The 57,671-nt window shown below is 42.8% G+C and carries 45 protein-coding genes and 1 tRNA gene (1 of these 46 running past the window's edge); 30 read left to right on the top strand and 16 right to left on the bottom strand.

Features of this window, described 5'->3' with window-relative positions; translation table 11 throughout:
- From PAENI_RS06320 to PAENI_RS06380, 13 genes are all read left to right on the top strand, one after another.
- On the top strand, nt 1-192 hold a 192-nt coding region (locus PAENI_RS06320), incomplete at its 5' end, for an S-layer homology domain-containing protein (RefSeq protein WP_149644690.1).
- Nucleotides 193-377: 185 nt separating this feature from the next.
- The gene (locus PAENI_RS06325; protein ID WP_149644691.1) at nt 378-1,718 is read left to right on the top strand and encodes an ABC transporter substrate-binding protein; all 1,341 of its coding nucleotides are present in this window, start codon (nt 378-380) and stop codon (nt 1,716-1,718) included.
- A gap of 96 nt (nt 1,719-1,814) precedes the next feature.
- Complete coding sequence (locus PAENI_RS06330) at nt 1,815-2,705, top strand: carbohydrate ABC transporter permease (protein WP_149644692.1); 891 nt, start codon at nt 1,815-1,817, stop codon at nt 2,703-2,705.
- Entirely contained in the window at nt 2,702-3,541 is an 840-nt protein-coding gene (locus PAENI_RS06335) for a carbohydrate ABC transporter permease (protein ID WP_149644693.1), read from the top strand. Before PAENI_RS06330 ends, PAENI_RS06335 begins: the two co-directional genes overlap by 4 nt.
- A gap of 31 nt (nt 3,542-3,572) precedes the next feature.
- Entirely contained in the window at nt 3,573-5,762 is a 2,190-nt protein-coding gene (gene gnpA / locus PAENI_RS06340) for a 1,3-beta-galactosyl-N-acetylhexosamine phosphorylase (protein ID WP_149644727.1), read from the top strand.
- 408 nt (nt 5,763-6,170) lie between these two features.
- Nucleotides 6,171-6,308, top strand: coding sequence for a hypothetical protein (locus PAENI_RS32180; RefSeq protein WP_223178912.1), 138 nt, complete (start codon nt 6,171-6,173; stop codon nt 6,306-6,308).
- Nucleotides 6,309-6,907: 599 nt separating this feature from the next.
- Nucleotides 6,908-6,980 (top strand) — tRNA-Lys (locus PAENI_RS06350).
- A 309-nt stretch (nt 6,981-7,289) separates the two neighbouring features.
- Nucleotides 7,290-9,071 carry a sensor histidine kinase gene (locus PAENI_RS06355; protein WP_149644694.1) on the top strand — a complete coding sequence of 594 codons (1,782 nt, stop codon included), beginning with the start codon at nt 7,290-7,292 and terminating at the stop codon, nt 9,069-9,071.
- A 36-nt stretch (nt 9,072-9,107) separates the two neighbouring features.
- A complete protein-coding gene (locus tag PAENI_RS06360; RefSeq protein ID WP_149644695.1) occupies nt 9,108-10,652 on the top strand; it encodes a response regulator transcription factor in 1,545 nt (514 codons plus the stop codon).
- A 105-nt stretch (nt 10,653-10,757) separates the two neighbouring features.
- On the top strand, nt 10,758-12,089 hold the full coding sequence (locus PAENI_RS06365) for an extracellular solute-binding protein (RefSeq protein WP_149644696.1): 1,332 nt from the start codon (nt 10,758-10,760) through the stop codon (nt 12,087-12,089).
- A gap of 32 nt (nt 12,090-12,121) precedes the next feature.
- Complete coding sequence (locus PAENI_RS06370) at nt 12,122-12,994, top strand: carbohydrate ABC transporter permease (RefSeq protein WP_149644697.1); 873 nt, start codon at nt 12,122-12,124, stop codon at nt 12,992-12,994.
- A 56-nt stretch (nt 12,995-13,050) separates the two neighbouring features.
- Complete coding sequence (locus PAENI_RS06375) at nt 13,051-13,911, top strand: carbohydrate ABC transporter permease (protein WP_262495534.1); 861 nt, start codon at nt 13,051-13,053, stop codon at nt 13,909-13,911.
- Between the two features lie 62 nt (nt 13,912-13,973).
- Complete coding sequence (locus tag PAENI_RS06380; RefSeq protein WP_149644698.1) at nt 13,974-15,884, top strand: beta-N-acetylhexosaminidase; 1,911 nt, start codon at nt 13,974-13,976, stop codon at nt 15,882-15,884.
- A gap of 258 nt (nt 15,885-16,142) precedes the next feature.
- Here the strand turns inward: PAENI_RS06380 and PAENI_RS06385 are convergent, their stop codons facing one another.
- From PAENI_RS06385 to PAENI_RS06395, 3 genes are all read right to left on the bottom strand, one after another.
- Nucleotides 16,143-17,345, bottom strand: coding sequence for an MFS transporter (locus tag PAENI_RS06385; protein ID WP_149644699.1), 1,203 nt, complete (start codon nt 17,343-17,345; stop codon nt 16,143-16,145).
- A gap of 24 nt (nt 17,346-17,369) precedes the next feature.
- Nucleotides 17,370-17,960: a TetR/AcrR family transcriptional regulator gene (locus PAENI_RS06390; RefSeq protein WP_262495526.1), complete on the bottom strand. Its 591-nt coding sequence runs from the start codon at nt 17,958-17,960 to the stop codon at nt 17,370-17,372.
- 84 nt (nt 17,961-18,044) lie between these two features.
- The gene (locus PAENI_RS06395; protein ID WP_149644700.1) at nt 18,045-18,494 is read right to left on the bottom strand and encodes a MarR family winged helix-turn-helix transcriptional regulator; all 450 of its coding nucleotides are present in this window, start codon (nt 18,492-18,494) and stop codon (nt 18,045-18,047) included.
- A gap of 153 nt (nt 18,495-18,647) precedes the next feature.
- Between PAENI_RS06395 and PAENI_RS06400 the strand changes: the two genes are divergently transcribed.
- Nucleotides 18,648-19,517: an SDR family NAD(P)-dependent oxidoreductase gene (locus tag PAENI_RS06400; RefSeq protein ID WP_149644701.1), complete on the top strand. Its 870-nt coding sequence runs from the start codon at nt 18,648-18,650 to the stop codon at nt 19,515-19,517.
- A gap of 486 nt (nt 19,518-20,003) precedes the next feature.
- On the opposite strand, the gene PAENI_RS33015 is transcribed toward PAENI_RS06400, so the two are convergent.
- From PAENI_RS33015 to PAENI_RS06410, 3 genes are all read right to left on the bottom strand, one after another.
- The gene (locus PAENI_RS33015; RefSeq protein WP_410477459.1) at nt 20,004-20,330 is read right to left on the bottom strand and encodes an IS3 family transposase; all 327 of its coding nucleotides are present in this window, start codon (nt 20,328-20,330) and stop codon (nt 20,004-20,006) included.
- Nucleotides 20,225-20,446 carry a hypothetical protein gene (locus tag PAENI_RS32520; RefSeq protein WP_262495527.1) on the bottom strand — a complete coding sequence of 74 codons (222 nt, stop codon included), beginning with the start codon at nt 20,444-20,446 and terminating at the stop codon, nt 20,225-20,227. The genes PAENI_RS33015 and PAENI_RS32520 overlap by 106 nt, the downstream gene beginning before the upstream one ends.
- 268 nt (nt 20,447-20,714) lie before the next feature.
- Nucleotides 20,715-21,080: a VOC family protein gene (locus PAENI_RS06410; protein WP_149644703.1), complete on the bottom strand. Its 366-nt coding sequence runs from the start codon at nt 21,078-21,080 to the stop codon at nt 20,715-20,717.
- A 204-nt stretch (nt 21,081-21,284) separates the two neighbouring features.
- On the opposite strand from PAENI_RS06410, the gene PAENI_RS06415 reads away from it, so the two are divergent.
- The 5 genes from PAENI_RS06415 to PAENI_RS06430 all read left to right on the top strand — a co-directional run bounded on the left by PAENI_RS06415 (nt 21,285) and on the right by PAENI_RS06430 (nt 26,583).
- Nucleotides 21,285-23,372 carry an alpha/beta hydrolase fold domain-containing protein gene (locus PAENI_RS06415; protein WP_149644704.1) on the top strand — a complete coding sequence of 696 codons (2,088 nt, stop codon included), beginning with the start codon at nt 21,285-21,287 and terminating at the stop codon, nt 23,370-23,372.
- 127 nt (nt 23,373-23,499) lie between these two features.
- On the top strand, nt 23,500-24,147 hold the full coding sequence (locus tag PAENI_RS06420) for a hypothetical protein (RefSeq protein ID WP_042186601.1): 648 nt from the start codon (nt 23,500-23,502) through the stop codon (nt 24,145-24,147).
- Between the two features lie 123 nt (nt 24,148-24,270).
- The gene (locus PAENI_RS32525) at nt 24,271-24,393 is read left to right on the top strand and encodes a hypothetical protein (protein ID WP_262495528.1); all 123 of its coding nucleotides are present in this window, start codon (nt 24,271-24,273) and stop codon (nt 24,391-24,393) included.
- 18 nt (nt 24,394-24,411) lie between these two features.
- On the top strand, nt 24,412-25,080 hold the full coding sequence (locus PAENI_RS06425; protein ID WP_149644705.1) for an acyltransferase domain-containing protein: 669 nt from the start codon (nt 24,412-24,414) through the stop codon (nt 25,078-25,080).
- Between the two features lie 261 nt (nt 25,081-25,341).
- On the top strand, nt 25,342-26,583 hold the full coding sequence (locus PAENI_RS06430; RefSeq protein WP_410477458.1) for an RICIN domain-containing protein: 1,242 nt from the start codon (nt 25,342-25,344) through the stop codon (nt 26,581-26,583).
- A 131-nt stretch (nt 26,584-26,714) separates the two neighbouring features.
- Here the strand turns inward: PAENI_RS06430 and PAENI_RS06435 are convergent, their stop codons facing one another.
- Both PAENI_RS06435 and coaA read right to left on the bottom strand, forming a co-directional pair.
- Nucleotides 26,715-27,719 carry a glycosyltransferase family 8 protein gene (locus tag PAENI_RS06435; RefSeq protein WP_149644706.1) on the bottom strand — a complete coding sequence of 335 codons (1,005 nt, stop codon included), beginning with the start codon at nt 27,717-27,719 and terminating at the stop codon, nt 26,715-26,717.
- 162 nt (nt 27,720-27,881) lie between these two features.
- A complete protein-coding gene (coaA, locus tag PAENI_RS06440; protein ID WP_149644707.1) occupies nt 27,882-28,817 on the bottom strand; it encodes a type I pantothenate kinase in 936 nt (311 codons plus the stop codon).
- Between the two features lie 152 nt (nt 28,818-28,969).
- On the opposite strand from coaA, the gene PAENI_RS06445 reads away from it, so the two are divergent.
- Nucleotides 28,970-30,073: an alpha/beta hydrolase family protein gene (locus PAENI_RS06445; protein ID WP_223178914.1), complete on the top strand. Its 1,104-nt coding sequence runs from the start codon at nt 28,970-28,972 to the stop codon at nt 30,071-30,073.
- 92 nt (nt 30,074-30,165) lie between these two features.
- Here PAENI_RS06445 and PAENI_RS06450 read toward each other — a convergent pair whose 3' ends face one another.
- Nucleotides 30,166-30,546 (bottom strand): VOC family protein, encoded by a 381-nt coding sequence (locus tag PAENI_RS06450; RefSeq protein ID WP_223178915.1) that lies wholly within the window; start codon nt 30,544-30,546, stop codon nt 30,166-30,168.
- A gap of 221 nt (nt 30,547-30,767) precedes the next feature.
- Between PAENI_RS06450 and PAENI_RS06455 the strand changes: the two genes are divergently transcribed.
- Together PAENI_RS06455 and PAENI_RS06460 are read left to right on the top strand one after the other, a co-directional pair.
- Nucleotides 30,768-31,805 carry an NADH:flavin oxidoreductase/NADH oxidase gene (locus PAENI_RS06455; protein ID WP_076120013.1) on the top strand — a complete coding sequence of 346 codons (1,038 nt, stop codon included), beginning with the start codon at nt 30,768-30,770 and terminating at the stop codon, nt 31,803-31,805.
- Between the two features lie 163 nt (nt 31,806-31,968).
- On the top strand, nt 31,969-32,406 hold the full coding sequence (locus PAENI_RS06460; protein WP_149644710.1) for a MarR family winged helix-turn-helix transcriptional regulator: 438 nt from the start codon (nt 31,969-31,971) through the stop codon (nt 32,404-32,406).
- A gap of 89 nt (nt 32,407-32,495) precedes the next feature.
- On the opposite strand, the gene PAENI_RS06465 is transcribed toward PAENI_RS06460, so the two are convergent.
- Complete coding sequence (locus PAENI_RS06465) at nt 32,496-33,080, bottom strand: GNAT family N-acetyltransferase (protein ID WP_149644711.1); 585 nt, start codon at nt 33,078-33,080, stop codon at nt 32,496-32,498.
- A 257-nt stretch (nt 33,081-33,337) separates the two neighbouring features.
- On the opposite strand from PAENI_RS06465, the gene PAENI_RS06470 reads away from it, so the two are divergent.
- The 5 genes from PAENI_RS06470 to PAENI_RS06490 all read left to right on the top strand — a co-directional run bounded on the left by PAENI_RS06470 (nt 33,338) and on the right by PAENI_RS06490 (nt 47,041).
- Entirely contained in the window at nt 33,338-37,096 is a 3,759-nt protein-coding gene (locus PAENI_RS06470; RefSeq protein WP_149644712.1) for an alpha-L-arabinofuranosidase C-terminal domain-containing protein, read from the top strand.
- A gap of 259 nt (nt 37,097-37,355) precedes the next feature.
- Entirely contained in the window at nt 37,356-37,877 is a 522-nt protein-coding gene (locus PAENI_RS06475) for a serine O-acetyltransferase (RefSeq protein WP_149644713.1), read from the top strand.
- A 110-nt stretch (nt 37,878-37,987) separates the two neighbouring features.
- Nucleotides 37,988-39,820, top strand: a complete 1,833-nt coding sequence (locus PAENI_RS06480) for a UbiD family decarboxylase (protein ID WP_149644714.1) — start codon at nt 37,988-37,990, stop codon at nt 39,818-39,820.
- A gap of 419 nt (nt 39,821-40,239) precedes the next feature.
- A complete protein-coding gene (locus tag PAENI_RS32920) occupies nt 40,240-46,428 on the top strand; it encodes a rhamnogalacturonan lyase family protein (RefSeq protein ID WP_316502759.1) in 6,189 nt (2,062 codons plus the stop codon).
- A gap of 148 nt (nt 46,429-46,576) precedes the next feature.
- Nucleotides 46,577-47,041 carry a DUF2269 family protein gene (locus tag PAENI_RS06490; protein ID WP_042186633.1) on the top strand — a complete coding sequence of 155 codons (465 nt, stop codon included), beginning with the start codon at nt 46,577-46,579 and terminating at the stop codon, nt 47,039-47,041.
- Here PAENI_RS06490 and PAENI_RS06495 read toward each other — a convergent pair.
- From PAENI_RS06495 to PAENI_RS06515, 6 genes are all read right to left on the bottom strand, one after another.
- The gene (locus tag PAENI_RS06495) at nt 47,013-48,173 is read right to left on the bottom strand and encodes a glycosyltransferase family 4 protein (protein WP_149644715.1); all 1,161 of its coding nucleotides are present in this window, start codon (nt 48,171-48,173) and stop codon (nt 47,013-47,015) included. The genes PAENI_RS06490 and PAENI_RS06495 overlap by 29 nt on opposite strands.
- Before the next feature lie 144 nt (nt 48,174-48,317).
- Entirely contained in the window at nt 48,318-49,160 is an 843-nt protein-coding gene (locus tag PAENI_RS06500) for a sugar phosphate isomerase/epimerase family protein (protein WP_149644716.1), read from the bottom strand.
- A gap of 17 nt (nt 49,161-49,177) precedes the next feature.
- Entirely contained in the window at nt 49,178-50,278 is a 1,101-nt protein-coding gene (locus PAENI_RS06505; protein WP_149644717.1) for a mandelate racemase/muconate lactonizing enzyme family protein, read from the bottom strand.
- Nucleotides 50,265-50,981, bottom strand: a complete 717-nt coding sequence (locus tag PAENI_RS06510; protein WP_262495529.1) for a rhamnogalacturonan acetylesterase — start codon at nt 50,979-50,981, stop codon at nt 50,265-50,267. The genes PAENI_RS06505 and PAENI_RS06510 overlap by 14 nt, the downstream gene beginning before the upstream one ends.
- Before the next feature lie 92 nt (nt 50,982-51,073).
- Entirely contained in the window at nt 51,074-51,277 is a 204-nt protein-coding gene (locus tag PAENI_RS32545) for a hypothetical protein (protein WP_262495530.1), read from the bottom strand.
- Nucleotides 51,278-51,410: 133 nt separating this feature from the next.
- On the bottom strand, nt 51,411-53,756 hold the full coding sequence (locus PAENI_RS06515) for a helix-turn-helix domain-containing protein (RefSeq protein WP_149644718.1): 2,346 nt from the start codon (nt 53,754-53,756) through the stop codon (nt 51,411-51,413).
- Between the two features lie 179 nt (nt 53,757-53,935).
- Here PAENI_RS06515 and PAENI_RS06520 point away from each other — a divergent pair, with 179 nt between their 5' ends.
- The 3 genes from PAENI_RS06520 to PAENI_RS06530 all read left to right on the top strand — a co-directional run.
- Nucleotides 53,936-55,453 (top strand): extracellular solute-binding protein, encoded by a 1,518-nt coding sequence (locus PAENI_RS06520; protein ID WP_262495531.1) that lies wholly within the window; start codon nt 53,936-53,938, stop codon nt 55,451-55,453.
- Nucleotides 55,454-55,636: 183 nt separating this feature from the next.
- Nucleotides 55,637-57,199 carry an extracellular solute-binding protein gene (locus PAENI_RS06525; protein WP_149644719.1) on the top strand — a complete coding sequence of 521 codons (1,563 nt, stop codon included), beginning with the start codon at nt 55,637-55,639 and terminating at the stop codon, nt 57,197-57,199.
- Nucleotides 57,200-57,303: 104 nt separating this feature from the next.
- Nucleotides 57,304-57,671 carry the 5' end (the start) of an ABC transporter permease gene (locus PAENI_RS06530; protein ID WP_149644720.1) on the top strand. The gene runs 592 nt beyond the window's last position, so the window shows 368 of its 960 coding nt (coding positions 1-368); it begins with the start codon at nt 57,304-57,306; its stop codon lies beyond the right edge, outside the window.

Here is a 57,671-nt window from a genome sequence, read left to right on the forward strand (position 1 = left end):
GTGAATCCAAAGGCAACACTGACGTTTGATGATGCTGACCAGATTCCAGTATGGGCAAGACCTTATGTGGCAACAGCAGCGGAAGCAGGCTTAATTAAGGGGAATGGGGATGGCAAATTTAATCCAAATGCCTCTTCCACTAGAGCTGAAGCAGTCACTTTGATTCTAGCAATGCTTAATTCAAAAAAATAGAAGTAACTTCGAAGAAGATCATCTGCTCTAGTGCAGGGGATCTTCTTCCTTCTTCAAGAGATCGATAGCCAAAACTATATCATGATTTCTAATGTTTTATCATTCAGGTCTCTTATCGGAAGGGCTATGATGTAAGCAGCAGATGAGTAATAGCCTGCATCAAATAAGTATTGGGGGAATGTAAAATGTATAATGCTCGACCACGTATTACACGCTTACTAAGTATGATCATGATTTCTGCCTTAACGATTCCATTGTTTACAGGTTGTGCTAAAGGGGAAACGGTTGCTGATAAGGGACAATCTACTACTCAGCCGGATACTCAGCAGGAGCAGAAAGAAGAAAAGAAGGATCCTGTTACATTAAAATTCCCAATATGGTCAACGATTACGGAGGATTTATTTGCAAAGCTTGACCTTGTAAACGAATACAAAAAGGAACATCCCAATGTCACCATTGAATTGGAGCTGTTAAAGGATACGGAGTATGAAAATACGATGAAGATCCGGAATTCAGCAAACGAATTGCCAGATATTTTGCCACTAAAATCAGCATGGCTGATTAATTTCAAGGATAATATTTTGCCTCTTGATGACTTAGAAGCAGCCAAGAACAATTTATTCGCAGCTGATTTCAAGGTGGGTGATCATATTTATGGTGTACCCGAAAGCCAATTCAATGAATATGTCTGGTATCGGAAGGGTATTTTCAAGGAATATGGACTTGAGATTCCAAAGACCTGGGGAGAGTTTGTAACTGCTGCTAAAACGATTAAAGACGGTGGCAAATATATTCCGATTGCCATGGGTGGTAAAGACGCATGGCCGGATTATCCTTTCAACGAATTTATGCCTTCTCTTGAAGCAGGAGATGGGGATTACTGGTCAACTATGGCGACGATAGATGAACCTTTTTCGAAAGGCCAAGCTTTCTATGATTCTTATGTGAAAATTCAGGAGCTGTACGATGCTCAAGTAATGGGCCCTGATCCACTTGGTGTTGGCTTTGATCAATCCAAGCTGATGTTTGGTTCCAATCAAGCGGCGATGATTGCTCTTGGTCAATGGTTCGGCAGTGATTTGAAATCGATGACGGATGTGGATATCAATGATGTAGGTGCCTTCTTGTTGCCGGTTCGAAATTCAGTAGATGAGCCATTCAATACGATTTCCATGGTAGATACGTTCTTTACAATTCCGAAATCTTCGAAGTATCCAGATGAAGCGAAAGAATTCATTAACTGGTTCTTCAGTGATGCATGGTATTCTAAATATTTGACCGAGGCTCAACTTCAATCGACAGTGAAGGATGTAAAGATTGATCTAGGTACAATGTTCGATGGTGCTTTTGACGTATCAAATCTGAATTATGTGCTTAATAAAGGCGGCAATGAGGATTATAAGAAAATTGAATCGGCGATTAAGTTCGATGTGAAGAAAATGGGGCAGGACATGATGTCAGGCAAGGATTTCGATAAGATGATGCAGGAAATGAATAAGAGTTGGAAAAATGCTCGTTCCAAATAAAAATAAATCTCAATTCGAAAGTTGAGTAATGAGGAAGGTGGCTACCATTTAGATGAGGCCACTTTCCTTATATAGAAAGGGAATGGAGGGATAGAAATGAAAACGATTTCTATGCAGAAAAACATACTGTTATTCAGTTTTTTATTGATTCCTATATTGCTGCTATTGATGTTTGTGCTTTACCCGCTTATAGAGCTTGTCAGAATAAGTTTTACCGATTGGAATGGAGTGAATACCCAGCAAGTTTATATAGGTTTCGACAATTACATTAAGATGTTTACGGATTCATCAGATGTATGGCTATCACTTCGCAATAACGGCATCTATTTCATTTTTCATTTAATTATGATTCCGCTTGAACTAGCGATTGCGGTTTTATTGGATAGTAAGATTCGTGCCAGCAAGTTTTTTAAGTCCATCATATTCATGCCTTACATTATCAATGGGGTTGCTATTTCGTATATATTCGCCTTCTTTTATAGTCCCATTAATGGTGGTTTAAATGGCATTCTTGAAGTGCTTGGGCTAGAGTCGCTCATACAGAATTGGTTGACGAATGAGTCTATAGTTAACCTTAGCTTAGTGTTTGTATCGATTTGGCGATTCTCAGGCTTCCATGTCATCTTATTCCTAGCCGGCTTACAATCCATTCCTGAGGATCAATTCGAGGCAGCAAAAATGGATGGTGCCAACAACATTCAGAATTTCTGGTATATTATCATTCCAGGTGTGAAAAAGGTACTAGAGGTTATTTTGTTCTTAAACATCGTTGGGGCACTACAAGTGTTCGATATTCCGTATATTATGACACAGGGCGGTCCGGGTCATGCGAGTAGTACATTCACATTATATACCCTGGAGACGGCCTTTAAATTTAACAGCTTCGGTATGGCTTCTGCGATGGGCATTACGATGTTAATTCTCATTATAATCCTGAATGGTGTACAGAGCAGGCTGTTCAACCTTAAGGGGGTTGGTGAGGAATGACGACGACTCGTTTAGCAATCCCTATCAAAAAGCTTGCCTTGTATTTTATTCTAATTATGATTTGTATGATTATCTTCATCCCCTTGCTTATAACGTTATTCGCTTCATTTAAAACTTCGGTGGAAATTGGCTCTGAATTTGCTCTAAAGTTGCCTGCAAGCTTTGATTTCGATAACTACAAAGTTGTACTGGAAAAGGGAAAGTTTCTACAGGGATTTGGTAACTCATTATTTCTTATTGCAGTCGGTGTCATCATTAATTCTCTATTGGGAACAATGACTGCCTATGCCATCAATAGATTTGAATTTCGCTTGAAGAAGATCATACTCGGTCTCTTTGTAGCAGGTATGATCATGCCCGGTATGATTACTGAAATTTCACGGTTTACCATTATTAAAAATCTTGGACTTTATAATACAATTTGGGCTCCGATAGTGATTTATGCAGCAACGAATCTGGTACAGCTCTATATTTATACGCAGTTTATAAATGGTATTCCCAAAGAATTGGACGAGAGTGCGATGCTTGATGGATGCTCATACTTTAGAGTCTTCAATAAAATGATCTTCCCACTTCTACTGCCGGCAACTGCAACATTAGCAATTATTAAAGCGGTTGATGTGATGAATGATATGTATGTTCCATATCTGTATATGCCGTCAAGCGCACTAAGAACGTTGACTACAACGTTGATGTATTTTAGTAGTTCAAAGTTTGGAAGTTGGGATTATTTAAGCGCTGCGATTATATTGGTTATGTTACCGACACTTGTGATTTATCTTGTGTTTTCAAAGTACATTTTCAAAGGTATCGTTGCAGGCGCAGTGAAATCATAAGGAGGGATGATAGTTGAGCAGCAAAGGACGAATGACAGTACCCATAGAAGCAGGCATGGATTACGATTTATTGAAAGACATTCTTGAGCGATGGGGAGCTGATGCAGTACGGAATAGTGATGGAACGGACCTGCCTGACCAGTTGCAGGAGATGAAGATGAAAGTCTATTCCACGTATTTCCCGACAAGAAATGATCAGTTGTGGGCACACGAGCATCCCGATCAACGTCAGCAAATGTACATTATGACGCCCCATATTACGGCTGTCGAGGAGTCGCTGCAAATTGAGCTAATGAAGGGCTATTATCGGGAACAGCTTGAAGTAGATTATGATCATGATTCCAAGCGATGGTGGGAAGTCATCAACCGAACGACAGGAGAAATTGTGGATCCTGAAAGCTGGAGTGTCGATCCACTAACAGGAATTATTACCCTCCATCAGGTGAACAGATTCCATAGCTATACCGTTACATTTCTAGTCTGGCAAATTTGGGATCAGACCCAGATGTACAATCATATAACGAATCAGTGGGGAGATAAGCCTCATGAGATTCCGTATGATGCTCGTCATTCGCTAACATGGGCACATATCACAGAGTATATGAAAAACTGGCTCGACGCAAACAAGCATGTTGACGTAGTACGTTTTACCACCTTCTTCTATCACTTCACCATAATCTTTAATGAGTTAGCAAAGGAGAAGTATGTTGATTGGTTTGGCTATTCGACGACAGTTAGTCCGCTAGCGTTAGAGCAATTTGAGGCAGAGTATGGTTACGGGATGCGTCCAGAGTTTCTTGTTGATCAGGGGTATCATAATACGCCTTTCCGCAATCCGAGCAAACAGTATCGGGATTGGATGCAATTTCAACATAAATTTGTCTGTAAACAGATTCGGGAATTAGTTGACATCACCCATCAAGCAGGACGTGAAGCGATAATGTTTCTGGGTGACAATTGGATCGGTACTGAACCCTATGGCGATCTGTTTCCGTCTACTGGGCTAGACGCTGTGGTAGGCTCTGTTGGTAATGGTGCCACGTTGCGAATGATATCCGATATACCTGGTATGAAATATACAGAGGGCCGTTTTCTTCCGTACTTTTTCCCAGATGTATTCTATGAGGGGGGCAATCCAACGGCTGAAGCAATTGATAATTGGGTAAAGGCGAGAAGAGCAATTCTACGAAAACCAGTCGACCGAATCGGTTATGGCGGTTATTTGAGCTTGGCTGCTTCATTTCCTGACTTTATAACATGTGTAGAACAGATAGGTGAGGAATTTCGGACCCTGTATGATCGAATGAACGGTACGAAGGCATATACGCCTAAGTTTAAAGTAGCAGTGCTCAATTCTTGGGGCAAGCTTCGCTCTTGGCAGACTACGATGGTCGCCCATGCTCTTTGGTACAAAAAAATTTATAGCTATCTAGGCATGCTTGAGTCGTTAAGTGGATTAGCAGTTGATGTTGAGTTTATTAGCTTTGATGATGTGCTAGAGTCGGGTATACCGGAAGATATAGGAGTCATTTTGAACGCCGGGGATGCAGGAACCGCATGGAGCGGCGACGATTATTGGGCTAATGAAGCAATCATTGCTTGCTTGAAACAATTTGTCTATAACGGTGGCGGCTTTATTGGAATTGGCGAACCAAGTGCGTTTATGTATCAGGGGCGTTTTTTTCAGATGAGCGATGTGCTGGGTGTGGATAAAGAAATAGGCTACACCTTAAGCTACACTAAGTATGATCAAGAAAATACGAGCGATCACTTCATTATGGGGGGACAAGTTAAACCGATTGATTGTGGAGAGAAAGTTGAATTTATTCGCAGTGTAAGTGAGCAAACGCAAATCATTCAAATGCAAAGAGGCGACATTGCCGTAGCGGCGAATAGTTTTGGGAAAGGACGCAGCGTTTATATTGCAGGATTACCTTACTCACCGGCAAATAGCCGCTTACTGCTTCGATCGATCTATTGGGCCGCAAGTGCAGAGAATGAGATGTTGTCGTGGTATTGTGATAATGTAGAAACGGAATGCGCCGTTTATTTGGAAACTGGCTGGGGAGTCGTCATTAACAACTCACTGGATCCGCAACGAACGAAGTTGTATAAAAATGCTGAGAGCTATATTGAGGTTGAGCTTAAACCGGGCGGTCATGAATGGTTTAGGGTGGATAGTTTAACTAATAGCTCGATAAATAAGTTTGGTTGTTATTAACATAGAACAGAGGTAATCTCAATCCGGCTAAATATAAACAACAACGCTTGGGCTCATCATGCCCAAGCGTTGTTGTTTGCTGAGTGAAGAGAGGAAGCTGACATCTTATTGTGCTTTTACGAATTCAGCATCCTTTTGCAGTCAGATCACCTTCCACTTAGTGTAGAGACAGTCCTATGGATATTCAGTATGGTGACAGCACAATTTTGACTTAATTTATTTGACGAATGGCTTCGATTTTATTTTTAATCAGGCAACCGTGGATCGAGTGCTGGAGGATCTAATAACCTAGGGTATCAAATTGTCAGGTGGAGACCGGCTGGGGAAAACGATTATATTTGCGCAGACTAAAAAACACCTCACAGTACCTCGTAGATCGATTTGATAAACTGTATCCTCAGTATAAAGGTGATTTTTCCAAGCGAATTGTATCGGGGGACAAGGCTTCGTAATGATCTCTTTGGAGAATTCAAGGATACCCCGTTTGGCGTGCAGGTGCGCAAAATTTCCAAGCTGGAGTATGAAGCACCAACGGCTGCATTTTAGGAATTTATCAATGACCATTCGCTGAGTCTGGGGCAAATTTTTTTGTCAAAAAGGTTATTGATTACATAGTCCAGAACGGTTATATCGACAATGGGTCTGAACTGATTAAGCCGCTTTTGATAAGCCGCAGAGTTCATCAAGCTGTTTGACGGGACGAAGCAACGAAGACTTGTAGAGATGGTTACACAGATTAAAGATTAAAGAGAATGCGGTTAAGATTATTGGGTAGAGTTAGGGTTGGAATTTATATTTTCACCTCAGCTTGTAGATATGCTCACCAGTAGTTTGAAAAACAAGTGCCAGACCACGATCATCCGTGGTCTGGCTTTCATTTGATGGAGCTCATCGTATAAAATTGTTCACACTGTCTACTCCACACATGTAGAGTGAGGAAACATATTATAATTTTTGGGGACGAACTGGAGACGAAAATCGTCACCAAGCGTCATAAATGAACAGAATAGATCACACGCAGTGGGGAAAGATCCTTACTTAATAAGGATTCTTCCTACATCTGTCTACTGTAACTTAAACCATCTCTATCGCTGGCAGCGATGAGGTCAGGGGTTCGATCCCCCTTGGCTCCACCAAACTCATATGGACTCTTAGCTCAGTTGGTAGAGCAGCAGACTCTTAATCTATTTGTCCAGGGTTCGAGCCCCTGAGAGTCCATCCTAAAGAAACGGCAGAAATGCCGTTTTTTTTGTTGTTTGTGAAGTGGTTTTGCTAGAAAATAGACCATACTCCTTTGCGAGAAGGCGGTCTATTTTTTTTGCGCTGAGGTAAGATTCAGTGCTCTCTCTCGGACGGAGATTATGATAATCTGCACCTCAAGGCCAGGCAATGCTTCATCAAGTCAACAATAGACTCTAGTCGGTACGAGCGACTTAGGTTATTATGAAAGCGCAAACAAGTTTTCTGGAAGTCATGAAAGCTACAATTTAGCTACAGAGCACAAAGGTAATCTGAACGGAGGATACGATGGAAAACTGGTTAGGTAAATCGTTAAAGCAGAAGCTGAGCTTGTTGATTATTATTTCGGTATTGGTACCGGTGTTGTCTCTGGGACTGTTCTCCTATTATATTGCTGAAAGCTTAACGGAAGAGAAAGCGAAAAGTTCAGGCATGAACACGCTTCGGCAAATTGGTGCCTATTTGGAAAATATGGTGAGCGATGTCGAGAATCTATCACTATTCCTCATCGGCCACCCTGATGTCCAAAGCTATTTGAAAACACCGGAACACGATTTGCTAAAGCAAACCTCGATCGTTAATTTACTTACAACATTATCGATTTCCAAACCATATATCGCCAATGTCATGATCGAATCGAATGAAGATAATAAGCCGTCGGTTTCCTTCAGATCCGTCCTCGAATCAGAATGGACCGATATTCAGAACGAATATCCCAGTTATTATGAGGAATATCCTAAATGGTGGTCACCGGTGCATCACTTCGTTACATCGGACGGCAAAGAGGATGTCATAACGATGTCGCGGCCGATTCGCAGCACATCAAAATATTACGATATCGGCATGCTTAAAATTAGCTTGACACAATCGGTTATCTCTAGCCATTTAAAGCAAGCTGGACTAGAGGGTGAAGGCGTCGCCCTGCTGTTGGACGGACAAAATCGGATATTGGCTGGGCCAGAAGGGTATTCGACTAACAAGAACTTGAACGATTATTTTCCCGGAATAGTTGATTTCAAGAGTAAGTCGGGTTCGTTCGATTACGGAGAAGCGGAGGAGCGGAGTACCGTACTGTACTATCAGATGCCGAATGTTAACTGGAGGCTCGTAGGCATCATTCCGGCAAAAGCTTACAGAGCGCAGAACCAGTATTTTTTAACGTTAACTGCAATTGCAGTCAGCATTTCCATGCTTTTTGTCATCGCTTTTGTACTTGTACTTATTCAAAAGGTGACGAAACCGTTGTCTGCATTAACGAAGTTTCTTAGGAATTCCAGCCCAGACGAACCGCTGCCGACGCTGCCCGTCACATCGATCGATGAGGTTGGACAACTGATTATTAGCTATAATCGGATGAGCTCGCGAATTATTAATCTAACCGATGAGGTGAAGCACAACGAAGCGTTGAAGAAGGAAGCGGATATGTCGGCGCTTCAAGCGCAGATCAATCCGCATTTTCTATACAATACGTTATCGTCAGTCCACTGGATGGCACTAATGAAGGGAGACGAAAAAATTGCAGATATGGTCGGCTCATTGAGTGATTTTCTTCGTTTCAGCTTAAATAAAGGACAGGAATATTGTGCAATCAGCCAAGAAATTTTGCATGTAGATCATTATGTGAAGATCCAGTCCATTCGATATCCAGATAAATTTGATTACGAGGCGAATATTCCGGCGGAACTGCTCGATATGAGAATGCTGAAGCTGCTGCTCCAGCCGCTAATTGAAAATGCGATGATTCATGGCATTTTGAAAAGAGAGGGTAAAGGAAGCATTATCGTTAAAGCGGCGTCAGCGGGAGAGCGTATAACCTTTATTGTTCAAGATGACGGTGTAGGCATGAGCAGGGAAAGATTGGAGCTGTTGAGGGAGAAGGTAAGCGCAAACTTGGGCATTGATCCGCTGAAGAATAATGACTCGGCAGGCAGCAGCTACGGATTGCGCAACGTTCATAATCGGCTGCAGCTTCATTATGGGCATGAAGCCGGTTTACGGATCGAAAGCGTAGAAGGAAGCGGCACTAAAGTTAGTTTTACGATTATACCGCTCCAATCAGAAATCAAATAGGCTGCAACCTTTGTGGGAAGGAAGGAGAATGTGCACATGAAGCTGTTAATTGTAGATGACGAAGTCATTATTAGGACCGGCCTTAGCACGGTTATTAAATGGGAAGAGAATGGCATTGAGCTGCTCGCGCCGGCTGCTTCTGCAGAGGAAGCGCTGATGCGCATTCCGATAGAGTGTCCTGACATCATTCTAACCGATATTCGGATGACGGGAATGACGGGATTGGAATTGTCTCGCGAGGTTAAGCGGAATTTTCCTTACATTGAAATTGTTATATTGTCTGGATTCGATGATTTTGCATATGCACAGCAAGCGATGCGGGAAGGAATAAGTGATTATTTGCTTAAAAATAGCCGTCCTGGCGATATCATGACTGCGGTTATGCGCGTGAAGCAGCGTATCGTCAGCAGACGGGAGGCCGTGCTTCAAGAAGCCATCCATCAAACGGCGTTCCGTTGGAAGCAACTGGATCGGTTTCTTCGCGGGGACAATCTCCTGACGGAGCGTGAAAGTGAGGAACTGTTGATCTATTATCCTGAGCTGAGGCTAGGATCGGATATGGAGAAGCTAGAGCTATGGCTAGTGACATCAGCGTCTCCACTGACAATGAAGGAGGAGACGGAAAGTGAAATGAATGAGGCGACTGCGATGATTAGGGATTCACTTGGCTGTGTCATTCTGGATTGGGAAAATGGATGGCTGCTTATTTTCCGCAGGGGGCAGCCGGGCGCGAAGCGATTGGTTAAGGCGTCGATGGAGCGGGCGGAGCGCGTTTATTGCCAGCCTTTTTTTGCCGCATGCGGTGTATGGGCCAGCAACGTGGTAGAACTGAGGGAGTCACTTCGCACCGCCGAACAAACCGCCTCGTACCGCTGGTTGGCAGAGGAAGCAAGAATGCTGGCCTATGAGGATATTAAAGATCGGAAAGGAATGCAGACCGTTTGTACGGAAGAAGTGGAGAGTAAGCTAACCGCCGTTCTGAGAAGCGGGAGCCGAGAGGTCGTAAAACAGTGGATTAAAGGTGAACTGGCGAGCATTAGACAGGATGCGGAAGCGACGCCTTGTTCCGTTCAAGCGTATTTACATTCCTTGATTGTTGGGGGGTACCGCTGGCTAGAGCGTGCAGCAGCGTCCGTTGGTCAATCGATGCCGAAGCTTCCACAGCTTGAACAGTTGGACATAAAGCTGCTTACTGCGAACCCAGAAGAAACTTTGCAGCAGATGCTGCTTGCGATCCATGCGCAGTATGAACGATTAAACGGCAGCAGGAATGAAGCCATTGACCGAACTGTAGCCTATATACGCGAGCATCTTGCAGACAGCTTGTCTTTGGCGCAAGTAGCGGCAAGCGTACATATGAATCCGAACTATTTTAGCAAGCTGTTTAAACAGGAAACAGGTAAAAACTATATTGAGTATGTAACGGAAGCGAGAATGGAATGGGCTAGCCGTTTGTTGAAGGAAACGCCGGCGAAGGTGAGCGAGATCGCTAAGCGGGTAGGCTACGAGGATATGAAGCATTTTAACCAGCTATTTAAGCGTTACAGTGGCGAAACTCCTTCGCAATACCGTTCAAGATGAATCGACGAAGGTGAAAATACCCCCCGTATGGGCTTAATTTTCCCCCCTACGACTTCTCGTCTGTCTTATCTATACTAGGGTTATTACTAAAGGGGGAATATTTGAATGAAGAAGAGACTTGCGTTTGTAACGACAATTATCTTGATGATTGCCCTTTTGGCAACCGCTTGCAACAATAGCGGAAAAAAGGAGCAGAGCAATGAAGACAACAAAAGCTCTGGAGAAAAAACGAAAATATCAATATGGCATAACTTCGCGGGTGACGACCTGCGTGCCAAAGCGGTTAGAGACCTGATTGACAAGTATAAAGAGGAGCATCCAGACGTTGAGGTAGACGCGCAAGCGATCCCGGTTGACGGTTATCGTCAACGCCTAAGCACGGTGGCTGCGGCAAATGAAATGCCAGATGTATTTTTCGTATATGCGGGCAGCCAATCCCAAGAGTTCTATGATGCCGGTAAGCTTCAACCGATTACAGAGTTGATGGATAAATACCCAGAATGGAAGAACAGTTTCTTGGCAGGGGCATTCGACCGCTATGAGTTTGAAAAAGGACAAATTTTCACCGCGCCGCTCGGTATGTCCGCAACTTCGTTCATGTATTATAACAAAGATCTTTTCGAGAAGCATAGTGTAAAAGTGCCGACTACTTGGGAAGAGATGATGACTGCAATTAAAACATTCAACGACAACGGCATTACTCCGATTGCCCTTGGCAATAAAGCGCCGTGGGTTGCACAATCGACGATTATCGGTTCGTTGGCTGACCGTGTGACGGGCACGGAATGGTTCTTGAAAGCTGCAGCTCAAGATGGAGCGTCTTTTACAGATCCTGTGTTCATTGATGCTTTGGGCAAGTACAAAGAGCTCGTTGACAATAAAGCGTTTCAAGATGGCGCAAATAGCATCGACAACACGCAAGCAGAGCAATACTTCATTCAAGGCAAGGCAGCTATGATGATTAACGGCGCTTGGTCGCTTACGAATCTTGCAGCATCCGCAACTCCTGAGCAGTTGGCACCTATCGAAGTCACAACAATGCCTGGCATAGAAGGTGGAGCAGGCAAACCGAATACGATTTCCGGTGGCGCAGGCGCTGGCTTTGCGCTTAACAAAAATACAAAAGGCGCACAGAAGCAGGCAGCGCTTGATCTGATCTACGCAGTAAGCGGACCGGATGGCCAAAAGGCGATCGCAGAAAGCAACTCAATGGTTATGTACAAAGTAGAACTGGATAAGTCGAAAGTAAGCCCGCTTTACTTCAAAGCTTATGAATTGGCTGTGAATTCTGAAATTACGCCAGTATATGACGCCTATTTATCTGCTGAAGCAGGCGAGGTGATCAACAACGGTCTTCAAGAGCTTATGATGGGCGGTAAGCCGGAGGATGTAGCTAAAAAACTGCAGGATGCGCAAGCGCGTTCGACTAAAAAGTAATCAGACAAAAGTACGTAAAGGAGGCTGTCGCCATGCCTGCATCATTGCGCAGCAGAAGCTTCGTCATCATGGCGCTGCTTCCTGCACTACTCATCTTTATCATCTTTGCGATCGTCCCGATTTTTTGGTCAGCTTACTACGGTTTCTTTGAGTGGAAGGGACTCGGTGCTGCTAAGCTTATCGGGTTGGATAATTATCGAATGATACTAGAGGATCCAGTATTCTGGAGAGCACTGAAAAACAACCTGATCCTTGTTGTCTCAGCAGTAATAGGTCAAGTATCGGTCGCATTGCTGCTTTCATTGTTCTTGCTCAAGAACACGATGTTCAATCGGTTGATGCGCTCCGCCGTATTTCTCCCGATGGTGCTGTCTACAGTCGTCGTCGGTCTCATCTGGGGCTATATTTATCACCCGCAAATCGGTTTGCTGAATCAATTATTGGAGACGCTGGGACTGGAATCTTGGCGCCGACCTTGGCTAGACGATCCTAAAATCAATATGTTTGCCGTATCGATCCCGATTAACTGGGCGAATATCGGCCCGTATCTTATCATTTTCATCGCTGCACTCCAAAATATCTCTTCAGAAATTGAAGATGCTGCGAAGATCGACGGGGCGGTAGCCTGGAGAAAGCTATTTTTCGTGACGCTCCCGATGATTTGGGGAACAGTTGTTGTAACCATCGTACTGTGCATATCTGGAAGTTTGAAGGCATTCGACCATGTTATCGTCATGACGCGCGGCGGTCCTGCACAATCGACAGAATTGCTCGCCACATATATGTACAATAACACCTTTACGGTATACCGTTACGGCTACGGCTCTGCGGTATCCACAATGATTATTCTGATTAGCGCCGTGCTCATTGGCCTAAATCATATCATCACGAAGAGACGCGGCTAATGGGCGGTCGGCTAATGTTAGCCCGGCCGATGAAGGAGTGAATCGCTATGCAAGCAATGATAGACGCTCGGTCGGAGAAGATGAGAGGCTCGCTGTGGCGTAAGCCGATTTCCGGAATTGCGAAAATCATCCTGTTATTTTATGCCATAATTACATTGTATCCGCTATACTGGTTAGGAATAAGTGCATTCAAGTCGAATCAGGAATTTTTCAATCGTCCCTATTCCTGGCCGCAGCATTGGCAGTTCGACAATATAACCCGGGCATGGGATCTCGGAAATATGGGCCGGGCGGTGCTCAACTCTACAATTGTTACCCTCTCAGCACTGCTGCTGACCATTGTGCTCGGCATGCTTGCAGCTTATGTGCTTGCCCGGTTCCCATTCAAGTTGAGTGGCGTTGTAAAAGGATTGTTCTTGCTAGGCATGCTCATTCCAATTCATAGCACACTCGTTCCATTATTTATTTTCATGAACAAGCTCGGGATGCTGAATACGTACTGGTCACTCATCCTACCGTATACGGCATTTGAATTACCAATTGCGATCTTCCTTGGAATGTCCTACATCGTATCCATTCCGAGAGAAGTAGAGGAAGCGGCGATGATCGACGGCAACGGCTGGTGGGGAATCTTCGGACGCATCATTTTCCCGTTGTCCCTGCCGATCGTCGCTACGATTACAATTCTTGCATTTTTGAGGTTTTGGAATGACTTTTCCTTCGCGCTCGTCTTTATTAATTCTCAAGCGCTGAAGACGCTGCCCCTCAGCTTGTCGCTCTTCTCCGACGGATTCGGAACGGACTACAGCTTAACGATGGGTGCGATGTTTATTGCTGCAATACCAACCATCCTTATCTTTTTGATCTTCCAAGAGCATATTATGAAAGGCATGGTTGCAGGCTCGGTCAAAGGTTGACACCCTTGATCGAGTTTTTGATGTGATTTTATATATATTTCATTCTTGTGGAGGGATTGATAGTGAAGTTACATTTTATAGGAGAATTGAGCGAGCTTCAATCAGGGCTTCAGTTGCTGCTTGCCGAACTTAAGTCAGAATGGTCGGAGGATGGAATTCCCGTTTTAATAGAACCGTCTTCAGGAGAACTGGAAGTTGGTTATGATGGTAAAAGCGCTTATATTCGTTATAGTGCTAAACATCAGTTCTTCCGCGGCTTGGGACTGTTGATTCAGAAGATTAGTGGCGGAGAGCAATTTCAAATTACAGAGCAACAACAATTCGATGCGATCGGTCCGATGTTTGATTTATCGCGCAATGGAGTGCTGACCGTTGAAAGCTTCAAGTTTATGCTGCGCAAAATGGCGCTGATGGGCTTGAATAGCGTCATGCTCTATTTGGAAGACACTTACGAGATAGAAGGCGAGCCTTATTTCGGCTATATGCGCGGCCGTTACTCGGCGGCGGAGTTGAAGGAAATCGACGATTACGCCGATCAATTCGGCATTGAAGCGTTCCCGAGCATTCAGACACTGGCTCATTTGGAGGAGTTTTTGAAATGGGAGCCAGTAAAGGAATATAAAGATACAAAAGGCGCGTTGCTAGTTGGAGCGGAGAAGACCGATCGTCTGGTCGAAAATATGATTGTCAGCATTAGCGCGCCGTTCCGCAGCCGGAAAATCCACATCGGCATGGATGAAGCGGAAGAGCTTGGACGCGGTAAATTTTTGGATCGCAATGGACATATGAACCGTTTTGATATCATGACAGGCCATCTGGAGCGGGTGCTCGCAGTAACTCGACGGTTAGGGTTGAAACCGATGATGTGGAGCGATATGTTCCTGAAGCTGGCTTCAGCTAACGGTGAAGATTATTATGGCCATGAGACGCAAATATCAGAGGATATGTCGAGACGCATTCCTAAGGACATAGATATGGTTTACTGGGACTATAACCACGTCGAGGAGAAGGACTACGAAACATTGATCGCCAAACACCGGCCGCTCGGCAATAATCTTATTTTTGCGGGTGCTGTGTGGGTATTCAATACGTTCGGCGTCAATTACGGGCTATCCTTGCCGGCGACCGATGCAGCGCTGACGGTATGCAAGAAGGAAGGTATCCGGGAAGTTTATGCGACGATGTGGGGTGACGACGGAATGGAGAGCAATCCGTACATCGCTTTGCTCGGCTTGCAGTATTATGCGGAGCATGCTTATTCTTCGTCGACGCCGACTGACAAGGCGCTGGCCGAGCGCGTTCGGTTCTGCACCGGCATCGAGGCGGACGCTTACATGGGGCTGAAGTATTTGGACGAGACACCGGGAGCTGCACCAAATAATCAGAAGCAGAGCAATCCGTCTAAGTTTCTGTTGTATCAGGATGTACTGCTGGGGCTGTTCGACAAACAGATTGATGGGCTAGATATGGCGGCTCATTATGCATGGGCGGAAGGTGAAATTGCTAGCCGCAGAAAAGCTGAGGCAGAGCTAGATTACTTGTTCGAGGTGCCGCAAAAGCTGTGTGCGGTGTTGAAGCAGAAGAGCGAAATCGGTCTTGAGCTGAAGCGGGCTTATGACAGTGGAGACAAGGCAGTGCTTAGGCGGATTGCAGAGGATATTTTGCCCGAAATCTCGCTGGGTGTGCAAAATCTTCGCGCCGCACACCGGAAGCAATGGCTATCGATGTTCAAACCGTTCGGCTGGGAGGTGCTCGATATTCGTTACGGCGGCGTTGTAAGCCGGCTGGATACAGCGAGCATGAGGCTGTTAGAATATGCGGACGGAAAGCTCGAACGGATTGAGGAGCTGGAGCAGGAACGATTGCTGTATAGCACGACGAACCGCTTCACCGACAAAGGTGCAGGCTGGTGCAGCTATTATTACCGCATGGCGTCGCCAAACGTCTTTTTCCATGTGATCAATCCATTCTAGGTTGAAGAATTATTCTCAAGCAAATTGAAATCAATGGTACTGGTCATGAAGTGATGGTTAGGGGCTCCGTTTTTTGTATATTTAATGTACAAGCAGGGGGGAACGAGGATAAAATACGTGGTGAAGACAGTAAAAGATTAGACATAAAGAAAGCTGTCGAGTCATTCTCGACAGCCTGAGCAGCTCGAGTCCCCATAGAGGTCGAGCTGTTTTTATTTTGTAAATCTTACTATTCGCTATGCGCATTTGTTCCTTACCTTAGTTTACCAAGCCATTAGCGGATTGTTTTTCTTTCCATACCATCGTAATTACAAGACCAATAAACATAATGACAGCCGCAAAGAGATACGGATAGTTGATGTTTACATCAAATAATACTCCGCCTAATGCAGGACCGATGATATTACCAAGGCTAGTATAGGTTGAGTTCATGCCAGCGACAAAGCCTTGCTCTTTTTCAGCCGTTTTTGATAAATAGGTCGTTAGTGCTGGACGGAGTAGGTCAAACGCGAGAAAGATGAAGCAGGTTACTAGCAGAACAGTTAAATAGTTATTGATCATGGTGGAGGCTACAGCTAAGGCTACGCCAGCAATTAAGCAGAGTTGAATGAGCTTTTTTTCACCGAGCTTATCTACCATTTTACCGAATAAAAAGACCTGCACAACCACCCCGAAGATTGAGCTTATTGTAATGATGGTTGCAATATCCCGTGGAGTGAAGCCAAATTTATGATCAGAAAACAGGCTAAACACAGTTTCATATGCCGATAAGCCAAAGGCGAGGACAAACACTATAATAAACGCAATAATATATGCTGGATGAAACGAGCGTTTAAGATCAGTGATAAAGTTGGTGTCTTTTTTAAGTTTACTGATTTCCAAAAGCTGCTCTTTGGATAGTGGCTCTTTCAGAATAAATATCGACGAAATACAAGTGATTAAGGCGAAGCCAGCAGCAAAATAGAATGGAGCACGTATACCTAGTTCAGTAATAAATCCTCCGATTCCTGGGCCAATAATAAAACCGATACTAATGGCGGCAGAAACATAACCCATTGCCTTAGGTCTTTCCTCTACTGAGGTGATGTCCGCAACATAGGCAGTGACGGCAGGCATAATGAATGCACCAGCAATCCCTCCAAGAATTCTGGCAATATAAAGAACGGATACATGTGTGCCTAAACCAAAGATTAATTCCGATACACTGAAGAGCACTAAGCCGATAACGATCATTTTTTTTCTGCCGTAAGTGTCAATCCATCGCCCAGCCAGAGGAGACATGAGTAATTGCGCGAACGCAAATGCTGCTACAAGATACCCCATCGTTTTACCTGACAAATGCATAATGTTCATAAAGGATGGCATAACAGGGACGATCAGCCCAACGCCTAGAAAAACAATGAATATGTTACTTAGTAGAATGAGTAAGACTGTTTTTTGTTCTTTCAATGGTTTCTTCATGAAGTAATACCTCTCTTTGTAAAATCACAGCTGTGAAATACCTCTCCAAAATACGGTCCATGAGGCATTTAGTTTTTCATTTAAACGGATTTCATTATTGCCATACACAAGCTCTAGCATGATCGAATCAACTACACCTAAAAAGGCAAGCGTTGGAATGGAGGCTGCATCTTCCATGATGACTTTGGCATCGATCCAAGCTTGGAATTTACTTTCAAGTACGGGTTGAATCTTTTTCTCTGTGTCGATTACTTCTTCATCAATCGCTTTAGCAAGATGGGGCGGTGGAAAAAAAGAGATACGCAGCCAGAACTTTAACTGCTCGTTCTTTTGAAACATATCAATGACCAATTGCAGATATCCTAATAAATCTGTTTTAGGATTTTGAGTCCCTACCTTACTCAAATATTGTAGTTTGGATGAGATTTCTGTCTCTTTGGCATCTTGTAGAACTTGCAGAAAAAGATCATCCTTCCCTTTGAAATGGGCATAAAGAGATTGTTTTTTCATCCCGACTTGCTCAGCAATTTGAGACAAAGAAGCCCCCTCATATCCATGAGTTGTGAAACATTTCAAAGCAATGTCTTTAATTTCTTTACTTTTCAAAAAAATCACCTCGATATTAACGAACGTTCGTCAGTTATACTAACAAAATAAATTGTTTTATGCAAATGAATATTGTTTTCGTATATAGCAATGCTAAAATCCGTTAAATTCCTTAAGCATTTTGATAAAGGTTTCAAGCTGCTGGTTATCCCATTGAGCAATACGTTCGTAAAATACGAACTCCTTATCCTGCAGCGCAGCAAAGGTTTGTTGTCGTCCAAGCTCTGTGAGCGCAAGAAGTACAGCTCGACGATCATGTGGAGAGTCTTCCCTTTTAACATACCCTAAATTTTCAAGCTGTTTGAGAAGACGACTAACCGAACTACGATCCATAGCTGTTGCTTCCGCCAAAGCAGAGGCGCTAGTCGGACCATAGGAATACAGCCAACGAACGATATGGAAAGCAGCAGGTTGTATAGAAGAATCGAAAGCGGCGGCAGTTCTGACATTCAGTGCATGTGAGGCGCTAATAAGCGCATTAATTTGTTCGCCGAGCTTTAGCTCGAGTTGTCCTCTTAACGTATCTTTGCGTTCGACATTCATTGGTTTAACCACCTAACGTAGATTATTATTCAAATATTTTATATTTTTAATTAGTTGACATTTATCAATCACTTGAATATAGTTGACATATATCAATTATATATTTTCAACAACATCCTGTCAAAATGAACTTACAGCTGTTTGAGAATGAAGATGACGACAAAACCGATTATTGTAATTACTGGAGCTACAAGTGGTTTGGGACAACTCGTTGCCATTGAAATGGCAAAGCGTGGTGCTCATCTTGTTCTGACTGCTAGGAGTGAAAGTCGCGCTGAAGCTACTCAGAAAATGATTAAAGAGAGCGTACCTGCTGCCGAAATAAATTTTTTCTACGGGGACTTATCCTTAATGAAGGATGTCAGTCGTTTGGGGCAAGAAATATGTAGCGCATATCCGAAGATAGACGTGTTAATAAATAACGCAGGACTTCATGCTTTTGAACAGCGGATCACTGCTGAGGGATTATCAGAAATGATGGCCGTGAACTATTTTGCCCCATGGATATTGACTCATACTTTACAGCATTCTTTGAAGGCAGCGGGAAGTGCGAGAATAATAAATGTGGCTTCTGAAGCTTCACGCAATCATGGAGAACTTAAGCTTCCTGAGGATTTGATAAATACATCTGATTTTTCGGCTAGAGGTTCGTCAGAGATATATGGAAAAACTAAGCTGCTTAATATCATGTTTACCGCTGAACTTGCTCGCCAATTCAAAGGAACCGGAGTTATTGTTCACGCATTAAATCCTGGTTTTAATGTAACGGGTTTGGGGCGTGAGTTATGGTTTGCACCTATACTTGAACGGGTATTGAAATTTCTTCATATTGGGAATCCACGTAAGGGAGCTGATATCATTATTCGTTTAATGATCGATCCAAAATATCAGGAGACCACAGGGGGATATTTTAATGTTGGAACAGGCAATCCAATAGTGCCCGTACATCCAGGTGGAGATAAGGAAATGGAAAATAAATTATGGAATGATACGCGATTAGTAATACATCAGATAACTCAATGACAAAAAGAGCTGATCCTAAAGTAGAACTTTCTACAATAGTGTCGGCTCTTTTTCATTTTGAATCAGCTCGTAAGCGATGTCGAAAGATGAAAATAAACTCGGATTTATTTGTGAAGTAAATTTGAATGTGTAATATTCTGAGTACTTTTGTCGCCATGCAGGAAGTAGCACAAATTTAAGGGAATATGTTGTTCAATATTCATGGTGAGGTAGAAGTGAGCGTTTATAAGTTATCTTTTAAAGGGGAGGGAACTTATGAAAAAAAATTGGCGGATGTCTAGGACTGACCCCCGTGTGGAGACAGGGATCAAAAAACCTTACAAGTTAAGCTGCCAGTCGCCGGAAATTAACCGGTGACTGGTTATTTAGTTTCGCTGATTGCAGTCGTTGTAAATGTGAGATCTTCGAGGTAAAATGTTTCAGACTTTAGTGTGGGATGAAACGATTCTATGGGGGCATTATCAGCGGGCGTTCCTTTACGCAAGTCTAGAATGCTGGAGAAGTACAACATCTTACCGGCAAATGCAAATAGGTAATGTCCGTGACGAGTTTTTGCAGAGGAGCTTCTGCATGAAATTGTCGCTTGAGCAGATTTTCTGAGGAGTGAACAGGTTGCCCATTGACCTTTCGTTTTTTCATCTTCACGCGGCACTGAAGCCTCTCACACTGCATAATCCGCTGGATTCGTTTGTGATTTATACTCTGCTCTACCCGAAGGAGCGCCGTGATTTTCCGATACCCGTAGCCGAATTTATGACGGATGCAAAGCTCCCGGAATTTTTCCACCACTTTGTCTGTATGTTTTGTCCCCACAGTTGCTTTCCAGCGGTAGTAAGTCGCTCTTGCATTCCGAGCCATGTACAAGCCTCAGACACCGTCACTTCGTTTCGAATGAATTCGATCCAAGCAATGGCGACCGCTGGTTCCACCCTCTTTCCAACTTCTCGTACTTTTTTAGCAAATCTAATTATTGCTTCAAGAATTGGTTCTCTGCCTTTACTTTTTGGAGCTCCACGGGATAACTTACTCTGGTTGCCAATGCAAAAACACCTCCAAGATTATCTCCCTATCTTACGACAAGGTTCCATTCTCTTGAAGGTGTTTTGATTTGTCTCACGTTATGGGGTCAGTTCCTGGGGTCAGTCCCATTTCTTGCATGGCTTTTTTTGCTTGATTAGCACTGGGGCAAGCGCTAGCCTAGCTATGCTCCGCTAACTGTACCTCGAAGCCGTCTGGGTCCAGTATATATAAGAATCGCAGATGGGGATTTGGTGTGATCGGTCCGCGTGCGACGGGGATGCCTTGGCTTTTCAAATACTCTATGGCATCGTCGAGCGATTCCACTTCGAAACCAACAGAAACGCCGCATTCCGGCTTCAGTGCCGGATCACTACCCTGAATAAGCTCGATTTTGGGCTGATCCACCGTGCCTAACATAACAATTTGTTTTCCTCTACTCTCAAATCTGCGGTCAATGGGAAGCCCCAGAATCCGGTTATAAAAATCAAGGGAAGCCTCCAGATCGCGCACCCTAAGCGTTACCCAATTCATGCTCAACTTCATGATTGTAATGTCCTCCTCTATCTATTTCTATGACTAAGCCGATTCTACTTAATTATACGCTTTCTTGTTCACTAAAAGTTCGTAATATTAAACCTAATTCACGAAGGAATACATAATTGTTAAACGATGCCTTGAATTCTAGAATGATGATATTGGAATTATATTACTTTTTCAAATCCAAAATCATTCTGGGAGGTTGGCATAATGAAGCGTAGGCTTATTTACGTTCTTACGATCCTAGTAATCGTTCTAGGTTCCTGGTTGTTACTGCATAACCGAGAGAATAAGAACGCTTTAGAAAAGGAAGGAAAAGAAGTGACTAACGTGATTACTACTGACAGTAGCGCAACAGCGGCTAAAGTTACTGTCAATAATGGACAAATCCCTGTTCAGTACTTGACTCCTGCTTATAAGGTTACTGTGAAAGGAGATATTTTGTATGCGAGCAAGAAGAATGAGACAGATGCTGTAGAACCGCTGAAACTCGACCTGTACGAGCCGTCTGGCGATAATAACAAGAAGAGACCTGTATTTATTTTCATTCATGGTGGAGGTTATACAGAAGGGAATAAGAACGATGCAGCAGATTTTTCTACGGGATTGGCGAAGCGAGGATATGCTGTATTGTCCGTTGATTATAGGCTGAAAAAAGATCCATTTACTAATTTCAGCCGCACGCTTAATGACGCTTATGAAGATATAACCGATGTGATTAAATGGATCAACGATAACGCAGAGATTTACGGGATGGATGTAAGCCGTATTGTTATCGGTGGTGATTCGGCGGGGGGACATCTAGCCATAAACTTTGTCAATCAATATGTATCACAGGATCCTTCCATCATTAAATCTGTATTTTCTATTGTTGATATTTATGGCGGTGATCTGACGAAAAGTGCGGACAGCAAGCTGCCGCCGGTCCTCATCATTCATGGAACGATAGACAAACTGGTGCCGTACCAGCAAAGTGTTGACTTGGCCGAACAGCTGAAAGAGAAGGGGGTGTATCATAATCTACTCACCATGGAAGGTGTCGGACATGACTACAAGAATGATAAATACATCGATGAGATTATGGAGACGACAACACATTTTCTATGGAATGTCATGAATAGTTCTGATCTTGCAAAGCTACCAGAGAATTCCGGAATTTCGATTGCTTCCGGCGATGCCTTTGATATTAAGCTGCCTGAGGCCTATCGCATTCCTGCGAAGGAGTCGATGAACATCGATTTGCCTGAGGGCTGGATACTTCGTGAACAGGAGGAAGAAGACAGACTTCGGATACAGGTTCCGGAAGGCTTGGTACGAGGAAACGATACACTGTTTGTCTCACGAGGCGAAGATTCTAAAACGGCAATGAGCTTCGCTGTCAATGTTAACGTAATCGACCCGCTGACGGTGAAATATGAGACATTTTATGATGAAGCTGCCAAGGAATTAAAAACTCATATGGATGTTACTAATCAGTCTACGAACAATTTCAATGGTTCAGTGGAAGCCGATTATGAAACAGGACGTTCTACTCAGGGGACCTACAACGCCACTGTGGAGAATCTGGAATCAGGAAAGAGTGTGCGGTTAGAGATTCCTGAGCTTGCTAGAGGACAACGGACGCTTAAATCTTATAATGACATAGGTAATCTATTGCAGACGACGTTAGATTCCTTTAACGCGCTGTTGTTGCCAAAACTCAGTAAGCCCGTTGAAATCAATGGTAACCTATCAGATTGGAGTGATCTGGCTCGCTTTGATGTAAAGGATATCAAAATCAATGGTTGGCGAGGTGAGCAGGATATCAGTGCGACCGGTTCCTTAGCTTGGGACGCGGATAACCTTTATCTAGGGGTAGAAGTTATAGATGACAAGCATGAACAGTCGGCATCAGGTGATGCCATTTGGAGTGGGGACAGCATTCAGATTGGGATTGGCATTGCAAACTCAGACGGAACGGTACCCTCGGAGTATCATGAACTAGGTGTGGCTCGGGGAAATGCAGGGAATTTACTCAAGTGGCGCTGGCTAACACCAAGGGGATTCAATATAAATGATGCCCTAGAGCTAAAGTATGCCGTGAGTCGTTCAGATTCAACAACCAGCTACGAATTAGCCATACCCTGGCGTGAACTGAGCCATGACATTACGCAGGTGAAGCAAGGAATGAAGCTTAAGTTTTCGCTGTTGGTCAATGATAATGACGGCGAGGGGCGTAGAGGCTGGCTGGAATACAATAGTGGCATAGGTTCTTCGAAGGATGTTAATGCCTTCGGGGATCTGTACCTGATGGATTAAGAGACTATTTCATAAACGGCAGAGATGCCGTTTATTTATTTTCTCCTCAACTGGTAGGAATTTGTCTATTATTAAAGTGTCAGTTCAATTCACTAGATGGTATGATAGGAGCGGGAGGGAATTTAAAATGACCAATGAGATAACAAATGAGAACGAAGAAACATTAAACGAGAACGAGGAAATAACCAATGATCCAGAAATGTCTGAGGAGGATATGAATAAGCTAGTGATGGCTGTTCACCATAACGGTCTCGTAGCTTTGAGAGTGCACTTTCAAGACGTTGAAGGACAAGTGTTGAATATGGAGGCCTACGGCCCGGTTTTTGTTTTTCACGTAAAGTCTGAGTTAGACCATGTCTATTCTTGTGGCTTTTTTCTGCGTGAATTGATTGCAAGATTCCAATCGGGTAAGGATCCTGCAGCATGGATGGCTTCATTCTTTGTTGATCTGATGAAGATTGAGGGAGGCAAAACACTTCCAAAACCGCCTTCAAGTGAAGAAGAAGCTAAAGCGATCATAGACAATGTATTAGTTCCGCAATGTATAAAAGAAATTACCGAAGAATTTGCGCCAGAAGATGTACATGTTGGTCTAGCTTGGAACGAAAAACTAGGTCCGGTTTTCGAGGCTGGATTTCCAGCGATAAGCGATGGGAATAACGTTTGTGCGTTCCCACTGCATTTATTGTTAACGCACTTGCAATTGAATCGGGATCCTTCCGAGCTGCTTGTTCAAGGCATGTATAACATCCGCAAGGAACATGGGTTGGAGTAAAACAGGCTCTGAGCCTTGGCCATCCGTACAACAAAGAAACGGCAGAAATGCCGTTTCTTTGTTATATTTTATGAGTTTTTACAAGTGGTGTGCTGTATCCATAGGGACTAAGGAGGTTTTCTAGTGAATATCAGAGCATTATGTGAAGGGATAAAACTTGATCCAGCGGCTAGACAGCAGGTCTATGAGTTTCAGATGAAAGAGGATGAATATCTAGTTTATAAACAACATTTTTATTTTGACTGATTTTCTTTTTTTGAATCTGTGAAAGCATCGGAGGGCTATCGAAAGCTACTATTATATTTATTTGTGAGATTCGCAGTAGATGCTTATGAAGAGTATCGTATTCGTAACATTGAGGATGAGATCTATTATGATACATTCTCAGATATTCAGATCTGGTGCATGCAATGTCTACGTGATTACGGTGAATATGGTATTGAAGAATATAACTGGCTGCAAGAGCATGTTCAGCTTCGTTTATTTCGTTTGGGAAGAATGCAATTTCAACCTTTTGCGATGGACCGCGATTTAGTTGTTGATGGTTGTAAAATCTTTACCAATCAAATCGTGCTTAATGTGCACATTCCAGCGGGAGAGCCTTTATCCGTTCAAAGTGTCGAGGAATCCTTTCAGTTAGCCAGAGTTTTTTTTAGAGGTATAACTCCAGTGTTTATTTGTCATTCATGGCTGCTTGATCCGGAATTAAGTGAGATCATGAACCCAGAATCGAACATTATTCAGTTTCAAAGTCGGTTCTACATTTATGAAGTCGATAAAAGTTCCAAGGAAGCAGAAGAAAGAATATTTAGTAAACTAAGTATGACCCCTCAAGAGTACGAAGAGAACACCCAACTGCAACGGCGTGCAAAAGCCTTTTTAATTGCAGGAGGTAAACTAGGAAGTGGCTATGGGATTAAAGTACATAAGTAAGGTTGAAATCTTGGCATATTACGGATAGAGAAGACGTACACTGCAAATGAAGTGATGCGTTAACCTGACTCTGGCTGTAATAGCTGGTTTTGGGGATAGTGTTTTGTTTTATCCAAAAACGAAACCGGTTTCAAATGTACGAGCGCGCCGTGCAATGAAATCAATAAGATCAAAGAGGTGATTCCATTGGGCTGACCCTGGGCAGATATCGTCTTAAGCATTCCTGTGTCCTATAATTTTTTCATTTATTAGGAGGAGACGATGATGTTGAGAAAAGGAAAAATGCTAAGTCTATTTCTGCTGTTTACACTCATGATTGCTCTAGTGCCTACAGGTAATTCAAGTGCAGCCTCGAACTGGAATCTGGTATGGAGTGATGAATTTGATGGGAATTCTCTAAATACTGGTAATTGGTCCGCTGAAATCGGCACAGGGAGCGGTGGCTGGGGTAACAATGAACTTCAGTACTATACTAGTCGTCCGCAGAACCTGCAAGTTACGGGTGGAAATCTGGTTATTACAGCGCAAAAAGAATCCTACGGTGGAATGAATTACACCTCTGCACGGATTAAAACACAAGGACTCAAAAGTTTTACCTATGGGAAAATCGAAGCTAGAATCAAGGTGCCTTCAGGTCAAGGACTCTGGCCGGCATTTTGGATGCTTGGATCAAATATTGATACAGTAGGTTGGCCTAAATCCGGTGAAACAGACATTATGGAACGTGTGAACAATAATGCTTTTGTTAATGGGACGGTACACTGGGATGCCAATGGGCATGCCGAGTATGGGCAGGTATCCGGAAATCTGGATTTCTCTCAATACCATGTGTACAGTGTTGAATGGGATGCGAATTATATCAAGTGGTTTGTAGATGGCAACCAATTTAATGCTTTTTATATCGAGAATGGAACGGGAAATACGGAGGAGTTCCAAAAACCCTTCTTTATCCTGCTAAACCTTGCTGTTGGTGGGAATTGGCCTGGAAGTCCAAACGCTTCAACTGCTTTCCCGGCGCAAATGCTGGTTGATTATGTACGTGTGTATCAATCCGCGCCTACCTCAAACATCGTTAGTGGTGGGATTTATACTTTAGCCGACAAGGCTAGTGGCAAGGTTCTGGACGTAGTGGATGTATCCACAGCAAGTGGGGCAAAGATGCAGCAATGGACCAATTACACAGCCAATAATCAGAAATTTAAGGTGGAAAGTACAGGAGACGGCTACTATAAGCTGACAGCAGTGCATAGTGGAAAAGTATTGGATGTGCCGAACTCATCAACCGCCAGCGGCGTACAGTTGCAGCAATGGGATGACAATGGTACCAACGCTCAGCGGTGGAGCATTGTAGATGTAGGGGGTGGCTACTACAAACTAATTTCTAAAGTGAGTGGATTAGCTATGGATGTAAACGGAGCCTCAACGGCAGATGGCGCAGCGGTTCAGCAGTGGACGGATAATGGAAGCGATGCTCAGAAATGGTTTTTTACTAAAGTGAACTAAAGGATCTATTATACGATCATGTTTAAGAAAAAAGGCAGAGATGCCGTTTTTTAGAATGATGAGAAACCCAATTCACTGGATGGCCTTGGGTTTCTCGAGATCCTGAGCCCCTATCTAATAGGGGCTGCTTTTTAGCGTTTAATACGTCGTTGATATTGAATTCTTGTGTTGATTACTGTCCCTTTTCTTCTCCTAATCGTTCTAATTAATTTCAATTGAAACAGCGAAAGGGGCGAGATTCTTGTGCGAATAATTTTAATTCTACGTTTATAAATGATTCGTCTATTACTTTTTTGTATGAACCGCCGCTTAACATAGCTGACCTTCCGTCTTCTTCGTTTTAATTTGGCTTTAAAAGCTCTCCAAGGAGTTAGATTTAGGAACTTACGATATAGCGCAAATCCTGAGGAATCTTTATTCCAGCATTTCTCATCCCCGGCAAAATGGACAATTTTATTATTGTAGTCATGATCTGGGATGGCCATGTTAAATGAATTAAAACGGATATCGAGAGGGAGGTAATTCGCTCCAAAAACTGCATTTAGAACATCCTGGTCAGGCATGGTGACATCAGGGAAAGTGCGCAAGAAGTTCAGCATCTCTTGGTACCAGTTCGTATTCTGGCGGATATTATTCAAAGCAAATACGATCACTCCAGAATTAAAATAAATCTCAGGATTCAGCCCTTTGGCGCTCACAATAGGTGCAACATCCATAATGCCCTGATCCCAAATCGCCCCTAAATATTTTTCGTTCAGCTCGACCTGCCACAGCTCCGCGATGTCTATGTTTACCAATACATCACAATCCAGATAAATAATTTTGTCAGCAGGAATTAACGCGGGAAGCAGCAATCGGTACATACTTGCATGTGTCCACATATCGATAGAATTAATATTGGCAAGAACCTGGAGCATATCTTCGGGTAAAGTAATCGAATAAAAGCTAATCGTATGCTGATGTTTAGTGGTTAATCTGGCGAGCTTTCGCTTGTTAACTTCGGTTAAAGAGGCATCATGTAAAATATGAACATGGATTGGGGAACTTGTATGATGAAAAACTGACGCTAAAACGACACCGGCATGCTCTACATACTTTCCATCCTTATCTTGAAAGGCCAAGGCAATTTCGATCATTTGATTTATCCTCTCTCTACATTAGTGTACGAATGTACCACAGTATACGTTTGCCCTGGCGAGAGGATAAAGGCATTACACCTACGATATTCACCCAATTTATTTTGCATATAAAAAAACCAAGCTCTGCAAATCAGAGGCTTGGTTCATGAAAGCACTTATTTATTTTCGCAGCTTAATACGATCTATGTGATGATTGTTATTTTTAAATAGTATAAGATCTGCACGATTTCTGGTAGGCAAAATATTGTGTATCAAATTTTCAAAATTGATTTCTTTCCATATTCTTTTCGAGATCTCGATAGATTCTTCTAGTGATAACTGTGCATATTTTTTAAAATAAGATAGCTCATCTTGGAAAGCGGTATCTCTAAGCTTAATAAACCGGTCAATATACCATTTCTCAATATTATTCACATCAGCATCCACATAAATTGAAAAATCAAAGAAATCAGATACAAAATAGTTTGGCATACTTTGATTAATTGTCAAACTAGTCTGAAGAACATTTAATCCTTCAACAATTAGGATGTCCGGGTTCTCGATCGTAATACATTCATTTGGCACGATATCATAAGTTAGATGCGAGTATACAGGACTTTGAACACCCGAAACACCAGACTTCACTTTAGTTAAAAATGAAATTAAACTACGTGTGTCATAGCTTTCAGGAAATCCCTTTTTCTTCATGATTCCACGCTTTTCCAGCTCAGCATTGGGAAGTAGGAACCCGTCAGTCGTAACTAAATCTACTTTTGGATGAGAAGGTAATTGAGAGAGGAGCTTCTGAAGAAGTCTAGCGGTTGTACTCTTGCCAACAGCGACACTTCCGGCGATGCCTATGATAAATGGACCTTTTTTAAGATCGTTATTAAGAAAGTGATTTATAGAATCTTTAAATGTATGAGAGGCTTGAAGCTGCAAATGTATCAATTGGGACAGAGGAAGATAGACCTCATTTACATCCTCAATCGAAATTTTATCGTTAATACTTTGGATATCGCTAAGCTCTTCTTCTGATAATTGGATAGCGGTGAAATCGCTTAGCTTCTTCCAATCCTCACGTAAATAAAGTGTATATGCTGAATTATTCACCATTAAAGTTTCCACATCCCTGAGTTTTTTAAAGATTCACCTGCACTTAGGTATTATAACCGTTCATTCAACTTGATTCCATTCATAGCAATCGACATTAGTATGGACATTATGGAGAATTTATTTCAATAAATAGGAAAATAAATTAAAATATAGTGAACGAGGAAGAATGGAGTGGAACCATGGGAGTTTTTCGAAAAGTTGAAGTATTAACGGATTACACGCGCAAGGGTACGTTCCAAGAAGAGTCAGAGCCCAGAAAAACCGTGATAAGTATTTATTATCCGGATACGGATGGTTTGCTCGATAACAACGAATCTAAAATGAAATATATGGATCTTTTCCGGCCCTGTGAACAACAAGCAAGAGAAATTCTACAAGATATTGGAATGAATATGGATATCATAGATGGATTATCTACCTCAATCAGCGAGGGAGCATTGCAACAAAAATCCAAACGATCCTATCCTGTCATTATCTACTCTCCTGCACTAGGCTTAGATAGAGATATGTATATTTACAATATACAAGCGCTGGTAAAGCTAGAATTCATAGTGGTAACCGTCAGTGCTGCTTATGAAGCCATGTTTACAGTTAGTCCAAGTGGAGAATTTATGAATCAATCAGAGGTCATGAGGACAATACAGGCTACAGATTATAGCGAATTACATCACTTAATTTCTATTCGAAAAAAGGATATAAAGTATGTATTAGATCACCTATCGAATCTGAATTCAAGAATGGAAAGTTTTGATATGAACAAGGTTGGCATTATTGGACATTCAATCGGCGGTGCTACTGCATTAGATTTAACTATGGAAGATGATAGAATTAAAGCCGCAGTTTTATTAGATGCAAGTATGCATTTATATATTGAGAATGAAGTGAAGAATACGGTACCCCTACTTGTATTAAGGCAAAAAGCTTCTACATTAGAAGCCTTAAGTAATATTTTACAGGAAAAAATAGCAAATGATTTCATCAAAGGACAAGAGAAGCTTTTTCGGAATTGGAATGGATATAAGTCTTTTTTGAAAATACGAAAGGCAACGCATATGTCCTTTAGTGATATGCCTCTTTTTGAGGAGGACGAAACTTTATATCATAGAACTTGTGGGATTCATAATCAGATAAATGAGCTTGTCGCTAAGTTTCTTCAAGAGCATTTATTAAATCAGGGGAATGCTTATTCTACATTCATTAGTCATAATCATAGTGATTTCTGTGAGATCAATGGCAGTGGAGATGAAATTTTGTGAACTAGCATACAGGATTTCAAGGGATGTTCGTGTGGGCAAGAAGCTATGTGCTCTCTTCTGAAAAATAAGAAAAACGGCCGAGGGCCGTTTTTTTATCCTTTAATCCCAAAAGCAATCCAGCGCCCATCAACATCTTCAATAACAAATTCCTTGTTATTATAGTCGGTGTTTGCTAATGCTCGGACAATGTTAACACCAGCCGCTTCAAATTCTTTCTTCAGCTGTTCTTGCTGTTTCGTAATAAAATAGGCATCGTAACCATAGCCATACAATTCTCGATTAGGAATAACCCTTTGTCCTTGGGATTGAGTAAGGATAATTTCTGTATCATCACGATAGAGGCAAACATGCGGTTCTTCCGTATCTAAATAGGGCACAACTTGAAAGCCTAAGTACTGATTGTAATAAGCAGCGGTGCGCTCAATATTCAGGGTAGGAAAGATACTATGTGATTGTAAAAGCTTTTTGTCCACTTGTGAGTTCATCCTTTCTAAGAAAATAGATACCCATATATTACCTTGCGACAAAGATTTCAACAATACGTGGAGTTATTAAACCGCAGGAGACATTCATGGTTGACACCATAGATATTCTATAATAATATACATGCATGAGCATACATTAATTAATTTCTGCTAAAACATGTTTTTAATGTTCATAATAAATTTAGTTTTTTATAAAGAGGAGAGATATCATGAAGAACTTGTTTACCCCTTATGAAATGAAGGATTTGAAATTGAAGAACCGCGTGGTTATGCCTCCAATGTGTCAGTATTCAGTGACTAACAAGGACGGAATTGCTACCGATTGGCATTATAATCATTACGTAAGCCGCGCCATTGGAGGAACAGGATTAATTATTATTGAAATGACCGATGTAGAGCCTGATGGCCGAATTACAGATTTTGACCTTGGCATTTGGTCCGATGAGCAAATACCTGCATTGGCTAGAATTGTTGATGCTTGTCATGCTTATGGAGCAAAAGTAGGTATTCAAATTGCTCATGCTGGGCGTAAGGCAGAAGATGCAGCAGTTCCTGTATCCTCTTCTGCCGTTCCATTTGATGCTGACTCCAAAACACCACGTGCCCTAACGACTGAAGAAGTGAAGGGTATGGTTGAAAAATTCCGGCTCAGTGTGAAGCGTGCGATTCAAGCGGGGTTTGATGTTATCGAGCTTCATGGTGCGCACGGTTACCTTATTCATCAGTTCCATTCACCACTAACGAATCAAAGAACAGATGAATATGGCCAAGATTTGACCTTGTTTGGTACTGAAATCATTCGTGCAGCAAAAAGTGAAATGCCTGAAGGAATGCCATTGATCATGCGTATCTCAGCTCAAGAATATGTAGAGGGCGGATACGGCATTAAAGAAAGCTTGGCATTTAGTAAAGCTTATAAAGAAGCTGGCGCAGATATTTTCCATATCAGTGCAGGTGGTGAAGGTCCTATCGCGGCTGCTGGCAAGCCAGGAACACATGCGGCGTATCAAGTTCCTTTGGCAAGAGAGATCAAATATGGTTTGAATGTACCGGTGATTGCTGTAGGCAGATTGGATGAACCTGCTCTTGCTAATGCAGTCATTGGGAATGAGGAAGCAGATCTTGTTGCAGTTGGTCGGGGGATGCTGAGAAATCCATATTGGACGCTGGAGGCTGGGGTTGAGCTTCAGCAAGACCCTAGTATTCCTCGGCAGTATGCCTTTGGATTTCCTAGAATTAAAGGCTAAGGAATAATGAACTAAATGGAATCATTTGGAAAGACCGATTTCTTGGAGAAACGGTCTTTTCTCTTTTTTGGATTAAGCTTGGCACAATGGATGTGGAGTGTAGTACTATTATATAGAAGAAAAAATTCATGAATAGTCATACGCTCAGGAGATGAAGAGATAGATGGACAAAATTCTTAACAATGACCTTATCGCGAATTGGTTGACGTTAACGCATATACAAATGAATGTGACGAATGAATTAGAAGTTCATTTGCAAGCGAATCATGGATTATCTTTAAAAGAGTTCTACTTGTTATTATTCTTGTCGGAAGCCCCAGAGAAAAAACTGAAATTGCAGAAACTTGAATCCATGGTTGGTTTAAGCCAAAGTGCCGTTTCACGTTTAGTTAGCCGGTTTGAAGCCAAGGGCTGCGGAGCCTTAGAGAGAAAAGCATGCGACAGTGATCGCAGAAGTATTTATACCTCCCTAACCTCCATTGGTGAGGCCAAGCTCATCCGTGCACAAGAAACCTTTAATGAGACGCTAATGACGACATTCCCGGAAAAAGATGTGGAACAGCTTCTAGCGCAAATGCTTCGTATGAAGCAGCAATCATGAATCAGCTCAAAAAAACCTCTGTTTAGGTAAATGGATCGTATCTCCATTTCCCATGCAGAGGTTTTTTTGCGTGAGAATATCTTATTCCATTACCGCTTAGAAAGCTGGTAATAATTATAACTTTCATTTTCAATCGTAATTTCATTAATTAAGTCGAAGTCACATTTTTGTATGACTCTATTTGAGGGCGTATTGTGTACCAGAGCAATAGCGTTTAATACATCGGTAGAAGTGTGCTCAAACAAATACTTAATTAACCCCTCGGCAGCTTGTGTGGTATACCCTTTGCCGCGATGATCCTTGGATATGGCATACATGATTTCTCTGTTCGGAGCGGGTAATTCATCCTTCATTCCTGTACAGCACCAACCGATAAACTCATTCGTCTCTTTTAAAATAATGCCTAAACGAAGACGAAGCTCCCCGATATTTCCATCCGCTGAGACCGCTTGTAGAAACTGTTGATTTTCTTTTATTTCATAGTTTATTAACCAATCTAGCCGTTGTTCTTTAGGGACATTCCAGTCGGGCAGAAATTCTATGATTTCAGGCTGCGTGGTAAGTGCGTGAAACTCGTCTAAATCCTCCACTCTAAACTCTCGTAACAGGATATCTTTACATTCAATTGTAAATAAATCGCGTTTTGTTGTTTCATAACCTACATGGTTATTCATATTTCATCTCTCCTTCATACATTCAAATTCATTTTATCATGAATAAAAGGGTCTATTTGGTAATTTTTAATTATAAAAAAGTTTTCTTTTATTTCACACAAATATTAATTAGTTAATATATTAATTGATTATAAAGTGTGTTATTATGTTTCGTATAAAGGTTAAATGATTCACGGATGGGGCGGTTTTGTCGTAGTAATCAGTAGATTGGTTAGGCTTTTATGATTTCTAATACAAAATATGACAGGTGATCTTCTATGAACAATGACAACAGTAATAAATCTATTAATGGTAATTTGATAGCGCATTATAAGTTTGATAACCCCGATCATGTGGGTCAAGATTACTCAGGGAATGGGAACGATGGAACCGCTTCAGGGACTAAGCTGCCATCCATACAGACTGTAGCGGGTAGAAGTGCTGTTTCACTAGCGGGTGGAGAACATGGCACATCCTATATTTCTTTGCCAGATGATCTTCTTAAAGAAGTCAGCGACCAAGCTGGCCTTACTGTCTCGACTTGGATGCATGTAAGTACTGGCGGGAGTTTATGGGAAAGACTGTTCGATTTCGGCAAAGGCGAGACAGGACCCTATATTTTTTTAACGCGTAATTTCCGGGGGACTTGTTTTGCGGGGGAAGATTTAGTCGCAGATCCTGGTAAATCCTTTGCTGCTGGTGAATGGGTGCACGTTGCCTTTGCGGTCACAGGAACAAAAGGTGGAACACTAAGCAGTGCAGGACCTGTGATGTATGTCAATGGTGAGATCGTTGCGGATGGAATGATAAGTCAGACTTCTAGCGGTACATATGCTAAGCTACGCACGTGGTTTGCTACATTTGAGGATCAAGTGAATTATAGTAACAATACGATCGGCAAGTCCCAGTACGCTGCAGATGTAGATTTTGGCGGCTCTCTTTCGGACTTCCGTGTATATAAAGCGGGATTAACGCAGGACGAAGTGATTGAGATTATGTGTGAGTCTTTGACAGATGAAGAGATCGTTAAGCTCGCAAAAGATAAATATTTAACCTTCACTAGTTCAATCATCACCAAAGATATCGAATTACCAGCTTCGCTCATGGGTGGAAAAGTTGACGTGTCCTGGGTATCCAGTGACTCAGCAATTATTTCTAATGCGGGAGTTGTAAATAAAACCGTCCATTCTGCTAAAGGTGTAACGCTTACAGCAGTTTTGAAAAAAGGTGACAGTACAGTAGAGAAGAGCTTCACCGTATCTGTGCTTCCAGAAGGTTTGCCACCCTACACCTTAACGATCGATGGAAACCATGAGATTTTGGATGTTAGCGAAGTTCTATATGGCCTATTCTATGAAGATATTAATAATGCGGCAGATGGTGGAATTTATGCAGAGTTAGTGCAGAATCGTTCCTTTGAGTCGTTTGCTTTTGACAGCTATTCGCATGTATGTGGTGTGCATGGGACTTCAACAGGAAGAAATTATACACCTCTTCATGCATGGTCCGGTGACACGGACAAAATGACGGTTCATCATACAGGCGGATTAAATGATTTCTTCGGAATCGAAGATAAAGATATGAATGCTCATTATGTGACAGTGGCAGATGGCGCAACGATCAATAACAGAGGCTTTGCGGATTCCAATCAGCACTGCTCAATGTTTATTAAGAAGGATGCTAAGTATAACTTCACGATTTGGGCGAAGGCTGAGGCAGCGGGAACAATCACCCTGCAATTGCTCGACAAAGATGGTAAAGCCATTAGCGATACAACGGTAGTTGAGGTGTACGGTGACGGTAACTGGAAGAAATATGGTGTAGATTCTAAGTATGTATTAACAGGATCTGAAACTATACTCGGTCAGCTGGCGTTAACCTTTAACGGTGAGATTTCCATTGATATGGTCTCCTTAATGCCGGAAGATGTTTGGGGCGCTGGGGAAGAAGAACGTTCTGCTACAGCTCACGCTAACTATAAGGGGAATTCGAACTATAGATTAAGAAAAGACTTAGTGAATGCACTTGTTGATCTTCATCCAACATTCTTACGTTTCCCGGGGGGCTGTATTTCTGAAGGCTCTCACATTTGGGAGAATGTGTACGATTGGAAAGAGTCTGTCAACGATATTGAGCTTCGCAAAGAGAACTATAATGTATGGGGCTATATGATGACCATGGGTCTTGGATATATGGAGTATTTTCAATTAGCCGAAGATTTGAATGCAACACCACTTCCGGTTATGGCCTGCGGCGTACTGTGTCAAGCTCGTTCGGATTATGCGAATCCAGCTGGCGGTGCGTTAAGAGATTATTATGTGAAGAACTTTACGGATCTGATTGATTTCGCGATTAGCATGGATTTTGACAATAACGAGTGGGCCGCTTTGCGTAAAAAGATGGGCCATGAAGCAGCGTTTGACCTGCGTTACTTGGGCGTGGGGAATGAAAACTGGGGAACAGAGTTTTTTGCCAACTTCGAGTATTTTAAAACAACGATTGATGAATATATGGTGAAAAACTACCCTGATCATGAACTGACTATTCTTTCTACGGTTGGCGCACAAGCAGATGACGATGCTTATCAGCAAGGCTGGAAATTCCTAAGCGGAAATCTACAGGGCTCGGAACAGATCAGCTTCACGGATGGAACATCGAGTATTGAAGAGACGGTTACCTGGTATGAGAAACAAAAGAACTACATGGATACGATTGCGGACGAGCATTACTACCGTTCCAACGAGTATTTGTTAGAGAATGCGGATCGCTACAATTACTATTACAGAGCTTATAAAGAAGACGGCAGCTTGGACGAGGCTGAAACTTCGAAGGTTTTTGTGGGTGAATATGCTTCGATAGATAAAAATACTTTGGCAGGAGCGATTGCTGAAGCGGCGATTATGTCCAGCTTCGAGAATAACTCTGATGTGATTAGACTAGCTGCAACGGCACCATTGTTCAATAAGGTATTAACAGATGGAACCTACAGATGGACACCAGATTGCATCTGGTTCGATGATGAAACTGTATGGTACACGCCGAACTACTATGTTCAACAGCTGTACGCAAAATATCTCGGCACCAAAGTGGTTGGCACATCGTTCTCGACATATCGCAACGGGGAAAAGGTAGACCTCATTCCTCACGGAGGAATTGAAGTGGCTGCCGGAAAATCATCTGTAGTTGTGAAGCGGGTGAAGGTTACTTCGAATACGGATGGCAGCGTTATGTTAGAGCAAGATTTTACACAGCCGCTGCATGAAGCTTGGAAAGTCATTCCTGGTTCTGCCGGATATACGATTGATCCTTCCAAAGGTCTAGTCTTGAAGGCACAGAACAGCGGGCTGAATGGATTGTATATTCTCAATGACGCGTGGACTAATTATAAAGTAGAGGTCGTTCTTGAAAAAGCTTCCGGCGAAGATGGCTTCTATGTAGGTGCAGGTCTGACAGACATTTCACCGGAAAATAAAGATGTTATCGAATATGCGATTGGCTATAATGGCGATGCCACAGGAGTCAAGGTGTACAAGCAAGGAATTGAGGCCTATACTCTCGGCGATTATTCCTCTAGTACAGCAGCGGGTAACCTAAGAGCTAGTTGCTATGAAGAGCTAGCGGATCATACGGAATATACCATCACTGTTAATTATGGTGGAGCAGATGGCAAGCATTTGATTTGCTCTTACACAGATGGCAAGGCAACAAGCAAAGTGCTTGATTATAAGCTCGAAGCGTATAACAGAGAAGTATACAATTCCGTTACTAAAGATGATAAGCATCTCTATGTGAAGCTTGTGAATGCGGATCGTGTAGAGAAAGCAACGAAGCTTGATCTGAAAGGCTTAAACGTAGCTACTACCGGTAAATGGATTACTTTAACGGGCGATGCTTCGCTAGTTCACACACCTAATGTGAACAGAAAAAATGATGAGAAGGTTACTCCAGTTGAAACGGAAATCAGGTTTGATAAAGACACTGCAATTGTAAATCTTGCTGCCCATTCTGTGAACGTGATTGTTCTGGATCTTATTTAATAGAAAAGATAGCATTCAGCGCGCGCCGATAATACTTCGGCGCGTGTTGTTGTTTAGGAAGGCTTGTAATCGGTTGATGTTTATATAGGGAGAACTGTCCACTTCTTGATGAATCTCTGAATCTAACATACACTGGTGAAAGCACAATCACCCGAATGACTCTCCATCCTGCGATCCTCCCAGAATATTTTTCACCACACTAATGCTTTCATTTCACGAGAATATAGTTCATATCTTGCCCCTATAGGAGGATGATACAATGATGAAATCATTCAAAACGGACTGGAAAGCAAATCTAAAAAATCCACAAACGATTATGGCTTTGTTTACTTATCGTTTTGGAAATTGGGTGTATTATCGGGTGAAAAGTGGCCTGATCCGCAAACCTTTGTGGCTCCTATATCGCATAATGGATGTGCTGTTTGTCCGAATTGTTGCCAGTGGAGAGCTTCATGCAGAGGCTCAAATTGGTGATGCGCTTCATTTACCACATGGGTTAAATGGCATTATCATTAGTCCTAAAGCGGTGATTGGCAACAACGCTACTATTTTTCACCAAGTGACCATTGGGGGGCGAAATAACTTAGGGGAACCCGTGATTGGTGATAGAGCATTTATCGGAGTAGGTTCTAAGATACTAGGCCCGATTACGCTGGGGAACGATGTTAATATCGGAGCTATGTCTGTTGTGGTTAAGGATGTGCCGGATAATGCTTCGGCAGTAGGGATTCCTGCCAGAAATATTTTGCGAGATGAACCCAAACCTGAGAATACAAGATAACGGCGGGATGTTCTATTACATAGGGTATTGCTTTATTTTAAAAAGTTACAGGGTATAATTAAAGCATCCAAGAAATCTTGTAATAACCTTCTAGAGATCGGAGTAATGAAATGAAATATAGCAATTTAGAAGAGTGTGTTAATGATTTAGAGAAGCATGGACATTTGGTTCGTATTCATGAAGAAGTGGACCCTTATCTGGAGATGGCCGCGATTCACTTGAAGGTTTATGAAGCCGGTGGCCCTGCATTATTATTTGAAAATGTAAAAGGCTCGAAATTTCGTGCCGTATCTAATCTTTTTGGAACGCTAGAGCGCAGTAAGTTTATCTTTCGGCGTACTTGGAACTCCACACATAACGTAATTGCACTTCGTAACGATCCGGTAAAAGCACTCAAAAATCCTTTTAAATATGTAGGGACAGGACTATCCGCGAGAAAAGCATTGCCTATTAAAAAGCCGGGTGGTCTACCAAGTGGTTTCCAGGAAATCAGTATTTCTGATCTTCCGCTGATCACACATTGGCCGGAGGATGGTGGCGCTTTTGTCACATTGCCGCAAGTGTATTCCGAAGATCCAGACAAGCCTGGCATTATGAACTCCAATCTGGGGATGTACCGTGTTCAATTGAATGGTAATGAGTATGAACTCAATAAAGAGGTTGGTATTCACTATCAAATTCACCGCGGTATCGGCGTGCATCAAGAAAGAGCTAATCGAAAAGGAGAACCGCTTAAAGTGAGCTGTTTTATCGGCGGACCTCCAGCGCATACGTTATCGGCTGTAATGCCTTTGCCAGAGGGTATGAGTGAGATGATCGTTGCCGGTTTACTTTCGGGACGTCATTTTAGCTATAGCTATGTAGATGGATATTGCATTAGTAATGATGCGGATTTTGTGATCACAGGGGAAATTCATCCTGGGGAGACGAAGCCGGAAGGACCTTTTGGCGATCATTTAGGTTATTACAGCTTGGTGCATCCTTTTCCAGTTATGAAAGTACATAAAGTGTACGCTAAAAAGAATGCAATCTTTCCATTTACGGTTGTCGGCAGACCCCCACAAGAGGATACCGCTTTTGGTGAGTTAATTCACGAGTTGACGGGTGGAGCTATCCGACAAGAAATCCCGGGTGTCAAAGAAGTTCATGCAGTAGATGCTGCAGGTGTTCATCCCCTTTTGTTTGCGATTGGCAGTGAACGTTATACACCTTATCAACAAGTGAAGCAGCCAGCGGAGATTCTTACGATCGCGAATCGGATATTAGGCACAGGTCAGCTTAGTTTAGCTAAATTCTTGTTTATTACAGCTGAAGAGAAACAACCTATCAGCACACATGATGTTGAGGATTTCTTGACGTATATTTTAGAGCGAATTAATCTTCGCAGAGATATTCATTTCTATACGAATACAACGATTGATACCCTTGATTATTCTGGTACAGGACTAAACAGCGGAAGTAAGGTGATTTTCGCTGCGGTTGGGGAGAAGAAAAGAGAGCTATGTACAGAGGTTCCTGACATACTTGAACAACTACAGGGATTTGGACATGCAAAGATGGTGATGCCAGGTCTCGTGGCGCTTCAAGGCTCTAAATTCACTACTTACGCTGAAGCAGCGCAGGAAATGAACAAGTTTAGCGAAGCGATTCAAGTACAGGGAGCACTCCCATCTTGTCCGATGATTATTGTGTGTGATGATAGCGAGTTCTTAAGTGATAGAATTGAGAATTTCCTATGGGCGACGTTCACACGCAGCAATCCTTCTCATGATATATATGGCGTGAACAGTTCAACGGAGTATAAGCATTGGTCATGTGATAACGTGATTATTGATGCGCGTGTAAAACCTCATCAAGCGCCACCATTAATTCCGGATCCAGCGGTTCAAAAGCATATTGAACGATTATTTGCTCCAGGTGGGAACTTAAACGGTAAGATCTAACCATAACTCAAAGACCTTCTTGGGAAACCAAGGAGGTCTTTTTGCTGTTTTTTGAAATGATTTTACTAAAATGAAATTAAAAATGTATAGGTTGTATTCTGGGTTTTATGTCCCAGCTTGTCACGAAATCGTAGGATTTTATAACTATAGGCGAGTGAATTGAACGGTTTAGTGTATGATAAACTCTGTTTTTTAAATGTTCATAGTGAAACTTAGGTGGTAGTATCGTGTTGGATATGAGTGCATCTGGAAATAATTATCCAGAAAAGTGTCTGAGCAAGGAGGAGGGGATACGCGCACGAAGTGAACTTATATTTGAAGAACGAATGACAATGAAGCTTATTGTAAGCGTTTACTACAAAAGGGCCAGATGCGTACTAAGTTCTTTCAATCATAAGAAAGCGGGTGAAGCACGGAAGATGAAGAGAAATAAAATGGGGAATAAAATACTTATTGTGTTATTGTCGTGGGTCTTCATTTGTTCATCTCTATTTCCCTCTACAACATTTGGAGTGCAACCAGCCAGTGCAGATTCAGGTCCAATAACTTTGCGATATGATTTTGGAACGGCAACAAGTCCTGTAATGAGTGGTTATACAGCTGTGCATGAATCAAAGTTGTATACGAAGGAGCTAGGATATGGTTTAGATCAGGCGGTTGCCTCAAGAAATCGCTCGGGCGGAGATGAACTGACTAATGATTTTGTACTGGGATTGTCCTACGCCTTTCTAGTGGATCTTCCTAATGGGGATTACGATGTGACTGTATTCTCAGGAGATTTATTGGCAGGTACAAGTAACACTAAAACTACGATTACCTTAGAAGGTGTTACGGCTGGTTCAATAAGCAGTAAGCAGGCTGTAAATCAAGCCACTTACCGCACGACTGTCCAAGACGGTCAACTAACCGTTGGCATCACGGGTACAGGGGTTGGCGGGTATTTAAATGGACTTATGATTCAGCAAATCGTGCCGGGTCCACTGCAGGCTCCTGAGGGCTTAGCGGTTACGAATCTCTCGCCCACTGCGGTCTCTCTCGGGTGGAGCAGCGTGACAGAAGCAGTCTATTACAATATATATCGGACAGAGCTTCCTAGCGGGACTATTCAATCGGTAGCTCAAGTTACTGCTAACAGCTACGTGGATTCAGACGTAAATGAAGGCAGTGGCTACATTTATAATGTGTCTGCTGTTAAAGGCAGCGGTGAGGAGTCTGCTTTGAGTGCACCTGTGACGGTAGATGAAATTCCGGGGGCAGAGGTTCCGGCAGCACCAACGGGCCTTTCGATTGTCAGCGTGGGTGCGAGTTCTGTTCAGCTAAGTTGGAACAACGTGGCGGGAGCTACCCGTTATACAATCTTAGGGTCTGATTCAGCAGATGGATCCTTCCAAGAGATTGGCCAGTCGGAGACAGCGACATTTACGGATGTAGCAGTGGATACCTCTAAACGGCAATATTATGGGGTAAAAGCTGCTAATGCCCAAGGAGAATCCCAGTTATCTAACAAAGTTGAAAGTATGGTATACACGCCGCCTGTAACATTGCCAGAAGGAAATGTATATTCCTTTGATTTTGGCCCAGGTGCTGCGGCGGAAGGTTATCTTAAGGTCGATGCAGGGGTATCTTATTCCTCTGCGGTTAAATATGGATTTACGGATATATCAAAGGTAACTGGTGTAGACCGGGGAACCACTGATCCTTTGCGATCGGATTTGGTAGTCCCTAAGGATACTACCTTTAATGTAGATTTACCGAATGGTGACTATATTGTGTCACTTATCGCTGGAGATAGCGTCGGAGACACGGACATTGGCATCAAAGTAGAATCCATTCAAAAAGTTCAGCAGACAAGTAAAACAGCTGGTCAGTATTTGGAAATGAGCTTTGACATCGCTTTGGTGGATGGACAAATGAACTTGGTGTTCTCTGGCATGAAGCCTAATATCAATGCACTGGTGATTACTAAGCAGCCAGATCGTCCTGCTAATGAATTGCCTACAGTTTATATTGCGGGTGATTCAACTGTGCAGACTTACGATCCTTACTGGATACCACAGGCTGGCTGGGGACAAATGATTCCTGATTTCTTTAGTGAGGAAGTAACGTTTAAGAATCACGCTATCGGAGGCCGCAGCTCTAAGTCATTTATTGTAGAGGGGCGGCTGGATGAAGTACTGCGAAAGATACAGCCAGGTGATTATTTCCTTATCCAATTTGGCCACAATGACGCAACGATCAGTGTTCCTGATCGGTATGCCTCTCCAGCAGATTACAAAAATTATTTAAAAACGTATGTCGAGGGTGCCAGACAAAGAGGAGCGACTCCGATTCTGGTGACCCCGATGGGCCGCAGAGATTATAATGCTGCCACGGAAAAATTTAATGTGAGTTTCCCTGAATATGTGCAGGCGATGAAAGAGGTAGCCAATGAGCTGCATGTGGAATTGGTTGATCTTAGCGCGCTAAGTGTCGCTTATTACAATTCGATCGGTTTTGCAGCTACACGCTCTGTATTCCTTCACCTCGATGCAGGGATATATGGTGCTTTCCCGAATGGGTCGGCAGACGATACTCACTTTCAAGAGTACGGAGCGATTCAAATGGCTCGTCTGCTGGCCAAAGGAATAGAGCAATTAAACATTCCGCTTTCCAGCTTTGTACAGGACATTAAGCAGCCAGAAACAGTGCCTGCCAAGCCAAAAGGTCTTGTGGCGGGAAGTATCAGTAATGCAGGTGCAGTACTGAAATGGGATAAAGTAGAGGGTGCTGATATTTATAAAATCTATCGTAAGCTAGCGTCAGAAGCTGAAACTGCTTACGCATTGGCGGGAACTGCCACTGTTCCAACTTTAACATTAAGCGGAATGGCGGAAGGTAACAGCTACTCCGTTCGAGTGACTGCAGTAAATGGGTTAGGAGAGTCTGAGCCTTCAGATGAAGTTAAGCTGACTACGAAGTCCGCTCAATACCGTTATGATTTTGGACCTGTTGGCTCACCCGTTGCCGCCGGTTATACGGAAGTGAACCGTAATGTACTTTATACAACAGAACGTGGTTATGGCTTGTCCTCAAGTGAAGGTATGAGTGATCGAGATCGCGGTAGTGCGACTGATGCCCTTCGTAGAGATTTCGTGATCTATTTTGGAGGTTCGTATGAATTTAAAGTTGATTTACCGAATGGTTATTACTCCGTTAAGACCTATACCGGAGATTGGATTGGTTCTACCAAGACGAACGTAGCAATTGAAGGCAAAGATTATGGAACAGTCTCTTCAGGTAAGGAAAATATTGCTGAGAAGCTGTATAACCAGATCGCTGTCAAAGACGGTCAGATGAATCTTGTTTTTAGTGGCACAACGGCTCATCTCAATGGACTGGAAATCACACCTCTATTATTAGCCCCAACGAATCTAAAACTGGCTAGTCTGGACTTAAACAATGAGCCTATCACAGCTAATCTATCTTGGGATGGTATGGATGGTGCGTTGAAATACCGAGTGTATCGTCAGGCAACGGTTGCGAATAGTGCAGAGCTGCTGGGCGAGACAACAGAGCCGCTTTACACAGATACCACTGCGGATATCGGTATGGAATACATCTATACGGTAACTTCGGTGGACAGCACGGGACTGGAATCCGTAACATCTAATGCCTTAAAGGTGTCTATGATTGATCCAGCTGTAGCAAAAGCAGCCGTACCAAGTGGTCTATCAGTACAATCTACGAACAAAAATGATGTGACCTTTACGTGGAATGAGGTTTCGGATGCAAGGATGTTCAACATTTATCGTGCGAAATCCGCGGATGGTGAGTTCATTCTAATCGGCAAATCATTTGAAGCTTCATACACAGACACGACCATTTTAAGTACAATTCCTTACTATTACAAAGTTGCCTCGGTAAATGCAGGCGGTATCTCTGATCTTTCCGCTTCGCTGGAAACCTCAGCGGTGACAACGCTATACCGGAAGATGGAGGCGCTGGATCGTGCGCCTGTAGCGGTTAAGACAGATGCGGGTGTTTATATCAGCTGGCGGATGTTAGGTCTGGATCCAGAATCGATTGGATTCAATCTGTATCGTGGGGAAGAGAAGCTAAATGATTCGTTGATTACTCATAGCACGAACTATCTTGACACTTCCGGTACAGCTGACGCCAAATATAGAATTACATCAGTAATCAATGGAGTCGAAAAAGCGGCTTCGGAAGAATTCAGCGTATGGCAGAAGCAATACCTATCTATCCCCTTGCAAAAACCAGCAGATGATTACACCAAAGACGGTCAGCCTTATACGTATAGTGCAGGGGATGCAAGTGTAGGGGATGTGGATGGTGATGGGGTCTACGAAATCATTATGTTATGGTCGCCTTCGAACAGCAAAGATAACTCCCAGGCAGGTTATACAGGACTAGTCTATATGGATGCTTATAAGCTAGATGGCACACGTTTATGGCGGATTAATTTAGGGCCTAATATTCGTGCGGGCGCGCATTATTCACCATTCATGGTTTACGATTTGGACAGTGACGGGCGTGCTGAGATTATGCTGAAGACAGCAGATGGTACGGTTGATGGTCAAGGTACTGTGATCGGTGATGCTAGTGCAGACTATCGCAATAGTTCGGGTTATGTGCTCCTCGGCAATGAGTATTTAACAGTGTTCGAAGGGGCAACAGGCCGGGCTGTGGATACGGTTAGTTATGATCCGCCGCGTGGTGATGTGGGCGCTTGGGGCGATGCCTATGGTAATCGGGTGGACCGCTTTTTAGCCGCCGTAGCTTATTTAGATGGTGAACAGCCAAGCGTGATTTTCAGCCGTGGATATTACACTAGAACTGTACTTGCAGCGTATAACTATCGCGGAGGTAAGCTAGAGAAGGTATGGCGATTTGATAGTAATGAAGAAGGGTATGGCGATTACGCAGGGCAAGGAAACCATAACCTTTCAGTAGGAGATGTAGATGGTGACGGCAAGGACGAAATAACCTTCGGCGCGATGGCGATCGATGATGATGGATTGCCACTGTATAATACAAAGCTTGGTCATGGGGATGCGATCCATTTCGGAGATCTTGATCCTACCAGACCGGGGTTGGAGGTCTTTGATGTACATGAGCATACCGATTCCAAGTATGGTATTGAAATGCGTGATGCAGCTACAGGGGAAACCATATGGGGTGTGTTCACAGGAATTGATACTGGACGCGGAATGTCAGCAGATATTGACCCGCGTTATGCTGGGGAAGAGGTATGGGCTGCAACGATCACCAATGAAGTGCAGATCCCTGTTACAGGCGTATACAGTGCACAGGGAGAGCTAATCACGAATAAGCTGCCTTCCTCAACGAATTTCGGCATTTGGTGGGATGGCGATCTTTTGCGGGAATTGCTGGATTCTAATCGAGTGGATAAGTGGGATTACACTAACCAGACAACAGCTAATTTGTTGACGGCAACTGGGGCCTCTTCTAATAATGGCACCAAGGCGAATCCAAGCTTGCAGGCGGATCTGTTCGGGGATTGGCGTGAAGAAGTGATCTGGCGAGCAACGGACAGTTCTGAATTACGAATCTATACAACAACGGATATGACAGATTATCGTATCCGCACATTGATGCATGATCCGATCTACCGACTGGGAGTGGCTTGGCAGAACGTGGGTTATAATCAACCTCCGCATCCTGGATTTTTTCTTGGCGAAGGCATGGAACAACCAGCGGCGCCAAAAATTCAATATGTAGGTTCACCGGGGGAAACAGAAGATACTACACCACCTGCAATCACGGGTTTACCTTCTACTCAAATGAGTGAATCGGATGTTTTGAAAGTACAGGTCGTAGCAGAAGATCCTGAATCGGGTGTTCGTAGTCTGGCTATCACCTTTGATGGAAAAGAAGTTGTCTACGGTGATAAGATTCCACTAACAGGACTTACGGGATCACATACGTTCATCGCAACAGCTGTGAATAACGCTGGACTCTCGACGACAGAACAAGTAATTATAGTCGTAAACGGGCCTCAGAAGGCTACAGGAATTCCGGGGCAACCGGTTCTATCCAATAACAATGGGCAGGATACAGGACTCTTGGATGGTGATTACCAAATCACAATGAACATGTGGTGGGGCAATAATGGTACGATCTACAAGCTATATGAGAACGGTACCTTAATAGACACGCAAACCTTACGTGACGACTCCCCAACCGCACAGACCGCAGTGACTAGTGTTACTGGAAAAGAAAACGGTACCTACACCTATACTGCTGAGCTGACCAATTCTTTTGGCACAACGGTGTCTGCTGCTCATGTGGTTATCGTGAAGGATGCTGCACCAGGTAAGCCAGTGTTATCTAATGACAACTGGGATGGTGATGGAGAGTATAAAGTGACCATGAATCAATGGTGGGGGATGAACGGCAAAGTGTATCGCTTGTATGAGAATGGAGTGCTGATCGATACACAGACTTTAACAGCAAATACTCCGAATGCCCAAACGGCTTCTACTTCGATCACGAATCGATCTCCGGGTGTTTATGAATACCGTGTAGAACTGATGAATGATCAAGGCGTTAGTGAAAGTGCAGTTATGAAAGTCTCGGTAAAATAATTAAGCAATAGTTAAAAAAGCGCCTACGTCGGTAATATCCGGCTAGGCGCTTTTTGAGATTATCTAAGATTTAAAGGATTCTGCAAGACTATTTCCACTATCATCGTCATATGAATCTAAACAACGAATGATAGGGAGGATTGTAATCATGGAATTGACGGATATTATCTCTAAGATTGTGGTAGTCATACATGTTATAGCGGCCATAGTGGGAATTGGACCAGCTTTTGTGCTGCCAATACTGACAAGCTCTGCCAAGACAGGCAGCCAGCTTCGTTTTGTATTTGGCATGATGAAGACAATCAACAGATTCCCTAAAACGGGTGGAATTACCCTGATCGTTACAGGCATTTTGTTAATGATCATTGATAAAATGGGCTTGTCGGTGTTGTGGATCAATCTTTCGTTATTATTTTTTATCGTGATAGAAGTCATTATTATTGGATTTGTTGAGCCTCGATTGAAAAAGCTGACCCAGCTCGTGATGGCGAGTGAAGGCGACGAAATCCCTGTAGGCTACAACGCCGCTATGAACAAGATCGCTCCGTTAGAAGCAGCTGTACATGTGCTCACTATCGTCATTATTATATTAATGGTAGTAAAGCCGGTATAAGATCGAAGCGTCTATTCTCAATGATCTCTTCATAATCGCGAATGAGTCCATCAAAAATGCTCTCCCACGAGCGGCCGAGCGCCAGCTGTCGCCCCTCATAACCCATAGCAGCCAGCTTTTGGGGTTGCTCTATACATGCACAAATCTCACGAATAAAAGCATCCGGGGAACGAGGTGGGGCGATTATTCCGGTGCGACTGGGTGTAACCAGATCCTTCACCCCGCCTTCATTTACGGCGAGGACAGGCAGTCCAGAGGCCATGGCTTCAAGGACAACATTACCGAAGGTTTCCGTACTGGAAGGGAAGACGAATAGATCAGCTGAGGCATACAATTGGGCAAGCTCTTCACCGTGTTTGTAGCCCGTAAACGTGACATTTTGCGGCGCCTGCGCCCGCATCTCTGATAATAAGGGACCGTCTCCAACAACTAACCAATGTACCTGAGCTTGCATAGACTCGGGCAATTGCTGCATGGCGAGAGCAAGGGTGTTGATATCTTTTTCAGGAGCAATCCTTCCCACATACAGAAGTAATATCGGTGCGGTAATTCCGTAACGATCACGGACCTGATGGCTGCGTTTTTTCGGAGTGTAGAGATTGCAGTCGATGCCTCTAGACCAAAGCTTCAAACGTTGAAAACCTTGAGCTTGTAGGGAATCGAGTGTTTCATTGGAGGGAGCGAAGGTAGCATCGCAGGACCGATGAAACCACTTCATGTACTTCCAATAAAGAGGAACAATTTTTTTCATCCGATAATATTCAAGATAGCGATCAAAATGGGTATGATAGGAGGCGACATGAGGCAGGCCAAGCTTTCGCGCATAGCGAAGGCCGCATAGACCAATATTGAATGGAGTAGCCAAATGAAGCAGATCGGGTCGAAAAGCTTTTAGCTCTGACTGGATGGAGGACATATTCGGCAGCGCGAGTCTACATTCCGGGTATAAGAAAAAGGGGATACTGGTAATGGGACGTATGGGATCGGCATAACTGTCTTCAGGAGCAGATTTCGGCGAAAATAGCAGATGCTCGATACCTCGCCGGTTCAAATGAGTGGTTAAGCGCTGAAGCGTAAGTGAGACACCATTCGTTTGCGGAAGAAATGTGTCTGTAAATAAAGCAAGACGCATAGAACCCCTCCCAGGTACTCTTGATGTCTTGATCATAACAGCCCATTATTTCATGGAGGTCAAACGGATGTTAAACAGAATATAAAAATCCACTGCACACGGTAATGAGGTGTACAGTGGATTTTTTTGTATGTGATCTTATATTTACACTTCTTCATATATCTGCTGTAAAAAAGCGATGCTTTCTCTTAGATGCGATTCAGGAGTACTCTCTAAAATGCCCTGAATATGCGGACGCTCGTATTTCATATAACGGAGAATCGGCTCAAACTCAAGCCAGCCCTGACCTACAGGAACAATTTTGATGGCTCCATCTTGCACGATAAAATCTTTTAAATGAATGATGGCAATTCGATTTCCTAAGAGCTTCAAAGCTTCCATAATAATAGCTTCCTGATGCAAGTAATTTGTAGGTGACATTAGATTTGCGCAATCCAATATGATCTGAAGATTATTAGAAGGAATCTCATCCAGCAGTCGGCGAGTTAAGGAAGCGGAATACAGCGGATGATGAAGTCCTGCTTCAATACCTACCGTCACACCAAAACGTTCGGCCTCTGCGACCATTAGCTTTACCGAAGTAACGACCTGTTGAAAAGCTTCTTCTGTAAAATTATCTGTGGTATACCCAAGTGCCACACTTCCGGTTTCCGTACCTACTAGACTGGCACCGAAATCTCTGGCCAAGCGAAGATGGGTATTGAACTCGGCTAACGCTTGTGCCCGTTTGTATGGATCGGTGTCTACAATATTAACGTAACAGCCCAGCACCGCAATCTGAATACCAGCCTGTCTAAAGGCATTTCCGTAATAACTAGCTGTTCCAGGGCTTATAGCAGTCAGACTCGGAGTGCTGTCAGGAAAAGATTTCTTAAGTGCAAACTGAATATGAGCGAAATTATAGAACTGAATCTTTTCAATTAAATCCTTCAATGAAACTTGTGTGAAATCATGTGCTCGAACACCTAGGTGCAGGGGAATACTCATATGATCGATCGCTCCCATTAGTATTGTTGTTTGTGTGGCGCTAATTTATCCCAGTCAAAGGTAACCCCAGTGCCTGTTACTTCAGGCGCAATCGCCATGCCATTGTCCTTGTTAATCACTAGCGGGCGAGTGGTGTATTGATCGATAGGGAAACTATGCATTTCCAGATAACCTGCGTTGGGCATAGCGGCTAACAAACTAACATGTAATTCCTGCATTCCATGTGTGGAGACGGAAAGGTTATATGCTTGTGTTAAGTGAGCCACCTTTAACCAGCCCGTAATCCCGCCTATATTGGAAGCATCCGGTTGAGGAAAATCCACATGGCCATATTGCAGCATGTGATGGAATTCAGTTAAGGTCCGAAGGTTTTCTCCGCCTGCAACAGCAATGCCTGATTCTTCTGCAATACGCGCATAGCCGGCATAATCTTCCGGAATCGTTGGTTCTTCTAAGAAGAGGATATCGTATTTCAAAAATTCACGAGCGGCTTTAATCGCTTTTTCTACACTCCAGCTCATATTCGCATCGACCATAAAGGCCACATCTGGACCGATTAATTGGCGCACCGCTGACACTCGTTCCACATCTTCAGCTAATGTTTTTTGTCCTAGTTTAATTTTGACAGCCTGGAGGCCCATATCTAGGTATTTTTGATTGTTGAGGAGGAGCTTTTCTAATGGGAAATTCAAATCAATCGCTCCGCCATAACATTTGACTTCATTGCTTGCGCCACCCAGAAGTTTGTAAAGCGGTTCATCTGCTTTCTTCGCACGTAAATCCCATAAAGCGATGTCACATGCTGCAATGGCGAAGCTAGCCAGACCCCCGCGAGCAACATAATGTATTCCCCAGTTCATCTGCTCCCAGATACTTTCCACACAGCTAGCATCCTTACCGATTAAAATCTGAGTTAATTCATTCGCAATTAGTGAGCAGATTGCTTTGCCGCCAAATCCGCCAGTATAGGTATAACCTACCCCTTCACGACCGTCATCGTTTCTAATTTTGACAATGGGAACTTCAAAGTGAGTGTGCAGTCCGTGTTTAGCGTCCTCCATGATTTCCGGCAAAGGGATACGATAGTACTCTGTAATAACTTCTTTAATTAGAGACATCTGTGATCACTCCTTGTAGTAGTTGTTGTAAGTCTGTTAATGGTAAGGCAGTAGATTGTTCAATAGCCTGAACCACAAGTCTGGCGATGTGCTGAGCACCTTGATCAGAGAAATGAGTATCATCCATAACTCCATTTGGGTAATTCGGATGTGCTTTTTCAGGCAAATGCATGAATAAATTTTTGGATTCTTCAACACCTAACGAACGATAGAGCACTTGCGAAGCTGCGAAAATATCAAGCAGCGGTGTGTGCGTTTCTTCAGCTACCTGCTTCATAGCCTCGGGATAAGCGCCTACAGCAAGCGGGTCAAGCTCTCCATCGGAGTTGAAGCGGCGGCGACTTACAGAGGTTAGTAGAACCGGAGTCCCGCCTAACTGCCGAGCAGCTTTAATATATTGAATTAGGTTGCGGCGATAGTCAGTGTCGGGATCAGTGTAACGCAAAGGATCTTCTTTTTTCTCATCGTTATGTCCAAATTGAATGAAGAGGTAGTCACCGGCCTTGAAGTCTTTAAGGATGTCCTCCAGGCGGCCGTCAGTTATAAAGGATTTGGTACTGCGACCATTAATGGCGCGATTCTCGATTCGAACAGAAATCCCAAAATAACCTTGCAGGTATTCTCCCCAGCCAGTCATAGGTTTTTCTCCAGCGCCTTTGATAGCCGCAGTGGAATCTCCCGCGATAAATAATGTGGGTGTCATAGGATCTTCTCCTTGAATGTAGTGGTGTTTACTTAGCCATTTCTCAGAAAGGGAAAGCCATTGCTGGCAATGAGGATGTTCTTTAGCAAGCCCTAAACCATACCGTCCTTATTCTCCACAGGAACGCTGGCATCATTTGCTGTAGTCCATATAAAAGTTGGAGGTGTTAGAGAAGTCATCTGTGATTCTGAGGAGTAGGCGTGAAGCTCAGCTTGTGTTGGGTGGTCTCCCAGGCGTTGCAAGAGGATAAAGGGTGAGTAGTGAGGTTTCCAGAGAGAGCTCGGTTTGTTCTGCATGGTTGGAATGTACACGGAAGCTCAACATTGTGTTCCAATTCCTCCTTAAAAGATTATATGCACACGTTAACATATTTCAGAAAAAAAGAGAGACTCTTTTTTTTGATTCCACCTGAACAATAGTTCTCTCTTTTTACATTGATTCGTCAAAGGTGGATTTAAGTTTTGTGCCAGCGTTGTGATCCCGGTATTGTCCGGGTGTCATGCCTTCCTGCTTACGGAAAGAGCGAATGAAGTTCTGAGAGTTGTTATATCTTAATTTGGCTGCAATATCTTTAATGGGCATATCAGTTTCCTTCAGCCATTTTTTCGCCATTTTAAATCGGTACATCGTTAAATATTCGCTGAAATAGTACTGAGTCTCCTTACGGAAGACGCTGCTGATATAGTTGGCATTATAATGCAGACGTGAAGCACATTCTTCTAAAGTAAGGTCTGTATCGTAATCATGTTGTATCAAATCGATGATCTTCTCTGAGATGTTGTGGTATTGAGCATTTTGTCTGCTGTTAAAAATCTTGATCATCGGATAAATGACCATGCTCCAATACCAATCTTCAATCTCCGTTACAGTATGGAGGTCATGCAGCTCCTCAAATATGGAACCATTAGCATGATAAATTTGATTTAAGCTAATACCGGATTCCTGCATCATAATGAGTAAATTATTGAGTAAGCGCGTCAACGGGATCTGGTATTCCTGTGGTGAAAGCTCGTGAGCAAAGATAGATTTGAAGAGCAAATGAATGAGTTCCTTTGCTTTATCTGTTTCAGCTAATTTGATAGCGTCCAGTAAGTCATTTTCTTTATGAGTAGGGTAGTTCAAATTCAGATAGTGCTTGCCAGAGTTAATATTCTCATACTGGATAATGACACCTTTACCAAGTTTGATCCGATGCTTCAGTGCTTCGAGTCCCTCTCTGTAAGCCGTGGATAATTTATCGAAGGTGTTGAAGGGAAGGCTCAGACCAATGCTCACCTGAAGCTTTAGGTAGTTGTTTATTTCCTGCTGCAGCTTCTCCGTTAACGAATATAATGTCTTGTGAAAAGACTCGGTATCACTGTCTGGACTCCCCAATAAGACGACTACTGCATGATCCATAATTACAGGTGCCAGTCGTTGTTCAGGGCAGACTAACTCTTCGATTATATTGTGGGCAGCGAATAATAAGAGATTAAGATCTTTTTTCTCATAGCTGGAATCATCGGCAAAATCAATCGACAACGTAATCACAGCCATCGTCTTCCATTCTTCGAGCTGCTTATGGTAGCCGAATTGTTCCAGCTCTTCGTGCAGATCGCGCTTCTTCACGTTGCCATGGAAAGCATTGATTAGGAAGAAGGTACGCACCTGTTGGATATGCTGACGGACTTCTTTTTCCAGCTGTGATTTGGATTGGAATAAAGAATGAACTTGTTCTCCAATAATCTGAAATTCATTCGTGTGTCTGGATTTAATGTCCGGTTTGCGTTGGCCCATTTGATTGAGTAGTCTTTCAATGGGAGTGTACATCCGTCTTGAACCGATCCATGCCAAGAGAATAGACAATAGAAGCATAAAGCTACACACGAATATCGTAAACAGGCTAATTTTTTTGGATTCTTTCGTTAAACTTTCCATGGATGTGACCGAAAGATAGACCCAGCCATTCATCTGAGAGCGCATGTAAGTGACGGAGTAATCCTTCTTGTGGATCCTGGTCTTAAACTGACCTGAAAGTTTAGATGGATTAGTAATGAAAGAATCTTCTGTAAATCCGCCTTCTTTCATTGGTTTCCCGATCAAGTTGCGGTCCGGATGGAGCAGGAATCGACCTGTCTTATCCAGAACGATAATATCATCGAGTGGCTGTACATCCGAGTTAATGAAATCCTGAAGACTGCAGACAGGAATATTAGCTAAGGCAAGCCCATATTTTTGCAGCTTATTGGTTGGGAGTTTCTTGATAAGACTAATGCTGTAGTTACAGCCTGTGACGTTAATGCTTTCCTCACTGTAAAATATGGAGGATGGGTTCAGGATCCACGAGGTATCTTCGGCAATATTCATCAGGTTGGTGAGCTGCGCATGGTCCTTGTACTCATTTAAGCGATAAACACCAGAATTTTTGATCATCCAATTTTGCTGCTGATTTAATAAGATGACATCTTCCAGCTTCGTATCGAAGGACTGCATATTGCGAATTTCGTTTCTTAAATCATTGTATAAAATGAAATCGGTTTCATTTAAAGGGTTGTTTAGTGCTTTTTTTAATACACTAGAATTGATCACTTGGTTTAATGTTTGATTGACAGTTGTTAACTTATGTTCTACATTTGAGGTGATTTGTAAGATTAATTCCATTTTGCTGTTGTTAACGTTTTTTTGAATTTCTTTTGAAGATGTGAAGTATGAAAAAGAACCGATGAACAACACAGGCAGCGTGCTAATTACAAAGGCAAACATCGTTAGCTTACTTAGAAAGCTTAATGGTCTCACGGGACTCAGCACCTTTACTTATGTAGAAGTAGACACTTGATCTAAGTGTATGTAACTTGGTATGAAATAACAATAATCATCTCGTTCTGTGATAATCATTAGCTCTAATTATGCTTATAAATTGTAAAATTTTCAAGATATAGAGTGATAATCCTTACAATACCTAGGAGGCCACAGAAATGTCTAAAGTATCTATGGGTAAAAGGGCAACGCTGTATTTCTGCTTATTTACCATGCTCGTCTTCTCTTTTTTAAGCGCTTGCAACGATAAGGAATCTGCCGAAGCCGGCCCAGTAGTATCTCCCACGAGCATCTCAATTTTGGCACCCCTTCATTTTCCACAACAGCCTTCGAAAGAGATTATGGCAGAGATCGAAAGACTGACAGGTGTGAAGCTCGATATAAGGTGGGTTCCAGAGGGGGTCTACACGGATAAGATGAACACGGCGCTTACGACCAATTCCCTGGGAAAGGTCACATTTGTAAAATTCTCAGACTACAATCTGGTGAAAAATGCTATTCGTTCGGATGCCTTTTGGGAGATCGGCCCCTATCTTCAGGAGTTCTCCAATCTTAAACAACTGAACCCCGCTATTCTTAAGCAGACTTCTGTAGATAGTAAGATCTATGGCCTATATACGGAACGCCCCTCTTCCAGACAGGGGGTCATTATTCGTAAGGATTGGCTCGACAATCTCCATTTAAATAATCCACAAACACTGGATGAACTGTATGAGGTTATGAGGCAATTTACATACAACGATCCAGATCAGAATGGCAAACAGGATACCTTCGGATTAGTCGATCGAAATGATCTTGTGTATGGGGTATTCAAGACATTAAGTTCGTATTTTGGCACCCCGAATAATTGGAAACTAGAGAATCATCAATTCGTTCCTGAATTTGTGACCGCTGAGTATATGAACACCATGAATTTCATGAAGAAATTATATGATGAGAAAATTATTAATCAGGATTTCGCCTTAACGAGCAAAGAAGTACAACGTGATAAGTTCATTAATGGTATTGCTGGTGTATTTATTGGCAGTATGACAGATGTAAAGCGGCTGTCTATTGAAGCTCAGAATTTGAATCCAAAGGCAGAACTTACGTTAATCAATCGGATCGAAGGGCCAGTAGGATATAAGGTGTGGTCGATACCCAATTATAATGGACTCTATCTCTTCTCCAAAAAAGCCATTGCTACGGAGGATGAACTCCGCGAGGTACTCGAATTCTTTGATCGAACCATGGATAAAGATGTAGCGAATATAATGATGTATGGGTTTGAAGGGCGCCATTATAAGCTTGAGGGAGGAAAAATCATTCTTCCCGAGGAAACCTCAGAACTGCGGGTGCAAGAAGTAAATCCGTTATATTCTTTGATGATTGCAGATATTAGTAATAAGAACATTATGGAGGTGGCTCAGAAGGAGCAATTGACCTCACTTGCAGATCAGCTAAGTAAAGATAATGAATCTTTTCTGGTCGACGATCCGACCGTGTCTTTAAGCTCATCCACCTATGATGAAAAGAATGTGGAATTGTCTACAATCATTGTGGACGCTACGTACAATTACATATTAGGCAATATAACCGCTGAGGGATTCCAGAAGGAAGTTGAGAAATGGAGAGCTAGCGGAGGAAATCTGATTATTAAAGAATATGGTGAGGCTGAGCTTGGGATAGAAAAGTAATTAGGTTAGATAATCTTTGATCCACTGCGGATGACGCGGTGGATTTTTTTGTGTTATCACCATAATCATTTGCTCAGATCCCTTTAAGAACGGGGCTTTATGGGGAAATGATTGTTTTCGTAACCTTGCCGACGATGTAACGTGGAACTCGTAACCAATACAAATTATGGAGGTCAAAATGGTATGAAGAAGAAATCCTTCACCATGTTGTTGACAGCACTGTTAGCGTTCAGCACATTGTTAGCTGGATGTGGTGGTAACAACAACAATCAAGCAAGTTCTGAAACTGCAAGTGGTGAGAGCACTACTAAGCCAGTTGAGACAGAAGCACCTAAAGAAGAAGCGAAAGCAGGACCGACAGAAATTAAGATTATGCTTCCATTAAATACTACAGAAACACCACCCGACAGAATTAAAACAGAAGTGGAGAAATTGACGAACACAAAGTTAACTTATCAATTCTATCCGGCAGATACGTATGAAGAAAAGCTGAATTCATCCTTTGCTACGGGATCACTGCCACAAGTAACCTATTTGAAGAATCAGACAACCTTTATTCAAATGAAAGACGCGATTAAAGACGGTCAGTTCTGGGAAATAGGTCCTCTTTTAAGCGAGTTCCCTAATTTGAGTAAATTGAAACCGGAAATTCTGAATAATACGAAAGTGGATGGCAAGCTGTACACCTTGTATATCGGTCGCCCGCTAGCACGCCAAGGGATCATTTACCGTAAGGATTGGGCAGATAAGCTGGGACTTAAAGCACCAGCAAATGTAGATGAATTGCTGGCTATGGCTAAAGCATTCACAGAACAAGATCCGGATGGTAATGGGAAGAAGGACACCACCGGTATTATTGATCGGAATGAATTAACCTACGGTGCTTTCAAAACAGTATCCTCCTGGTTTGGCACACCGAACACATGGGGCGAGGTGGATGGTAAATTAGCACCTGACTTTACGTTCCCGCAGTATATCGATACGATGGACTTTTTCAAAAAAGCACGTGATGGCGGCTACATGAACCAAGATTTCGCGGCTACTAGTAAAACAGATGCGGTGAATATGTTCACCAGTGGTAAAGGCGGCCTTTATATCGGGGGCTCCATGCAGGATATCGATTCTCTGAATAAAGATACCATCAAGAATTTCCCGGATGCAGTTCTGGACACACATAGTATGGTTGCAGGACCGGACGGGAAGTTTGCACAATGGATGATTCCTGGGTATAACAACGTCGTCTTGTTCCCTAAATCTGCTGTAAAAGATGAAGCAGAGCTGAAGAAGATTCTTGCTTTCTTTGATCAAATGATGACCCCTGAAGTTGCAAACTTGATGTATTGGGGAATTGAAGGCGTTCACTATACCGTTGAAGACGGGAAAGCGAAGCCTGGAGATGATAAAGAGCTGATCGAGCGTGAAGTAAAAGGCTTTAAGGATAGCGTTATCGGAGAATATGAAACGAATGGTATGTACCAAAGCTATAACGTGCTGCCAGGCCGAATTCACGCCGAAGAATTAGTTCTTGAGAATGTGAAGGTGGGTGTTCCTGACCCAACTGCTGCAATGGACTCTCCTACTTATACAGAAAAAGGTGTTGAACTCCAACAGATCATAACCGATGCGACCTACAAGTATATTTACGGGCAGATCGATAAGGCTGGATTTGAGAAAGAAGTGGAGAATTGGAAGAGCCGTGGCGGAGCTAAAATCATTGAAGAATATAACGCATTGTACAAGAAATAGATTCTAGCTGAAAAGGTTGTTGATCCTGTTTCAACAACCTTTTCTTCTCCTAACCACATGGTGAAATAAAGAGTTTGAATAAAGAAGGAGAAAGGAAGAGAAACATGCAGGAACTCACCGCACAGCCAGCCCCACAACAAAAGCGTATATATAAGAGTAACAGTGAACTAAAAAAGCGGCTGTGGAGAAATAAATGGCTCTATGTCATGCTAACGCCGGGCGTACTGTATTTTATTATCTTTAAATATTTACCTATGTATGGATTGATTATCGCATTTCAAGATTACAAGCCCTACCAAGGAATAACGGGCAGTGATTGGGTAGGGATGAAGCATTTTAGCAGGTTGTTCACAGAACCGGACTTCTTAAATATTTTAGTGAACACACTGATCCTGTTTGGATTGAACATTCTTATTTATTTTCCGATCCCGATTATATTAGCCCTGATGCTGAACGAGCTTCGAGGTACATT

The organism is Paenibacillus sp. B2(2019) (genome assembly GCF_008370385.1).
GTDB lineage: Bacteria > Bacillota > Bacilli > Paenibacillales > Paenibacillaceae > Paenibacillus_AQ.

What these genes read in the sequence shown, in the direction of transcription:
- PAENI_RS06325 (WP_149644691.1), top strand. Translation starts at nt 378, where the DNA reads ATGTATAATGCTCGACCACGTATTACACGCTTACTAAGTATGATCATG.
- PAENI_RS06330 (WP_149644692.1), top strand. Translation starts at nt 1,815, where the DNA reads ATGAAAACGATTTCTATGCAGAAAAACATACTGTTATTCAGTTTTTTA.
- PAENI_RS06335 (WP_149644693.1), top strand. Translation starts at nt 2,702, where the DNA reads ATGACGACGACTCGTTTAGCAATCCCTATCAAAAAGCTTGCCTTGTAT.
- gnpA (WP_149644727.1), top strand. Translation starts at nt 3,573, where the DNA reads ATGACAGTACCCATAGAAGCAGGCATGGATTACGATTTATTGAAAGAC.
- PAENI_RS06355 (WP_149644694.1), top strand. Translation starts at nt 7,290, where the DNA reads ATGGAAAACTGGTTAGGTAAATCGTTAAAGCAGAAGCTGAGCTTGTTG.
- PAENI_RS06360 (WP_149644695.1), top strand. Translation starts at nt 9,108, where the DNA reads ATGAAGCTGTTAATTGTAGATGACGAAGTCATTATTAGGACCGGCCTT.
- PAENI_RS06365 (WP_149644696.1), top strand. Translation starts at nt 10,758, where the DNA reads ATGAAGAAGAGACTTGCGTTTGTAACGACAATTATCTTGATGATTGCC.
- PAENI_RS06370 (WP_149644697.1), top strand. Translation starts at nt 12,122, where the DNA reads ATGCCTGCATCATTGCGCAGCAGAAGCTTCGTCATCATGGCGCTGCTT.
- PAENI_RS06375 (WP_262495534.1), top strand. Translation starts at nt 13,051, where the DNA reads ATGATAGACGCTCGGTCGGAGAAGATGAGAGGCTCGCTGTGGCGTAAG.
- PAENI_RS06385 (WP_149644699.1), bottom strand. Translation starts at nt 17,345, where the DNA reads ATGAAGAAACCATTGAAAGAACAAAAAACAGTCTTACTCATTCTACTA.
- PAENI_RS06395 (WP_149644700.1), bottom strand. Translation starts at nt 18,494, where the DNA reads ATGAATGTCGAACGCAAAGATACGTTAAGAGGACAACTCGAGCTAAAG.
- PAENI_RS06400 (WP_149644701.1), top strand. Translation starts at nt 18,648, where the DNA reads ATGACGACAAAACCGATTATTGTAATTACTGGAGCTACAAGTGGTTTG.
- PAENI_RS06410 (WP_149644703.1), bottom strand. Translation starts at nt 21,080, where the DNA reads ATGAAGTTGAGCATGAATTGGGTAACGCTTAGGGTGCGCGATCTGGAG.
- PAENI_RS06415 (WP_149644704.1), top strand. Translation starts at nt 21,285, where the DNA reads ATGAAGCGTAGGCTTATTTACGTTCTTACGATCCTAGTAATCGTTCTA.
- PAENI_RS06420 (WP_042186601.1), top strand. Translation starts at nt 23,500, where the DNA reads ATGACCAATGAGATAACAAATGAGAACGAAGAAACATTAAACGAGAAC.
- PAENI_RS06430 (WP_410477458.1), top strand. Translation starts at nt 25,342, where the DNA reads ATGATGTTGAGAAAAGGAAAAATGCTAAGTCTATTTCTGCTGTTTACA.
- PAENI_RS06435 (WP_149644706.1), bottom strand. Translation starts at nt 27,719, where the DNA reads ATGATCGAAATTGCCTTGGCCTTTCAAGATAAGGATGGAAAGTATGTA.
- coaA (WP_149644707.1), bottom strand. Translation starts at nt 28,817, where the DNA reads ATGGTGAATAATTCAGCATATACACTTTATTTACGTGAGGATTGGAAG.
- PAENI_RS06455 (WP_076120013.1), top strand. Translation starts at nt 30,768, where the DNA reads ATGAAGAACTTGTTTACCCCTTATGAAATGAAGGATTTGAAATTGAAG.
- PAENI_RS06460 (WP_149644710.1), top strand. Translation starts at nt 31,969, where the DNA reads ATGGACAAAATTCTTAACAATGACCTTATCGCGAATTGGTTGACGTTA.
- PAENI_RS06465 (WP_149644711.1), bottom strand. Translation starts at nt 33,080, where the DNA reads ATGAATAACCATGTAGGTTATGAAACAACAAAACGCGATTTATTTACA.
- PAENI_RS06470 (WP_149644712.1), top strand. Translation starts at nt 33,338, where the DNA reads ATGAACAATGACAACAGTAATAAATCTATTAATGGTAATTTGATAGCG.
- PAENI_RS06475 (WP_149644713.1), top strand. Translation starts at nt 37,356, where the DNA reads ATGATGAAATCATTCAAAACGGACTGGAAAGCAAATCTAAAAAATCCA.
- PAENI_RS06480 (WP_149644714.1), top strand. Translation starts at nt 37,988, where the DNA reads ATGAAATATAGCAATTTAGAAGAGTGTGTTAATGATTTAGAGAAGCAT.
- PAENI_RS32920 (WP_316502759.1), top strand. Translation starts at nt 40,240, where the DNA reads ATGAAGAGAAATAAAATGGGGAATAAAATACTTATTGTGTTATTGTCG.
- PAENI_RS06490 (WP_042186633.1), top strand. Translation starts at nt 46,577, where the DNA reads ATGGAATTGACGGATATTATCTCTAAGATTGTGGTAGTCATACATGTT.
- PAENI_RS06495 (WP_149644715.1), bottom strand. Translation starts at nt 48,173, where the DNA reads ATGCGTCTTGCTTTATTTACAGACACATTTCTTCCGCAAACGAATGGT.
- PAENI_RS06500 (WP_149644716.1), bottom strand. Translation starts at nt 49,160, where the DNA reads ATGAGTATTCCCCTGCACCTAGGTGTTCGAGCACATGATTTCACACAA.
- PAENI_RS06505 (WP_149644717.1), bottom strand. Translation starts at nt 50,278, where the DNA reads ATGTCTCTAATTAAAGAAGTTATTACAGAGTACTATCGTATCCCTTTG.
- PAENI_RS06510 (WP_262495529.1), bottom strand. Translation starts at nt 50,981, where the DNA reads ATGACACCCACATTATTTATCGCGGGAGATTCCACTGCGGCTATCAAA.
- PAENI_RS32545 (WP_262495530.1), bottom strand. Translation starts at nt 51,277, where the DNA reads ATGCAGAACAAACCGAGCTCTCTCTGGAAACCTCACTACTCACCCTTT.
- PAENI_RS06520 (WP_262495531.1), top strand. Translation starts at nt 53,936, where the DNA reads ATGTCTAAAGTATCTATGGGTAAAAGGGCAACGCTGTATTTCTGCTTA.
- PAENI_RS06525 (WP_149644719.1), top strand. Translation starts at nt 55,637, where the DNA reads ATGAAGAAGAAATCCTTCACCATGTTGTTGACAGCACTGTTAGCGTTC.